The sequence below is a fragment of the Pseudomonas sp. P7548 genome, assembly GCF_013386585.1.
Taxonomy (GTDB): Bacteria; Pseudomonadota; Gammaproteobacteria; order Pseudomonadales; family Pseudomonadaceae; genus Aquipseudomonas.
On sequence record NZ_JACARO010000094.1, the window covers coordinates 1 to 51,734 of the forward strand.

Sequence of the window (51,734 nt, forward strand, 5' to 3'; positions counted from 1 at the left end):
GGCAATGGGGTGAATATCCTGTCGGGCAGCGGCGATATTCGCCTGCAAGGCACGGCGCTGGGCTCGGGGCCGGGGCTGCAATTCACCGCCACCAACGCCCGGGGCTTTAACAACGTGATGACCGGTGGCAGCGGCGACCTCACCGTCACTGCGCGCAGTGCCAGTGGCGCGGCGTTGAGCTTCGACAACGGCACCAACACCTTGCAAGTGGTGGACGGCACCCTGCGCCTGGACCTCGACACGCCGTCGGGCAATTACCTCAACCAGGGCAACGGCACCTCCTCGATCCTGGCCACCGGCAGTGGCGCGGTGCTGATCAGCCGTGGCGGGCTGATCCACAACAGCCTGCTGGACACCACCTCCGAGCCGACGCGCCAGTATCACCAGAGCCAGATGGTCGGTGACACCTGGCGCCAACCGCTGACCGGTGACTACCACCTCACACCGCTGGGCAGCGCTGCGGACCAGGTGAACATCGACGTGGCCCAGGGCACCGCACCATGAACGACCCGGTGTTTTCCCTCGAAGCCTTCGAGTACCTGTGCTACAGCCGCGACCACGAGGGTGGCGCCCGTGAACTGGTGCGCCTGCTGCAATTGATCGACCGCAACTACGGCAAGCTGTCGGAGCAGTTTTCCCTCAGCGTGTCGCCTGCGCTCACGCCCGGGGAGCTGGAAAGCCATGTGCTCACGCGGCTGACTTGCGCGATTACCGCGTTGTTCTCCGACCCGGGGTTCAGCATCAGCCCGGGTGGGTTCGGCCAATTGATCAACCTGCAACGCTGGCTGTCCTCGTTGTTTGCCGCCAGCGCCTTTATCAACGCCGACCACATCCTGCGCTCACTGAATTTGCTCGGGCCTGGGGGCAACGGCTACCGCATCGCCGAACAGGACCTGGTGAAGTTCTGCCTGCTGTATTCACCGGAATCCCAACTGCCGCTGGATGTGGAATTGCTGTGGGCACAGAACCCGACCCTGGCGGCGGCGCTGTTCATGGCGCTGATGTCGCCGCGTTTTCTCGGCACGCCGGCTGCGCACTCCAAGCGTGAAGCGCTGCTGGCCTGGTTGCCCGGGCGCCTGGAGCAGCTGGATAGCCTGGATACGCTGCCGCTGAACGTGCTGCACGACGTGTACATGCATTGCAGTTACGCCGACTTGCCGCAACGCCACCGCATCAAGGCCTCGATCAATACGCTGATCGAACGCAAGCTCGACAGCGTGGGCATTCACAGCGTGCCTACGGGCGTTGCGCCGACGCGTGAAAAACCGTTGATGCTGGTGTTGCTGGAATGGTTCTCCGGTGGGCATTCGATCTATCGCACCCACTCGTTGACGCTGGAAGCGGCGCGGCGGGATTTTCACGTGGTGGCGGTGGGGTACGCGGCCAATGTGGATGCTCTGGGTCGCGCCGTGTTCGACGAATTTATCGAATTGCGCGAGCCCGACGACCTGTTTGCCTGCCTGCGGCAACTCACCAACCTCGCTACCGTGCGCCAGCCCGACGTGTTCTACATGCCCAGCGTCGGCATGTTCCAGATCACGATGTTTGCCAGCAACCTGCGCTTTGCGCCGTTGCAGGTAGCGGCGCTGGGGCATCCCGCGACGACCGCGTCACGGCACATCGACCGCATCAGCGTCGAAGCGGATTTTGTCGGCGACCCGGCGTGTTTCACCGAGCGCCTGCTGCAACTGCCCGCCAATGGGCAACCCTATCGGCCCTCCGCCATTGCGGTCGACCTGCCGGCTGCCGTGCGCGAAGACACGCCCTGGGTCAACATCGCCGTCGCCGCCACCACCATGAAACTCAACCCGACCTTCCTGCGCGCCTGCCAGGCGATTGCCGTGCGCACCTTGCACAGCAGCGGCAAGCGCGTGCGTTTTCACTTTCTGGTGGGGCAGGCCCAGGGCTTGTTGTTCCCGCAACTGGTGCGGTTGATCGAGCGCTACGTCGGCGACGCCACGGTGTACCCGCACCAGCCCTACGCCGACTACATGGCCACGCTCAATGGCTGCGATATGTTCCTCAGCCCGTTCCCGTTCGGTAACACCAACGGCATCATCGACGCCTTCACCGTCGGCCTGCCGGGCGTGTGCAAGACCGGGCCGCAGGTATTCGAACATATCGACGAAGGCCTGTTTCGCCGCGTGGGGTTGCCGCTGTGGAGCATTGCGCCTACCCATGAAGACTACGTGGACGCGGCGGTACGGATGGCGGGGAGTTATGCCGAACGCAGTGCCCTGTATCGGCACCTGGACAGCTGCAATCCACTGGGCGTGCTATTCAACGGTGACCCCCACGCCCTAAGCGCCGCCCTATCGACGGCTGTAGTGAGCGGGTTTACCCCGCGCCGCGGTGCGTCAGATACACATGAGGTACCTGACACACCGCGGCGCGGGGCAAGCCCGCTCACTACAAACTGATTCAGGCCCTTGTGGTGAAGGGCCATTGAGCAGGATCATCACCGCCTCAATCGTCGTGGAGCCGGTGTCACTCATGAAGCGCCATTTCGAAGACTTGCAGCTGGGCAGCATCGAGTTGTTCTGCCTCGCCGCCGAAGCCAGCAGTTTCACCGCCGCCGCGCAGGTGGCGGGTGTGACGCCGGCGGCCGTGAGCCGCAGTGTCTCGCGCTTGGAAGAGCGCCTGGGCTCGCGCCTGTTTGTGCGCACCACCCGCAGCATTCGCCTGACCGACAGCGGCCGCACGTTCTTCGAACAATGTCGCCAGGCGTTGGGCCAACTGGTGGAAGCGCAACAGGAAGTGATGGGCGCGCAGTCCGTGCCGTCCGGCCTGTTGCGCATCAGCATCCCCACCACCTATGCGCACCACCGCTTGCTGCCATTGTTGCCGACGTTTCGCGCGCTGTACCCGCATGTCACCGTGGATATCCACATCAGCAACCGCAACATCGACTTCGTCGCCGAAGGCTACGACTTGGCCGTGCGCGTGCGGGCCCAGCCGGACTCATCGCTGATCGCACGCCTGCTGGAAGACGCCGAACTGGTGGTGGTCGCCGCGCCGTCCTACTTGCAACACGCCGGTGTGCCGCAGAGGCTGGACGACCTGCCTGGGTTCGAATGCATCCAGTACGAACTGCCGAGCAATGGCCGGCGCATTCCGTGGCTGTTCCAGGTGGACGGCAAGGATCGAGAGTACGCGGGGGAGGCGGGCTACAGTTGCTCCGACGATGTGCTGGGCGGGGTGACCCTGGCCAAGCACGGCGCCGGGTTGTTTCAGACCTACAAGTTCATCGTCGAGCAAGAGCTGGCCGACGGCAGCCTGGTGGAAGTGTTGAAACCCTTCGGCGGCCGCTCGCGACCGTTTACCTTGCTGTATCCCCATGGGCGCTTTGTGCCCCATCGGGTGCGGGCGTTTGTGGATTTCCTGATGGCGTGTCGTGACGAGTGGGCGGCGCCGTAGAGGCGGCAATGTCCCATGTCAGCAGGAGCTGGCTGATCGCCGCGTTGATGGTTGCGTGCGGCACGTTATCCCGCGCCAAAATCGAAACGCCCTGCAAAAAGCTGTCAAACACCGTCGCCATCGCCGCCACGTTGAGCGTGTCCGGCAACTGCCCCGTGTTCACCGCCCGTTCAATGCACGCCACGATGCCCGCTCGGGTTCGTGCCCGTGACTGGGTCAACGCGTCGGCTACCCGCGCATTTTCCGGGCTCGGGGCGCTCATCACGCCCAAGGCCACCATGCAGCCTTTTGGGTGCCCATCCTCACACTGCATGCGGGCCGACTGGCGCAAGGCGGTTTCGACGGCCTGGCGGGGTGGCAGGGTTTCGTCCCACAAGCATTCGGTGACTTGGGCGTAGGTCGCCAGGTAGCGCTGCACGCACTCATCGAACAGCGCCTCCTTGGAGCCGAACGCCGCATAAAAGCTCGGCGCGGAGATACCGCCACCCAGGCCGGCCTTGAGCTGAGCGAGGGAGGTGGCGTCATAACCGTGCTGCCAGAACAGGTGCAAAGCCTGGTCCACAGCCTGGTCACGGTCGAAATTGCGGGGGCGGCCCATGGTTGCCATTACCGATCTCCGGTGGAAAACGAGATAAATACTAGTCGATACATAAGTCGTTGACAACGCGTCGTGTGCGCCTGCAACATTTGTATCGATCAGTATTTAAGTCTGCCCAAGGAGTTTACCGTGACCCCCTCAATCACCTTATCGGCCGCGTCCGACCGCCTGCCTATCGGCGCCTTGCTTGCCCTGGCGATGACTGGCTTCATCTGCATCGTCACGGAAACCCTGCCGGCCGGCCTGTTGCCGTTGATCAGCGACGGCCTGGCGATTTCACCGTCGATGGCCGGGCAGATGGTCACCGCCTACGCCCTGGGCTCGGTGCTGGCGGTGATTCCCATGACCATCGCCACCCGGGGCTGGCGTCGGCGCAATGTGCTGCTGCTGACCATCGTCGGGTTTCTGCTGTTCAACTCCATCACGGCGCTGTCGTCCCATTACGGCGTGACCCTGGTGGCGCGGTTCTTTGCCGGTGTCGCAGCCGGATTGGCCTGGAGCCTGCTGGCCGGTTACGCCCGGCGCATGGTCGCGCCCCATCAGCAGGGCAAGGCGTTGGCCCTGGCGATGGTCGGTACGCCGATTGCGCTGTCGCTGGGCGTGCCGCTGGGCACCTGGCTGGGTGGGCTGGTGGGTTGGCGCACCACGTTTGGCCTGATGTCGGCGCTGACGTTGATGCTCATTGTGTGGGTGCTGGTGAAGGTGCCGGACTACCCGCCACAGGCTGCGCACCAGCGCTTGTCCCTGGGCAAGGTGCTGACTACCCCCGGCGTGCGCCCAGTGTTGGCGGTGGTGATCAGCTGGATGCTGGCGCACAACATTCTGTACACCTACATCGCGCCGTTCGTGGCGCCTGCAGGGTTGGCGGAGCGGGTCGACCTGGTGCTGCTGGTGTTCGGTATCGCCGCGCTGGCCGGGATCTGGCTGACCGCCAGGCTGGTCGAACCGCTGCTGCGCAACACCGTGCTGGTGAGCCTGGCGACCTTTGCCGCGGTGAGTGTGTTGTTCGGCTTGCTGGGCAACGTGCCCCAGGTGATTTACCTCGGGATCGCCGTGTGGGGCCTGAGCTTCGGCGGTGCCGCGACCCTGCTGCAAACCGCCCTGGCGGACGCGGCGGGCGACGGCGCGGATGTGGCACTGTCGTTGAATGTGGTGGCGTGGAACAGCGCCATCGCCGGCAGCGGCGTGGTGGGCGGGGTGTTGCTGGATACCTGGGGCGTTGCATCGTTTCCGTGGGCGATGGTGCTGTTGATCGGTGTGTCGTTTGCGATTGTCTGGGGCGCGCGCAGCCATGGGTTCAAGCCGGGTGCGCGAGCGGTAGGAAAACCTACAGTCGTCGGGCACTAATCGTACAATGCCCTGTCAATAATTCCCGCAATATCATCCACTTGGCTCCGCACCGCGGAGCCTGCCGCTTCATTCCTATTCGAAGATTTAATGCATGCACCTACGCAAAATTGCCGTTGGGCTGTCCGCCCTTGTTTTGCTCTCCACCGGGGTCAGCGCCCGCAGCCTGCCCGACCTGTATTCCGCGCAGGAAAAACGCCTGTCGTTCGACGCCTGTGCCGACCTGTTTCCCGCTGCAACGCCCATCAACACCGCCACCGTGCCGGCCAGCATGAAACCCCTGGCGTTGTGTTCCGATCACTTCGCCGTGCTCTACTCGCAAACCAGCAAGACTCCGCTGGTGGTGGTTGAACGCCTGAACGCCGCGCAGTTGAAAGACGCCAAGGGCGAAGAGCGCACCAACCAGTTCTACGCCGACCCGCGCATCCCCAAGGGTGGGCGTGCCGAGTTGAGCGACTACCGCGCCCAGCACATGGACCGTGGCCACCAGTCCCCGGCCGCTGATGCGCCGAATGCCAATGCCATGGCTCAGTCCTTTGCCCTGTCGAACATGGTGCCCCAGGACCCCACCAACAACCGCAAGATCTGGAGCAAGGTCGAGGCCGACGTGCGCAAGTTCGCCGTGCGTGCCGGCGGCGACGTGTATGTGTTCACCGGGCCGCTGTTCGATGCCGGTTACGGCACCATCGGCGACAACCAGGTCTGGGTGCCGACGCGCCTGTTCAAGCTGGTGTATGACGCGTCAAGCCAACGTGCCTGGGCCTATGTGTTGCCCAACGCCGAGACGCGCATTCAAAAACCGATGGACTATGAGACCTTCGTGAAGAGCACCGGGCTCAAGTTGCTGGGCAACCTTCCGGTGTCGGGATCGGTCGGGCGCACCTGACCGTCATTTGGACTTTTTCAACGCCTTCAGGCGCTGGGTCGCCCGCTGTACGGCGGCCATCTTCTCGGGGCGTTTCATGCGTTTCCATTTGCGGATGTCGTCCTTGCTGCGCCCACAGCTGAGGCAGAGGTCGCCGCTGAGTTGGCAGATGGAAATGCACGGGTTCTCGATGTCTTTGGCCAACGTATTTTCACCAAAAAAATAATTGTAGTGAGCGGGCTTGCCCCGCGCGGCGGTGTGTCAGGTACAACGCGGCGCGGGGCGAGCTTGATCATTGGGGGGTATCGGGTGGATCGGGTGGATCGGGTGTACCGCGGCGCGGGGCAAGCCCGCTCACTACAGGGTCCAGGTGGTGTTTGAGGGTGTAGAGGGCTACGCCGACGGCCAGGATACCTGAGACGGCGCCGACGACCAGTGCCCAGCGCGGGCCCAAGTGGTCGGCGACCCAGCCGACGATGGGCGCGCCGATGGGGGTGCCACCGAGGGCGACGGCGACGCGCAGGGCGATCACCCGGCCGCGCATGTGCGGTTCGGTGGTCAGTTGCATCAGGCTGTTGGTGGTGTTGCTGAAGGTCATCGCGCCGACACCGATGATCACCAGCGCAATCGCGAAGGTCCAGTAGTTGGGCGCCAGGGCCGCCAGGGTGCAGCCGACCCCGAACACGGCCGCGCCACTGAGCAGTGATTTGAACTGCGGCCGCTCGCGACCGGCAGCGAGCAGGGCGCCGGCGATGGTGCCGATGGCCAGGGTCGAGGTCAGCAGGCCGTAGCCGCGTGCATCGGCGTGGAACACGCTGACGGCCATGGTCGAGATGAAGATCGGGAAGTTCATGCCGAAGGTGCCGATCAGAAACAGCATCAGCAGAATCGCCTTCAGGTCCGGCCGTGCCCACACGTAGCGGATGCCTTCGGTGAGGCTGCCCTTGGTGCGCAGTGCCCGCACCTTGGTGCTTGGGTCCGAGACCCGCAGGAAGAACAGCGACATCAGCACGGCAAAGAAACTCGAACCATTGAGCAGGAACGCCCAACCGGTGCCCACTGATGCAATCGTCACACCGGCCACGGCCGGGCCGATCATGCGCGCCATGTTGAACGAGGTGGAGTTGAGCGCGATGGCGTTGGACAAGTCCTTCTCGGCCACCAGTTCGGCGACGAAGATCTGCCGCACCGGCGCATCGAACGCCGACGCGCAGCCGGACAAAAACGCGAACACATACACCTGCCACAACTGCACCAGGCCGGTGACGGTCAGCACGCCCAGGGTCAGTGCCAGCAGGCCCATGACCGCCTGGGTCACGATCAGCATTTTGCGCTGGTCAAAGTGGTCGGCGGCAAAGCCGGTCCAGGGCAGCAACAGCAGTTGCGGGCCGAACTGCAGCGCCATGACGATGCCCACGGCCGACGCGTTGTGCGGCGTCAGTTGGGTGAGGACCAGCCAGTCCTGGGCGGTGCGCTGCATCCAGGTGCCGATATTCGACACCAGCGCGCCGGCGGCCCAGATGCGGTAGTTGGCGCTGCGCAGGGAACGGAAGGTGCCAAGAGCACTCATGATGGCTGCGACGTGTTGCCACCGTGGAAACGGCCAAAGTGCCGCGCCATGAACAGGCTCATCAACAGCGCGCCAAGCCCGAGCGCGAGCAGATGGCTGGTGGGCTTGAGGTCGAACTCACTGACGCGGCCGAGCAGCAGGTAGGCGACCAGCAGGTTGAAAAAGCCCCACACCACGTTCACCGTCGACGACGACAAGCCTTCACCACGAGGCCGCGCAAAGGGCGTCTGGAACGCTTCGCCCCTCACGCCACTGACGCAATGCGGCACCGCATTCGCCAGGAACGCGCCACCAAAAAAGTAGGACAGCAGGTCAAGCCATTGCATGGTCAGGCACCTCGTGTGGCAGGTCGGTCAAAAATCGGCGAGACGCTCCAGCAGTTTCACCGCAGCGGCGAGTTCATCGTGTTCATGGGGCGACAGTTGTTCGTGCAGGGCGCGCAGCAGCCAGTCGTCTTTGGCGGCGCGGCTTTCGGTCAGGTGCTTGCGCAAGGCGGGCGTCAGGGTGATCAGCGTCTGCCGGCCATCGCTGGGGTCCGGCTGGCCGCTGACCGCCTGCATGGCCTCAAGCCCGGCCACGGTGATGCGCATCGATTGCGGGCGCACGCTTTCGGCGCGGGCGAGGGCGGACACGGTGGCCGGGCCGTCGCGGTCCAGGCGCAGCAGTACGGACTTTTGCGCCGAGGTGAAATCGTTGGGGTGGGTCTGCTCGCGCAGGCGGCGGCTCAGTTTGCCCAGGGAAATGCGCAGTGCCGCGGCCAGGGCGGCGGAGTGGGGGGCGGACGTTGCAGAAGAGTCGGTCATGCCTGAACCCTAGCACCCATGCAGGAAAACTGTACAGTTTGACTGCATTAAACTTTTTTCATAAAACGCAGTGCTTCATCAAAGGCCAATAAACCAAGGCTGGCGTCACCTTGCGGTTTATACTTGCCCCCCTCGCAACCCACCCATTCACACGAACCGAGAACCCCATGAGCACCTCTCTTCCCATCGCCCCCGTGCGCAAGCCCGTCGCGCCGTTGGTGGCCTTTATTTTCCTGGTGCTTGGCGCCGTGTTCCTGCAAACCAGCGTGGGCGCGCACCAGGTGCTGTTGCTGGTGGTCGGTGCGGCGCTGGGCCTGACCCTCTATCACGCCGCCTTTGGCTTCACCTCGGCGTGGCGCGTGTTCATCAATGATCGGCGCGGCGCCGGCTTGCGCGCCCAAATGGTGATGCTGGCGGTGGCGGTGTTGCTGTTCTTCCCGGCGTTGGGAGCCGGCACTTTGTTTGGCCAGCCGGTGGTCGGGCTGGTGGCGCCGGCCGGGGTGTCGGTGGTGTTTGGTGCGTTTATCTTCGGCATCGGCATGCAGTTGGGCGGCGGCTGTGCGTCGGGCACCCTGTTCACGGTGGGCGGCGGCAATGCGCGCATGCTGGTGACGCTGTTCTTCTTTATTTGCGGTTCGTTGATCGCCACCCACCACGTGGACTGGTGGTTCTCGCTGCCGGCGTTCCCGGCGATTTCCATCGTCAAGAGCTTCGGCGTGGCGCCGGCCATGGGCCTGAGCCTCACCGTGTTTGCTCTGATCGCCGTGATCACGGTACGCCTGGAAAAAGGCCGCCACGGCCAGTTGGAGGCAGGCGTCACCAGTGAGCACACTGGTCTGCGCCGCTTTCTGCGTGGCCCGTGGCCGTTGGTGTGGGGCGCGATTGGCCTGGCACTGCTCAACTACGCGACCCTGGCCCTGGCCGGTCGCCCATGGGGCATTACCTCCGCGTTCGCGCTGTGGGGCGCCAAGGTGGCGAGCGGCCTGGGGGTGGACGTGGCCAGTTGGGCGTTCTGGCAAATGCCGGGCAATGCCAAGGCCTTGGCCGCGCCGGTGTGGGAAGACATCACCAGCGTCATGGACATCGGCATCGTGCTCGGTGCGCTGCTGGCGGCTGGCCTGGCCGGGCGTTTTGCGCCGAGTCTCAAGATCCCCACGCGCTCGCTGGTGGCCGCGGTGATCGGTGGCCTGCTGCTCGGCTATGGCTCGCGCCTGGCGTATGGCTGCAACATCGGCGCGTACTTCAGCGGCATCGCCTCGGGCAGCCTGCATGGCTGGGTGTGGCTGGTGGCGGCGTTCATCGGCAACAGCGTGGGCGTGCGCCTGCGCCCGTTCTTCTTTGCTGGCGAGCGGCCGCAGGTCGCCTTAAGCGGCTGCTGAACCTTCAACCACAGGGTGCCTGGATGATTCGAGAACTGCGGACTTTCGTATGCGCGGCGCGCAAGGGCACCTTTGCGGCCGCAGGCCAGCAGGTGGGGCTGACGCAATCGGCGGTGAGCGCGCAGATCAAGCACCTTGAAGACGCCCTGGGGGTCAAGCTGTTCGACCGCACCGGACGCTCGGCCACCCTCAATGCAGCGGGGCAGCGGGCGGTGCCGCTGGCGGAAGAGATCCTCGATATCTTTTCGCGCATGGGCACGCCCGACAGCGCCAACAACTTCCAGGGTTCGTTGCGCATCGGCGCCATCGGCAGCGTGCAGACCGGGCTGCTGCCTCAGGCGTTGGTGGCCTTGAAGCGGCGCGCGCCGTTCATCGAGGTCAGCCTGGTGCCCGGCGTTTCGCTGAACCTGCTCAGCCAGGTCGACGCCGGTGATCTGGACCTGGCGATCATGATCAACCCGCCGTTCAACCTGCCCAAAGACCTCAACATCGAAGTCATCGCCCGCGAGCCGTTTGTGCTGATCACCGCCAATGACGTGCCGGGCGATGACCCGTTGCAGATCCTGCGCGAACAGCCCTTCGTGCGCTACGACCGTGGCTCGTTCGGCGGGCGGCAGGTGACGCAGTTCCTCAAGGAGCAAAAAATCCAGACCCAACTGGCCCTGGAACTGGATGAGCTGGACGCCATCGTCAAGATGGTGCGCAGCGGCCTCGGCGTGTCCCTGGTGCCCCTGGCCGGGTTGTGGCTGGAACATGACAGCGACGTGCGGGTTTTGCGATTGGACAAACTGACGTTTTTCCGCGAAATCGTGTTGCTGACCAAGTACACCCAGCGCCAACTGCCACTCTTCGAATTATTCCGTTCGTGCGTCATCAGTGTGCTGGACGCGCCCCAATAGGGCGCGAGCATCGAAATGATTGAGGCTCAGGACCAAGGATATGCGCTTTATCCCCTGGTCTTTCTGGTGAAGAATCGAGTTCTGAATAACCGAACCAGCAGGTAGCCACCGTGAGCCTTTCTCCTTTCCACCTAGCGATTCCCGTGTATGACCTGGCCGCCGCGCGTCACTTCTATGGTGATGTCTTTGGCCTTTCCGAGGGTCGCTCCAGCGCGCAATGGGTCGACTTCGATTTCTACGGCCACCAGTTGGTGATCCACGAACACCCCAAGACCCACTCCCAGGCGTCGGTGCACTCCAACCCGGTGGATGGCCACGATGTGCCGGTGCCGCACTTCGGCATCATCCTGCACTGGGAACAATGGGAAGCGCTGGCCGATCGGTTGCGGGCACGTGAGACTCAATTCGTCATCGAACCTTACGTGCGCTTCAAGGGCCAGGTCGGCGAGCAGGCCACCATGTTTCTGTTCGACCCCTGTGGCAACGCCCTGGAATTCAAGGCGTTCAAGGACATGAGCCAGCTGTTCGCCAAGTAAGGGGAGGGGGCACGCGAGCGGGGGCGGATCCCGTGTGCCGTTCAGTCGTTCGCGTCAGAGGCGGTGGTGGTGGCTTGATCGGCTTCGGCCGCCAGCTTCGCGCGGTCGGCCTTGCTGATGTAGCGGTCCTTGCTTTTCGGCGCCAATTTGGCGCTGGCCTTCTTGGCCTTGGCCTTGAAGAGTTGCTGGAGTTTTTTCTGGCGGTTCATGGTGATCTATCCGGCGGGTAATGGGCGCGATGATACCAGCTAACCCTCCCGGCAGATTCCTTCCTGGGTCGCTTTTTAGCGCGGATCTGTGCATTGAATCAGGCTGCGTTTGGCCAATAATCAGGCCGGGTAAGCCTTGATCAACCTGCGTAAACGGAAGACCTCGATGAGCACCCATACCCGCACCAAACGCATGACCGTCCCTCAATTGGTCGCCATGAAGGGCCAGCAGAAAATCGTCTCCCTTACCGCCTATTCCAGCCCGATTGCCAGGCTGATCGACCCGCTGGTGGATTTCATCCTGGTGGGCGATTCGACGGCCATGGTCGGCTACGGCCGGGCGTCGACCTTGAGCATGCAGTTGGAAGAAATCATCGGCCACACCCGGGCGGTGGTCGACAGCACGCGCCTGGCGTGTGTGGTGGCCGACATGCCGTTTGGCAGTTATCAGGAATCCTGTGAGCAAGCCTTTCGCAACTGTGCCCAGGTGTTGGCACGCACCGGTTGCGATGCGGTGAAGCTGGAGGTCAACCAGGCGTTGGCGGGCACCGTCGAGTTTCTGGTGGCGAGGGGTATTCCGGTGATGGCCCATGTGGGGCTGATGCCGCAGTTCGTCAACGTGATGGGCGGCTTCAAGGCCCAAGGCCTTACGGCGCACACCGGCGCGGTGATCGCCGAAGACGTGCGGGCCAACCTGGCGGCGGGCGCCTTCAGCGTGGTGCTCGAAGGCGTGGCGGAAGGCCTGGCGCGGCAGATCACCCTGGACTCGGCCATGCCCACCATTGGCATTGGGGCGTCACCGGCCTGCGACGGCCAGGTGCTGGTGACGGAGGATGTACTGGGCCTGGGTGGCGATCACGTGCCGCGTTTCGTCAAGCAGTACGCCGACGTCGGCGCGGTGATCCGTGACGCCTGCGAGCGGTTTGCCGATGAAGTGCGTCGTGGCCGCTTTCCCGAAGCGCGGCATTGCTACGGGCTGTGACGGATCGCGTCGGCCAGTTGCCTGATGGCCTGGGCGACATCTTTGCTCCAGTCGAGGGTGTAGCTCAGGCGCAGGTGGTGCGGCCAGAGGCCTTGCCGGCTGAAGAGTTCGCCGGGGGCGATGACGATGTGCCGGGCCAACAACTGGTCGAATACCTGGCGCATGTCCACCGGGCGTGTTGCCTTGAGCCAGAAGGTCGCGCCGCCCTGTGGCACCAGAATCTCCCATAGGCCGTTGCCTTGTGCTTGCAGCAGGGCATTCATCTCGTTCATGCGCGCAATCAATTGGGCCCGCAGCGCCTTGAGGTGTGGGTCGATGCGTTTGGTCGTGAACAGCCGGGCGATAGCCTTTTGGCGAATCGGCGAGAGGCGAAACCCCCGTGCCAGGAACAGCTCACGCCACCGTGCGCCGTGTTCGCGGCACAACAGGTAACCGAAGGGCGCTTCTGCGCCGATCACTTTCTCAAAGGTTGAGAACACCAACAGCCTCTGCGGGTCAGCGAAGTCGCGATAACGGGGCGGCTGTGCGTTGAAATACAGCTCGCCGTAGGTGTCGTTTTCAAACAACCAGATTGAGCGTTCCGCCAGCCACTGGCAGATCTGCTGCTTGTCCTCGGCGGGCATCCGGCTGCCGTGGGGCATGTTGACCGTGGATGACAGCACGGCCAGGCGAATAGGCTCACACTTGAGCCGTTCCTTGAAGGCGGCCAGATCGAAGCGCCCATCAGCGCCCAACGGCATTTCGATCACACGGATATTCGCCGCCTCCAACTGCCGCAGCACCGCCCACGAACAGGGCGACTCTACCAGCGCCACCGTGCCGGCCAGGTCGAGGGCGTTGAGTGCCAGGTTCAGCACACTGTGCAGGTCCGAGCCGATATACACCTGGTCAGCCTGCCAATAACGCTCGGCCGACTGGGTATAACGCTCGGCCAATGCCCCGCGCAATTCGGGCTCGCCGAACGGCAGGTAGGGCGGCGAGGGCGCCCGGGTGTATTGCCGCGTCAGTTCGCGCTCGATCATCAGCAACGGGTTTTCCAGTGACAGCAGCATCGCCGGTGCATCACTGCTCAAGGCCATCATCCCAGGCGTGCGCGCGTGGGCGAACGCCTGGTCGAGCAGGCTGGGTGTGTCGCTCTCCAACGGCGGGGCGGGCGCTGCCTTGATGAAGTAGCCGAACTTGGGTCGGGCGACGATCCGGCCTTCGTCTTCGAGCAAGGCGTACGCGTATTTGGTGGTCGAGACCGACACACCCAGGCGCTGGGCCAGTTGGCGCAGCGATGGCAATTTCTGCTCCGGCTGTGCCGGGCTGGCCGCGATCAACTCGACGAGGTAGCGGTACACCGCCTGGTAGGCGAAGGGGGTAGTTGAGGGCCTGTCCATGATCACTCGCGCCGCCTTGGTGGGTGCGGGCGAGTATCGCGCAAGCCACCGCCGAACGCATTTATTTGGCGATGGCAGGTCTTTCCAGGGGAGCGATGATCAGATGCGGCCCGCCGTGACGCCGCCGTCCACTGGCAGCACGGTGCCGGTGATCCACGCCGCCTGTTCCGAGGCCAAAAACAGGATGGCTTCGGCGACATCGGCCGGCTGGCCATTGCGGCCCAACGGATGGAAGGCGTTGAAGGTGGGCAGCACGGCCTTGACCTGCTCACTGTCCATGAAGGTGTTGTACACCGGCGTTTCCACTACGGCGGGTGCCACGGTGTTGATGCGAATGTTCGAGGACGCCAGTTCAATCGCCAGGTTGCGGGTCAGGGCGTGCACACCGGCGTTGGCTGCCGAATACGCCGCCGACGGTGTGGCGCCAATGGCTTGCAACGCCCAAAGCGAACCGGTTTGTACGATGGTACCGCCGCCCCGTTTCAGCATGGCGTTGGCCGCCGCCTGCGCCATGAAGAATTTGCCCTTGAGGATGATATCGACGAAGCCGTCGTACTCGTGTTCGTCCAGCGCCAGGAAGGGTTTTGGGTTAAAGACGCCCGCGTTGTTGATCAGGATGTCCACGCCGCCGAACGCGCTGGTGGCCAGTTCCACCAGCGCTTTGGCGGTCGCGGGCTTGGCGATATCCGCCGCGAGGGTACGAACGTACTGGCCGCTGGGATCGATCTGCGCGGCGGCTTTTTCAAGTTTTTCCGCATCGCGACCGCTGATTACGACGCTGGCACCTTCGGCGACCAGGCGTTGTGCGACTTCCTTGCCGATACCCGAACCGCCGCCGGTGATAATGGCAATCTTGGAAGAAAATCTTTTCATGGTGAGAGTGTCCTGTGGGGTATGACAGAAAAAGTCCCTGAACGGATCGATCGCTATCGAAGCTGATCTAGTTCGTCCTTGGCTGCTATTCTTCGCCCCGGGCATCGTTGCCCACAAACCAGAATTCATTGCTGCCTACTAAAGAAAAACTTTAACGATGAATACGCCCGCCTACCTCAATGCACTCAAAGCCTTTGAAGCGGCTGCCCGACACCTGAGCTTTTCAGCGGCCGCAGCAGAATTGCACGTGACCTCGGCAGCGGTGGGGCAGCAGGTGCGAACCCTGGAATCCTGGCTTGGCGTGCCGTTGTTCACGCGCGGGTCCAGCGGCGCTGCGCGCTTGGTGCTCACCGAGGTGGCGCGCCAGGCATTGCCGGATATCCGCGAGGGGTTTGATCGCTTGAGGCTGGGGGTGGCGCGGTTGAAGGAGGGGGCTCTCAGCACAGGGCTCACGGTAACGGTCAGCCCGGCGTTCGCGGCCAAGTGGCTGCTGCCGCGTATCGAGCATTTCCAGCGGGCTCACCCGCAGACCGATGTGCTGCTGGACACCAACCTGCGGCCGGTGGATTTCATCGCCGAAGGCATGGACATCGGCGTGCGTTACGGGGCGGGCCATTGGCCTGGGCTGGTCGCCACCCACTTGATGGAAGAGGACCTCTACCCGGTGTGTGCGCCCACCTATCCGTTGCTGGAGCAGGGCCGGCTACCACCGGAAAAGCTCGCCGAGGCGACGCTGATCCACGACCTGTCGATGGCAGGCGACCCCCACTACCCGACGTGGCGCACTTGGCTCGATGCTTCGGGGTTCCCTGGGATCAATGCCGAGCACGGGTTGCGCATCAATAACTCGGCGGCGGTGCTACAAGCGGCGATTGATGGCCAGGGGCTGGCGCTGGGGCGCAGCGTGATGTTGCGCGATGACCTGCAAGCGGGGCGGTTGGTCCGGCCTTTTGGTGAGGCCAGCCGGCCGCTGGCGTTCGCTTACTACATCGTGCACCGGCCCGAAGTGGCTGACCTTGCCAAGGTGAAGGCGTTTCGGGAGTGGCTGCTGGCCCAGGCTGCAAGCGATCGCCAGCCCTGACAGCTACGGTTTAGGCTTCCAGCTCCGTCGCTACGTCATTCGCGACCGCCATAAACGCTCGCGCCACCGCCGACTGATAACCCCCTTTACGCTGCATCAGCACCGCCGTGCGTTGCAGTGTCTGCGGCCCCAGTTCAATCGCGACCCGGGTGCGCCCGCGCAATAGGGGCCGGCAGGAGGGTCGACAGCGTGGTCCTGCGCACCACTTCGATCAGCGCGCCAATCGCATTGGCCTCCATCACCACTCGGGTGTCGAATTGCGCCAGGCCGCGCCAGAAAAGCTCGCACGTCCAGGTAGATCAGAAATAGGCCGATCACCACGGTTATGTACGTCAGGAGGGGGGCCAGTTCGAACATCGCACGTCACCTCGGCAGTAGGGTCGACCGCCAGGAATCCTGAAGCCGAGGCTGAAAGCAACACAGGTGGGCGGCTAACGTTTGATCTCCTGCCACACACCCTCGAGTAACGCGCGGAAGCTGTCATCTACTTCCGGGACGGGGTGGATCAGCAGGTCTTCTAAAGTGCCGGCATAAAGCTTTTCTTTTCCGGTTGACAGTGCTTGGCCTAACTTTTCACGGTATGACTCAAGGGGAAGGCCGAGTAAGTGATCACAGTAGGCTTGATTGCCGAGAACAACTGGACCGTTGGGCTCGATGTCGTCTGCCTCGATGAAAAGAACTTTGGCTTGCTCGAGACAACGTGTTCGACGTTCCGTGTCGCTCCAGTGCTGTTTGGCAAGAGACAGCAGATCGAATCCTTTGCTGTTCTTCGCGTGGCCAACAACCTGTTGGATTGCCGGGTCTTCGTCCTTGTCAAAGCGCTCCAATAAACTGTCGTACACTTTAATGGACTCTGCCAGGTTCTCGGGACCGCCAATGACGATACCTTTTTGCAAGATGGCATTTGCGACCTGGATTTTTATAGTGCTGGATTCAACGTGTTCAAAGCGATCAATGAGTGTGTTGAAAACGACAAGGGCTTCACTGTGACGGTTGAGCTCTTCTAGGCCGCTGGCGAAATTGAGCATTGCTCTTGCAACGTGCTCAAGTACCGAAATGGCCTCTGCACTTTCGAATTTCTTGATGACTTCCTGATAAGCATCCATCGCATCATCATGTTTATTCATTTGCCACAGTCGGGTGCCTTTCGCGATCAGGATTTTCGCGACTTGGATCTGGCAGGCAACCGATGTCTCATGTTCAAAACGACGAATCAGGTCGTCGCAGGCCTCAATGGACTCCTCTCTGTCACCGAGCCGCCACAAGCTATGGCTTTTATTGAGCATCGCTTTTGCGGTACTGGACTTGACAGGTTCTGTAGCGTCGATGCCCACGTTGTCTATCAAGTTGTCAAACGAGCCGATGGCCTCGTCGTGTCGACCCAAGGCTCGCAACCTGAGGCCTTTATTGAGGTGGGCGAAGGCAACTTGTTCTTTTGCAACGGGTGAGTCGCTGTTTCCAAAAGACTGGATAACATGGTCGTAGACAGCAATAGCTTCGTTGTTGCTTTTGATTTGCCCTAAAGCGGCTCCCTTGTTTACATAGGTGCACGCGAGCCGGTCCTTCATCGATACGATTTCCTGCGTACCAAATCGATCTAGAAGCTTGTCGTAATTGGAAATCGCCTCTTCGTGACGATTCATGTGCGCGAGCCTGACGCCCGTGTTGAACAGTACCTGGGACGTCGCTTCGTTGATTTGAGGTGTATCTTCTTTTTCGAAACGCTGCATGTATTCCGTGTACACGGTGACCGCTTGCTCGTTCTGCCCAATCTTGCCGAGTGTGGCACCCAGGTTTACGTACGCTCTGGCGGATTGCGTTTTAATGGCGGGCTTCTCGTCCGTACGGAACCGTTCGATAAGTTCCTCATACACTGCAATCGCTTCATCGTTGCGATTAAGAGCGCCCAGCGCTACCCCGGCATTGAACAGAGCGCGGACACTGTTGGTCGGTGTAGCAGACTTGTCGTTCGCCGCCGCGCGCCAGAATCGTGCGGCGCCTTCTTTATCACCCTTGTTGTAGGCATCGAAGGCACGTGTGTTCCAGTCTTTGTAGGTGTACTGGCTCTCAGGCTTTTGTGTGACGGCAACGGCTTCCTCGGACAGCGCTTCGGATGCATCAGCGGAAGGTGCATCTCGCGACAGATCGGGTTCACTGAGGTTGTGCTGCAAGATGTGCATGGCTCGTTCGGAAAGCGCATCGAGCTTCTTGAGTTTTTGTATGTGTTTATTGAAGTTTGTTTGCGCCTCGCCTTCGAGCACTTGGAATTTTGCTTGCAACTCATTGAGCTGAGTTTGCATGGCAATGGCATGGGTTTGAAACCACTTGTTGGCGGCGAGTTCGGCTTCTTTCTGTGCTTCTTTTTTTGCTTTGTTCTGAACCGAGAAGTACCCGACCATACCTGCGAGGGCCAAGATAATGCCGAGGCCACTGAGCATGTTGCTGAGTACGTTTAAGCCCTTATCAATTTGTGAGTTCTGCGTCTCCACACGTTTTTCTTGCGCATCAATACGTGTTGATAAGGTCTGCATGTCCTTTGTCAGCAGGTCGCGCGCAGTGTCAATGCGCATTTGCGTGAGGGTTTTGTAGAACTCCAGCTCCGCTTCTTTTTTATTCTCGACGGCGTGGGTGGGTGATGCAGCCACCAGTAAGCCGAACAAACAAAGGGCGAAACGCTTTGACGGTGTGGCGGGGCGATTCGGTTTATTCATGATTGAGGTCGTTTTTGCCAGTGACTATCAGTGCTCCTCGCAGGAAGGCATACCGTATTGGTGAATGTACGAGTTGTTGTCGACGCTCAGAATGTACTGACGGCTGTAACGGACGCATTTTTGACCTCCCTGATCGGTGGAAATACAGCTGGGCATTGTGCCATCACCGTGGGGCGTGGCGCTAATCTTGTTCCCTGTCGAGGCTGATTTTTCTCCCCGCTGAGCGTCAACGGCGGGCATTTTCCCCGAAAATGGCCACTATCTCGATATTCGGTTCCGGGGAAAACAATGTGGAGACCTCAACCCGGTACCTGCGCAGCTCCGGAAATCGTCGCCCGGGCCTTGGGATTGGTCCACACGGCCCCATAACTACGCCTGTATCCATCGAGGTGACAGACCATGACCAACACAACCGAAACCGCCATTCTTGCCGGCGGCTGCTTCTGGGGTATGCAGGACCTGTTGCGGCGCTACCCCGGTGTGCTGCACACACGCGTCGGCTACACCGGCGGCGATGTGGCGAATGCCACCTACCGCAACCATGGCAACCATGCGGAAGCGATCGAGATCGTGTTTGACCCGGCTGTGATCGGCTATCGGCAGATCCTTGAGTTCTTCTTCCAGATACACGACCCCAGCACGCCGAACCGCCAAGGCAACGACCTTGGGCCCAGCTACCGCTCCGCGATTTATTACCTCAGCGAACAGCAACGGGACATTGCCGAAGACACGGCGGCTGACGTCGATGCCTCCCAATTGTGGCCGGGCCGCGTGGTCACTGAAATCGAACCGGCCGGGCCGTTCTGGGAAGCGGAGCCGGAGCACCAGGATTACCTGGAGCGCATCCCCAACGGCTATACCTGCCACTTCATACGCCCGAACTGGAAACTGCCCAAGCGCGCGTGAGCGTGCCCTGCCTTCGACCCCCCCCTTGTCCCGCCGAGTCGTCTCCCCGCGACGGCTCGGTACCTTGCCCCGCTTTTCCGTCCGTTGCCCAGTGCTGCGGGCTTCTACTGTGCACGTATGAAATAAGCATTTTAAGTAGAGGGTGAGGCGGACTAGGAAGTTGCCCACAGCTTCTTACTTTTTAGTATGACGGAGTCTTCTTTCGTTATTTTAGGAAGTGCGTGGGTTTATCCGGTTAATTATTCGTGCAATCGTACTGGCGTGGTTCTTACAGTTGGCTTGAGTTTAATTCCAGGTGTTGGTTTCTGACTCTGTGGAGGTAAATGATGAAAAGCTTGAGTGTGGTTCCGTTGGTGAGAGTTGCGAGGGGTTTTCTTCTCGGCTTAGTGGCTGCTTTTGCAGCGATTGCAGGTGGCTCAGTGTTCGCGGAAGAAAGGGTTTTAACCAAGGCGGATGCACCCACGCCTGTGCTGGTGCTATCTATGTCTGATGTTTATCCGGGTACTGGATTTTCTACGTTTAATGTTTTGTCCACAGACATGCCCGCAGGGACGCTTACTCTCCCGAAAAAGTTATTAGGGATTCAATGGAGTACTACGTACTACCCTAAAACGATTCACGATGATGTGGAACTGTGTTATTACCGCCCTTTTAGCTCTGAAAGGAGTTGTCAGGATATTCAGCCAAGTTCTTCCGGAACATTGGATGTTTTTAATGACCAAGCTTTTGGCCATGGTTCTAAAGTTGTTATCAATCATAGCGTGCGAGGCGGAGAACCACCGTTCGCTCGTCCAGCCGGTGTCGATTCGGTAACGTTTAAATATCAATATTGATCTGTTGTATAGCGCTCGCGGTCGGCTCGATTGCGAGTGCTCTCTAAAAAAGAACAGATCTGTATAGAAACCGCATGTTTTTATGCAGGTACATACTCATGAACACGATCAGTCCCTATACAACGTCGCCTCACAGTCGAGTGGCCAGCCATCCCGTAGACGAGATTACGCCACCCGTTGCTTTGCCCGAAGCAGGCGAGGCGGATTCCTCTACTTCCAATAACGGCGCCACCACCGTCTCGCTGCTGGCCGGCCAATTGAGTGCTGCGGCCATGCGCGCTGAAATGCGTGGGGGGCACACTGGCGCCGACCTGCTGGCACCTATCACCGATGCCAAGTATTTCGCCCATAAGGCGCAACATGATGCGCAGATTCCAACCACCGACAACCCGGAACATTTGGCACGGGCGCGGCAAGCGACGGCGTTTCTCAACGGCACTGACAGCAACCCCTTCAAAGGTCTCGCGCGCGATCAACTCAGCCTGATCGCCCACGACGACGGCGGCTCCTTCACCATTAATGAACGACGTGCCGCTTGGCAAACGTTGCAATCAGTTGACGCCTCTGTAGGTTCCAGTCCGGAGCCAGAGTTTGCTAACGGTCGTAAAATCATGATCTCGCGCTTGTTTGGTGGCAGAGAGCCGCCGGTCGCGCTTCCGCCTGCCACGGCCTACAACGAAAGGCAAAATCGCTGCGAGTTTCTCACCCTCGAAGACCGTGCGGTGATCGCGGATATGTACGGATATGCACAAGCCGAAGGAGTAGATCTGCATTTTGTCGACCGATTGATCACGTCATACAGCACCTACCGCTATTACACCGACGGCAGCCAGATGCTCGGTGGCAATAGCGGCTACGACCTGGACGGGCATCCGGTGAGGTACGATTTCAAGCCAGACGATGCCGCCACCGCCGCGGGTATCCTGAACGGCTCGGCAATCAACAGCACGCGCATCGACCCGGGCTTTTTGCGCTACATCCTCAACCCCGATCATGGCGCGTTTTCCAACGTGGGCGGCATACCGTTCCTGAAACGGATGGTGAACAAGTTCTCCGATGAAGGTGCCGACCAGCCGCCGCTTGGCAGTGAGTTCGCGGTCTTGAACCCTGTCGTTATCGCGGACCATATCGTCAAAACCACGAACATGAGCATAACGCTGCCGCCTTTCAATCCTGTCCTTGTGAAGACTGACGACGGCTGGACAGTGACGGAAGAAGGCAAGGCCGCCGGCTACGTGTTGGATCCGGCCACTGGCAGGCCGTACAAACGTGAGGCCCCCTCGACACGTCAAAACGAGCAGTACTTGATCTCGGATACCCTTTCCAGTCAGGCACCCAATCGCACCCTTCTCGATGCGCTGGCCGAACCCTCCGACCTACCCACCCCGCGATGGAGCTTGACCGGCCAACTCTTCACCTTGCTGAAAAACCTCAAGCCTTAAGGCCTGTTGTAAGCCCTGTATTCATTCTGCAAGACGATATGGTCAGCCACGTACTTCGCGTCGTGCCACACCCCATAGATAAATGATGAGGCACGGTTCACCAGGTTCGGCAGGCCCAGGAAGTAAATCCCGCTCTGGGCCGAGATCCCGCGTTTGTGGAAGGGCTCGCCTTTCTCATCGAACGCGTCGACTTTCAACCAGCCGAAATCGAACGTGAAGCCGGTGGCCCACAGGATCGTGGTCACGCCGGCCTCGGCCAAATCCAGGCTCAGGATCGGGTTGAGCAGGCATGGCGGATCGGGCAGCAGGTCCCAGGCCTCGGGCTCCAGGGGGAAGGGTAGGCCGTTGGCTTCGATGTACGCGTCGGCATCGCGCAGCACCTCGAAATACGCACGGTCCCCTTCGGCCACGTTATCGGCCAGGCCTGGGGCAAAGGTCATCACGCCTGCGTCCCAGCCTTGGGTGACGCCGACCAAGTGAATGCCTTGATGGGCCAGCCGACGGAAGTCCACGGTCTTGCCACCTTCATAGCCGCTGACGGCAAAGGCCACGTGTTTTTTCTTCGGCTGGATCTTGACCTCATCCCACAAGCCCAACGCGCCCAGCCACCAGCAGTAGTCACGGCCCCGGTACGCGCGGGGAGGGCGGTAGTGTTCGCCCACCGAGAGGTACACGGTCTTACCGGCTTTTTGCAGTTCTTCGGCGATCTGAGAGCCGGAGGCACCGGCACCCACCACAAGCACCGCGCCTTCGGGCAATTGGCCGGGGTTCTTGTAGGAAGAGGAGTGCAGTTGATACAGCGGTGCCGACGCCGGAACGAGGGCGGGGATAGATGGGCGCTGAAACGGGCCGGTGGCCGCCACGACGTTGGTGGCTTCGATCACGCCAGCCGAGGTCGTGACCTTGAAACCGGGGCGACCCACATGGCGTTCCACTTGCTGCACCTCGACACCGGTGCGCACCGGCGCCTGCAGTTTGTCGACGTAGGCTTCGAAGTAGTCGGCCATGCGCTCTTTCGGTGGAAAGGCTTCGGGGGAAATGCCCTCGAATGTCAGCCCGGGAAAGCGGTCATGCCAGGCCGGGCCGTTGGCGACCAGCGAGTCCCAGCGCTCCGATCGCCAGCGCTCGGCGATGCGGTGGCGTTCCAGCACGATGTGCGGCACGCCCATCAGGGACAGGTGCTCACTCATGGCAACCCCGGCCTGGCCTGCGCCGACCACCAGGGTGTTGATTGTTTCGACGGACATAGGCGTTTCCCGAAAGGTAAAAGGTTTGTCTGCAACACCGGTTGTCACTGCAGGAGCCGGCTTGCCGGCGATAGCGGTGTTCCAGATAACGGATTGGCTGGCTCACCCAACGTCATCGCCGGCAAGCCGGCTCCTACAGGTGCTCGGTGGTGGTTTGGCGTTCGTGGAGCAGCTGGGCCACGGCGCTGAGGGCCAATTGGTAACCCAGCGCACCCAACCCGGCGATCACGCCAGTGGCGGCCTTGGATATAAAGGAGTGGTGCCGGAAGCTTTCGCGCTTCCAGATGTTGCTCATGTGCGCTTCGATGATCGGCCCGTCGAACGCCAGCAGCGCATCGAGGATCGGCACCGAGCTGTACGTCAGCCCGGCCGCATTGATCACAATGGCATCGCTGCTCAGCCGCGCCTCCTGGATCCAGTCCACCAGCACGCCCTCGTGGTTGCTCTGGCGAAAGTCCAGGGTCAGGCCTATTTCAGCGGCGTGGCGTTGGCAGCGCGCTTCGATGCTGGCAAAGCTCTCGCTGCCGTAGGTGCCGCGTTTATCCAGCCCATACAGGTTGGCGTTCGGCCCGTTGAGGAACATCACACGGTGGCTCATGGCGTACTCCAGGTCATTCAGGGCTGCCAGTCATCCGGCACCACGGCGATCACATCGATCTCCATCAGCCACTCCGGCTGGCCCAGGCCGGAGATCACCAGCCCGGTGGAAATCGGGAACACGCCCTTGAGCCATTTGCCCACCTCCTGGTACACCGGCTCGCGGTAGCGTGGGTCGATCAGGTACGTGGTGGTCTTGACGATGTGCGACAGGTCGGAGCCCGCCTCCTCCAGCAGTTGCTTGACGTTTTTCATCGCCTGTTCGGCCTGGGCACGCGGATCGCCGAGACCCACCAGGTTGCCCGCGAAATCGGTACCGATCTGGCCGCGCACATAAATGGTGTTGCCGGCGCGCACGGCCTGGCACAGATCGTTGTCCAGGCTTTGGTTGGGGTAGGTTTCCCGGGTGTTGAACATGCGGATTCGAGTGTGGGTGGGCATCGCAGGCGGCTCGCTGAAAACGGGATGACCGCAGCTTCACACCACCATGGCTGTAGCGAAACCAGCATTTGTGCAGGGTAGTGCTTAGGAAAAACCGAAGCCCGTGCCCCTCATCGGCAGGCGCAGTGACCCGGCACGAACCCTGCACGATCGATCACGTACACCCATTGTTGTTGTGGAGGCGTGATGCTCAGTCGAATTACTCAGCGCCAGCTGGAATATTTTGTCGCGTCCGGCGAGGCGGGCAGCATCAGTGCTGCGGCTGAACGCATTCATGTGTCGTCGCCGTCGATCTCGGCGGCGATCACCCATATGGAAGCGGAGCTGGGCATCCAGCTGTTTGTGCGGCACCACGCCCAGGGCATTTCTCTCACGGCCGTCGGGCGCCAGGTGATGCAGGAGGCCAAGCTGATCCTGGAGCAAATGACCAACCTCTACACCATTGCCTCGGAGTCGTTGAACACCGTGCGCGGACCGTTGCGGGTGGGCTGCCTGGAGTCGCTGGCGCCGATGATCACGCCGGAACTGGTGTTTGGTTTTGGCCGCGCGTTCCCCGGTGTGCGGCTGACCCAGGCCGAAGGCAACCACGAGGAACTGCTGGAGAAACTGCGCAGCGGCGAGCTGGACATCGCCCTGACCTACGACCTGGTGACCAGCCCGGACATCGACTTCCAGCCCCTGGCCCAACTGCCGCCCTATGTGATGGTCGGCGAATACCACCCGTTGGCAAACCTGCCGGCGGTGAGCATGCAGGACCTCGAAGCCTACCCGGTGGTGCTGCTCGACACGCCCTGGAGCCGCGATTATTTCCTCAGCCTGTTCATCCAGGCGGGCACCACGCCGAACATCATCATGCGCTCCACCAACCTCGAAACGGTGCGCGCCATGGTCGGTAACGGCATCGGTTATTCCTTCGCGAATGCGCGGCCCAAATCCAACGTGTCCCAGGATGGCAAGCGCGTGATCCGCCTGCGCCTGGCCGGCGCTCATCGTCCGATGCGCCTGGGCTACGCCACGGCCAGCAACACCCAGCTGTCGCGGGTGGTGTCGGCGTTTGCCGAGCGGTGCCGCATGTTTGTCTCCGACCAGTACATCCCCGGCATGGCACCGCCGAGCTTTTTCGACCCGCATGCGGTGCGGGTGATGAGTGGTGTGAGCTGACGTTGCACCAATAAGTGGCGTGTTCGACGTGGTGGGTTCAGGTGCGCACCATTTTGGCTAATGCGCAGGATCCCAGAACAATGGAGATCAAAATGTGGGAGCGGGCTTGCTCGCGAATGAGGTTTATCAGTCAGCACATCAGTAACTGACAGACCGCCTTCGCGAGCAAGCCCGCTCCCACATTGGATCTTCGTTCATTGGTTTTTTGCGTGGTTTTTGGCTGCATAGGTTCTGCCTACCCAGTGCCCCGGCTTTTACGAATTGACCCTGACCACCTCCCGCCACGACTCTCAACCCATCGATGTAGATCAACTTATTCAGGGCACCACGACGATGACATTCGACTGGCACTACATGTTTGGTTTGCTCGGCGACGCCGAGTTCTGGCGCGCGACGTGGACGGTGATCAAGCTCAGCACCCTGACCTGGTTGTTGAGCATCGTCTTCGGGTTCGTGCTGGCGCTGGCCAAGCAATCCAGGCACGGCCTGCTCAGCGTGCCGGCCCGTGGTTATATCTGGTTGTTCCGCAGCCTGCCGCTGCTGGTGCTGCTGATCTTCATCTACAACTTGCCCCAGGCGTTGCCCGGCACGTCGGCGATTTTGGCGGACCCATTCTGGTCCGGCCTGCTGGCCCTGGTGATCTGCGAAAGCGCCTACGTCGCCGAGATCCATCGCGGCGGCCTGCTCTCGATTCACAAAGGGCAGGGCGAAGCAGCACGGGCGTTGGGCCTGCGCTTCCTCGGTACCCAGTGGCGTGTGGTGATCCCTCAAGCCTTGCGGGTGGCGCTGCCCTCGCTGGCCAACGAATACATCTCCATCGTCAAGCTCACCTCCCTGGTGTCGGTGATCTCCCTCACGGAGATCCTGATGGTCGGCCAGCGCCTGTATTCGCAGAACTTTTTGGTGATCGAAACCATGGCGGCGGTGGCGTTTTTCTACGTGTTCATCGTCACCGTGTTCGACTTTCTGCTCAAACGCCTGGAGCGCTTTCTCGACGTCAACCAACGCAACGTGTCCCGTGTGCCGGACGCTGAAGTGCTGGCGCTGGCCACCCAGCAGCGCACGGCGTTGGTGCGCCCAGCCAGCAACGGCGAACCGGCGTTGCAGGCGGCGCGGCTGCACAAGGCCTACAACAACGTTGAAGTGCTGGGCTCGGTGAACTTGCAGATCCAGACCGGTGAAGTGGTGTCGGTGATCGGCCCGTCCGGCTCCGGCAAAACCACGTTGATCCGTTTGCTCAACGGCCTGGAACAACTGGATAACGGCGAGATCCGGATCAACGGCCAGCCGTTCATTCACCTCGACAAGGTCGGCGCGCAGAAGCCGCAATTTATCGAGCACGCCGAGCACCGCCTGAACATCGGCATGGTGTTCCAGAGCTTCAACCTGTTCCCGCATTTGAGCGTGCTCGACAACCTGCTGATGGCGCCCAAATACCACCGCCTGGGTCGCCTGGCCGACCTCAAGCAACAGGCCTACGCGCTGCTGCACAAGGTGGGCATGCTCGACCACGCCTGGAAGTTCCCGCACCAGCTGTCGGGCGGCCAGCAGCAACGGGTGGCCATCGCCCGCGCCTTGATGATGCGCCCGCAAATCATGCTGTTCGACGAGCCCACCTCGGCGCTCGACCCGGAAAAAGTCAACGAAGTGCTGCAGGTCATCGAAGCCTTGGCCGAGGAGGGGATCACCATGGTGATCGTCACCCACGAGATGAACTTCGCCTTCAAGGTCTCCGACCGCATCGTGTTCATGGAGAAGGGCCGCGTGGTCTGCGACGACACGCCGGGCGCCCTGCGCAGCGGCCACAACCCACGCGTGGAGGCGTTCCTCAAGGACGTCTCGCTGGCGTGACCCCCTCAACGTTCAGGAAAAAATACAATGATCGAGCAAGCGCAAATCGAACAGTTCCAGCGTGACGGTTTCCTGGTGGTCGAAGACGTGTTGTCGCAGGACGAAGTGGCCGCACTGCAACACGATTTCGACCAATGGGTAGAAGAAAGCCGAAGCCACCAGAAAGGCTGGGGCGCGACCGTCGATGGTCGCGAACGCTTCGACCTGGAAGGCGATCACCGCGCCGATCACCCGTCGTTGCGCCGGGTCAGTTCGCCCACCGAGATTTCCCCGGCGTATGAGCGTGTGGCATTGCACTCACGCATGGCGGCGATTTGCGCGCAACTGATCGGCGCCCAGGGCACGCGTTTTCACCACAGCAAGATCAACTCCAAACTGCCTCACACCGCGACCCAGGTGAAGTGGCACCAGGACTTTCTGTTCACGCCCCACAGCAACGATGACATCGTCACCGCCTTGCTGATGGTCAGCGAAGTGACCCCGCAAAACGGTCCGCTGAACGTGATCCCCGGCAGCCATAAAGGCCCGCTGTGGTCGCACTGGCAGCATCAGCGTTTCACCGGTTCGGTGGATGACGCGGTGGTCGAGGAACACTGCCAGCAACCGGTGGCCTGCTACGGCCCGGCCGGCTCCGTGTGCTTCATGCACACCCGCCTTTTGCATGCTTCCAGCCCTAACGAGACCGAACTCCCGCGCACTTTGTTCATCAGTGTCTACGCCGCTGAAGACGCGCTGCCATTCGGCGAAAACCCCTTGCCCAGTGCACACGCCGGCCTGCTGGTGGCCGGTGAAGAGAGCGGCTTGGTGCGCTCCACGGACAACCACATGCGCTTGCCGCAGAAACCCCGTGGCGCCTCGTTCTTCGTGCAACAGGCCGGACAAGATTCAGCCACTGCCTAACCCAACTCAAACCCTTGCAGGTAAAAACCATGACAGCGTTTCGTATGAGTGTTCGTCCCCTTGCCGCATGCCTGTTGGGCGCCGCGGTTGCGATGACTTCGTTGGCGGCTTCGGCGTTCCAGCAGGACGGCAAGATCATTGCCGGTTCCGATGTGACGTTCTTCCCCTATGAGTACATGGATAACAACAAGCCGGCAGGTTTTGACATCGAGTTCATGGACGGCCTGGGCAAGGTCATGGGGCGCAAGGTCGAGACCCTCGACACGCGTTTTCCCAACCTGATCACCGGCCTGCAGGCAGGGCGTTTCGACCTGACCAACTCGTCGATGTACATCACTGCTGAGCGGGTCAAGGTCATCGACATGATCCCTTACCTCAAGAGCGGCGAGTCGATCCTCACCCTCAAGGACAGCGCCTTCCAGCCCAAGACCCCGGAGGAATTCTGCGGCCATAAGATCGGCTCCATGGGCGCCACGTCGTGGTTGGCGCAGATGAACAAACTGTCGACTGAGTATTGCGTGGCCAAGGGCTTGAAGCCGATCCAGATCAGCGAATACAGCACCGACCCGCAAACCACCCAGGCCTTGCTGGCTCACGCGGTTGAAGCCCAGATCACCGACGCCGCCGTGGCCCGTGGCGTGATCGACAAGCTGGGCAACCGCGTGGTGATTTCTTCCGACACCCTGATCTATCCGGTGCTCAACGGCTTCGGCGTGAAGAAGGGCAATGACACGGTGAAAAAAGCCCTGGTCGAGGGCCTGGAAAAATACCGCGCCACGCCTGAATACGCGGCCTTGCTGAAGAAGTACAACTTCCAGGCGCCCACCGAGGCCGACATCGCGGCGTTGATGCCGCAGTAAACCTAACCGCGCGTGCCGCATTCGCGTGCGGCCGCGCCCTGCGGAGTCCGATTCATGGCGTTATCCCTCGAAGAACAGACGCGCATCGACCTGGCCGCGACCTTTCGCATCATCGCGCACCTGGGCATGCACGAAGCGGTGGCCAACCACTTCAGCGCCGCCGTGTCGGCCGATGGCAAACAGTTTTTGCTCAACCCCAAGTGGAAGCACTTCTCGCGTATCCGCGCCAGCGACCTGTTGTTGCTCAATGCCGATGACCCGGCCTGCGCCGACAACCCGAACGTGGACGCCACCGCCTGGTCGATCCACGGGCAAATCCACCGCCTGTTGCCGCACACCCGCGCGGTGCTGCACTTGCACCCGGTCTACACCACGGCGGTGGCGTGCCTGGCCAAGCCTCATGTGCCGCCGATCGACCAGAACACCGCGCGTTACTTCAACCGCGTGGCCGTGGACGAGCTGTACGGCGGCATGGCCGATACCGAGGCCGAAGGCGCACGCCTGGCCGGCTTGCTCGACGGCAAGAGCCGCCTGCTGATGGGCAACCACGGTGTGATGGTGACGGCGGCGTCCATCGGCGAAGCCTTCGACGATATCTGGACCCTGGAGCGTGCCTGCCAGATCCTCGTGACGGCGTGGTCCACCGGGCAACCGCTGCGGGTGCTGTCGGATGACGTCGCGGAAAAAACCGCACGGGGCTGGGAAGGTATTGCGGATTTTTCGCGCCAGCACTTTGAAGAAATGAAGCAGTTGATGATCGACGCTGACCCTTCCGTGCTCGACTGAGGAGCCTTTCCATGACGTTTTCCGTTGTCGCCCGCTGCACAGAAACCGGCCAGTTGGGCATTGCCATCAGCTCGTCGAGCATTGCCGTGGGCGCGCGTTGTCCGTGGCTGCGGCCCGGTGTGGGCGCGGTGGCGTCACAGAACATCACCTTGCCCAGCCTGGGGCCCCAGGTGCTGGACCTGCTGGAGCAAGGCGCAACACCCGGTGAGGCGCTGGCGGCCATGGCCGGGCAGGCCCACAGCGAATACCGCCAGGTGACGGTGATCGACAGCCAAGGCCGCACCGCGCATTTCAGTGGTGCCCAGACCCTCGGCATTCATGGCGCGGTCAGCGGCGAGCAGTGTGTGGCGGCCGGCAACATGCTGGCGGCCCCGGGGGTGATTGACGCCATGGTGCGCGCGTTTGAAAACGCTGCCGGGCCCCTCGCGGATCGCCTGCTGGCCGCCCTGCACACCGGGCAGGCGCGGGGCGGTGAAGCGGGGCCGGTGCATTCGGCGGCGCTGGTGGTGGTCGACGACTTGCTCTGGCCCATCGTCAACCTGCGGGTGGATTGGGCCGAGGAAGACCCGATCGGCGCCCTCGACCAGCTCTGGCAGGCCTATCGCGGGCAGTCGCAGGCTTACATCGACCGCGCCCTCAACCCGCATGTCGCCCCGGGCTATGCCGTGCCGGGGGATGACCGATGAACAGCCGCGACCTGCTGGCGCAGCTGGTGCGTTTTGACACCACCAGCCGCGAGTCCAACCTGGCCCTGATCGACTTTGTGCGCACCTACCTGCAGGACCTCGGCGTGGCCTGTGAGCTGGTCTACAACGAACACAAGAGCAAGGCCAACCTGCTGGCGACCATCGGCCCGACAGATGTGCCGGGCATCGTGTTGTCCGGCCACACCGACGTGGTGCCGGTAGACGGCCAACGCTGGAGCGTGGCGCCGTTCGAACTCACGGAAAAACACGGCAAGTTGTATGGGCGCGGCACGGCCGACATGAAGGGCTATATCGCCTGTGTGTTGGCGAGCGTGCCGGCGTTGCTGGAGGCGCCGTTGCGTATGCCGGTGCATATCGCTTTGTCCTATGACGAAGAGGTGGGCTGCCTGGGCGTACGTTCGCTCATCGAACGGTTCCATGGGCAGGCGGTCAAGCCGCTGCTGTGCGTGATCGGCGAACCTACCGAGCTCAAGCCGGTGCTGGGCCACAAAGGCAAATTGGCGGTGCGTTGCGAGGTGCAGGGCGCGGCGTGCCATTCGGCGTATGCGCCGTCCGGGGTCAACGCCATTGAATACGCGGCGTGCTTGATCAGCGAGCTGGTGCGGCTCGGCGAAGAACTCAAGGCGCCACCGCAGTTGGATGAGCGTTTTGATCCGCCGTTTTCCACGGTGCAGACCGGGGTGATCAGTGGCGGCAAGGCACTGAATATCGTCCCGCAAAATTGCACCTTTGATTTTGAAGTGCGCTCGTTGCCGGCCCAGGATCCCTGGCAGGTTGCCCAGCAGTTGCAGCGCTATGCCGAACAGACCTTGCTGCCGGCGATGCAGGCGGTGAGTGCACAATCGGCGATCAGTTTCAGCGAGCTGTCCAGCTACCCGGGGTTGGCCACCTCCCTGGAAAGCCAGGCTGCTGAATGGGTGGCGCAGTTCTGTGGCTCCCGTGCATTCGGCACCGTGGCTTTTGGTACGGAGGGCGGGCTGTTTGACCGGGCCGGTATTCCCACCGTGGTGTGTGGCCCCGGCAGCATGGAGCAAGGGCACAAGCCGGATGAGTTTATCAGCGTGGAGCAACTGGCGGCGTGTGACCGGATGTTGGCGCGGGTGGTGGAATTTGTGAGCGACGGCTACCCCTAGACCTTGCTGGCGATGGCGGCATGTCAGTTAACGCTGTGCCAGCAGGTAAACCGCCATCGCAGGCAAGCCAGCTCCCACACAGGAATCTGCGCTAACACAACCTCGTAGGAGCCGGCTTGCCGGCGATGGCGGCGTTTTCCGAAGTGGCCAAGGCACAAGGCGTGAACAAGGTGGCCGAGGCGGCGGGGGTCAATCGAGAGAGTCTGTACAAAACCCTGAAGGGCGGCTCGAAAACCCGTTATGAAACCATCCAGAAACTGATGCTGGCGTTGGGTGTCGAGCTCACGGTACAACCGATTGCAGCCCGCAAGACGCGGACTTGAACAAGACGACGATCAACGGTGGGAGCGGGCTTGCTCGCGAATGCAGTGTGTCAGCCAGCACATCTGTAGCTGATCCACCGCATTCGCGAGCAAGCCCGCTCCCACCGTTGTTTACCTGTGTTGGCCTTACCGCACTAGACACGGCGCCTTGTTGTTGAATGCCCAACCCGGAATCAGGAACTGCATCGCCACACTGTCATCCCGGGCACCCAGGCCCATGCCCTTGTACAGTTCGTGGGCCTTGGCCACGGCGTCCATGTCGATGTCCACGCCCAGGCCTGGCTTGGCCGGCACCTTCACGTAACCACCTTCGATCTTCAGCGGTTCGCGGGTCAGGCGCTGGCCGTCCTGCCAGATCCAATGGGTGTCGATGGCGGTGATATCGCCCGGTGCGGCGGCGGCCACTTGGGTGAACATCGCCAGGGAAATGTCGAAATGGTTGTTGGAGTGCGAACCCCAGGTCAGGCCCCATTCGTTGCACATCTGCGCCACGCGTACCGAGCCTTGCATCGTCCAGAAGTGCGGGTCGGCCAGGGGGATGTCCACCGATTGCAGTTGGATCGCGTGGCCCATTTCGCGCCAGTCGGTGGCGATCATGTTGGTGGCGGTTTTAAGGCCCGTGGCGCGGCGGAATTCGGCCATGACTTCGCGGCCCGAATAGCCGTTCTCTGCGCCGCACGGGTCCTCGGCATAGGCGAGTACCTTGTGCTGGTCACGGCACAGGCGGATGGCTTCCTTGAGTGACCACGCGCCGTTCGGATCAAGCGTGATGCGCGCATCCGGGAAGCGTTCGGCCAGGGCGGTGACGGCTTCGATCTCTTCATCGCCACTGAGCACGCCGCCCTTGAGCTTGAAGTCATTGAAACCGTATTTGGCCTTGGCCGCTTCGGCCAGGCGCACCACGGCCTCGCTGGTCAGGGCTGTTTCGTGGCGCAGGCGGAACCAGTCATCCTCGGCTTCGGCCTCGTTGCGGTAGGCCAGGTCGGTTGCGTTGCGATCGCCGACGTAGAACAGGTAGCCGAGCATTTTCACCGCATCGCGCTGCTGGCCTTCGCCGAGCAACGCCGCCACCGGCACTTCGAGGAACTGGCCGAGCAGGTCGAGCAGCGCGGCTTCCATGGCGGTGACGGCATGGATGGTGATGCGCAGGTCAAAGGTTTGCAGGCCGCGACCGGCCGCGTCCCTAGAGGCAAAGGTGCTGCGCATCTGGTTGAGGATGCGCTGGTACTGGCCGATGGGTTGGCCGATCACCAGGCTGCGGGCGTCTTCCAGGGTTTCGCGGATGCGTTCGCCGCCGGGCACTTCACCGACGCCGGTGTTGCCGCTGCTGTCCTTGAGAATCACGATATTGCGTGTGAAGTAAGGGCCGTGGGCGCCGCTCAGGTTGAGCAGCATGCTGTCGTGGCCGGCCACCGGAATGACCTGGAAGTGAGTGATAACGGGAGTGGTCATGGCACGTTCCTAAATAAGCTCAAAGAGGTTTGCTGAGTGCTGCGCCGGTTGGCACGCCGCCGGGCGGCGTCAACACGGCAGAGGGCGAGGTCTTGGCAAAGAACACCAGGATCGCGGCGAGGATCGAAGTGCCCGCCAGCCCGTAGAGGCCGCCCTGGATCGAACCGGTGGTCTGTTCAAGAAAGCCGAACGTGGTCGGCGCAACAAAGCCGCCAAGGTTGCCGATGGAGTTGATCAGCGCGATCACGGCCGCGGCGATACGCACGTCCAGGTAGCCCTGGGGAATCGGCCAGAACAGGGACGAGGCCGACTTGAAGCCGATGGCCGCAAAACAGATCGCCACAAAGGCAAAGATCGGCCCGCCCGTGGTGGACATGAACATGCCCGCTGCGGCAATCAACAGCGCGGCGGCGACCCAGGCCTGCTGGAACTTGAATTTGCCCGACAGCGACGCGAAGGCGTACATGGCGATGATCGAGATCAGCCACGGGATCGAGTTGAAGAAGCCCACCTGCACGTCGCTGAGATCGCCCATCTTCTTGATGATGCTCGGCAGCCAGAACGTGGCGGCGTAAATCGTCAGTTGGATGCAGAAGTACAAGACGCAGAACAGCAGGATCTGACGGTCTTTGAGCAGCTTGCCGAGGCTGGGTTTGACGGTGGTCAGGGCTTCACGCTCGCGCTGTTCCTGATCGATGGCGTCTACCAGGGCGTCCTGTTCTTCGCGGGTCAGCCATTTGGCGTCGTGGGGTTTGGAGTCGAGCCAGAACCACACGAAGAAGCCGAGCGCGACGGAGGCCAGGCCTTCGATGGCGAACATCCACTGCCAGCCGTGGAAGCCAAAACCTTCGATCTGTAGCAGTGCCCCCGACAGCGGGCCGGAGATCAGCGAAGCAACGGCCGAGCCGCTGAGGAAGATCGCAATGGCTTTGCCACGCTCCACGCCGGGCAGCCAGCGGGTGAAGTAGTAGATCACGCCGGGGAAGAAGCCTGCTTCGGCGACGCCCAGCAGGAAGCGCAGGATGTAGAACTGGGTTTCGTTCTGGATGAACGCCATCAGCGTGGCGACGATGCCCCAGGTGAACATGATGCGAGTCAGCCAGATACGCGCGCCGACCTTTTGCAGCAGCATGTTGGAGGGCACTTCGAAGAGCGCGTAACCGATGAAGAACAGCCCGGCACCGAGGCCGTAGGCCGCCGCGCCGATGCCCAGATCATGCTCCATGTGCGTACGCACGAAGCCGATATTGACCCGGTCGATGTAGTTGAGGATGAACATGATCACGAACAGTGGGAGCACATGGCTCTTCACTTTGCTGACGGTGCGCGCGAGCACGGACTCTGTTTCTGGCGTGGCAGCTGCATGGTTTGAATTGTTCACAATTCAAAACTCCCCCTGATTATTTTTATGCGGGTTTGCGTGTTTTGTTGATAGACATCATACAAGTGGTTTTCTTGAGTTCGCAATGCAGTGTGGTGTGAATTTGTTCTTATAAGGCCATGGTGGAATCGAGTGATCTGGTTATTTGTCCCGTATTTATTGGGATTTTGTGGGGTTGTGCAAGCAGCCTTGAAGGAGGCGGGCTGCTGTGCGGTTGTCAACATGAACTGCAGCTTTAATATTGGTTGTCATACAAGTTGAGGGTTTTTTGCATCTGGCCAGCGTGGGCTCCGAGCAGGGTGTTAAGCTCCCACCAGCTCAGCCCCGTGGACCCGTCGCGATGCCCATTGAAAGCCGAACCCTTGTCCGTAAGCGCTCCAACAACCTGGCCCAAGGCGTGGTCGACGCGCTGACCCAGCGCATCCTGCTCGGGCAGCTCAAGCCCGGTGAAAAACTGCCGTCGGAATCCACCATCGTCGGTGAACACGGCGTGAGCCGCACGGTGGTGCGCGAGGCGATTTCCAAGTTGCAGGCCTCGGGCCTGGTGGAGACGCGTCACGGCATCGGCACCTTCGTGCTGGCGCCAAGTGCCCAGCAGGGATTGCGCCTGCACGTGGACACCGTCGCCAGCGTGCGCAACATGCTGGAGTTGCGACTGGGGCTAGAGGTGCAGGCCGTGGCCTTGGCCGCGCAGCGCCGCAGTGATGAACAGCTCGCCCACATGCGCCAGGCGCTGGATGACTACCAGGCTTCGCTGGCCAATAACGACAGTTGCGTGGAGGAAGACAAGCGCTTCCACCAACTGATCGCCGAGGCCACGGGCAATACCTTTTTTACCGAGATCATGCTGCACCTGGGCAATGCGATGATCCCGCGCACCCAGGTCAAGGGCGCCGAGCGCGGTGGCGCCGACTTCGCCAAGCTGGGGCAGTTGGCGAACTTGGAGCATGAAGCGATCTTCAATGCGATCAAGCGCCAGGACCCGGATGCCGCGCGGGCGGCGATGGTGTTGCACCTGACCAACAGCCGTGATCGATTTTCTGGAGAGTAAAACCCGTTGAACGAACACACTTTGTCCCAGCGCCTGGAGCGCGTGGCTGCCAATGTGCCCGCGGGCGCACGCCTGGCTGATATCGGCTCGGACCACGCTTACCTGCCGGTGGCGCTGATGCGTCGCGGCGCGATCACGGCAGCGGTGGCGGGGGAGGTGGCGGTGACGCCGTTCCACGCAGCCCAACGAACCGTGCGCGACAACGGCCTGGAGGCGAACGTGACGGTGCGCCTGGCCGATGGGCTGGCGGCTATCGAGCCCCAGGACGGCATCACTGCGATCAGCCTGTGCGGCATGGGCGGCGAAACCATCCGCGACATCCTCGACGCTGGCCAGGCGCACCTCAATGGTCACGAACGCCTGATCCTGCAACCCAATGGCGGCGAGCAGCCGTTGCGCCAGTGGCTGATGGAGCAGGGCTACCACATCCTGCGCGAAGAGTTGCTGCGGGAAAACCGCTTCTACTACGAAATCATCGTGGCTGAACGCGCCGAGCCTGTGACCTACACCGGCGAAGAACTGTACTTCGGCCCGCTGCAGATGCAGGCGCGCAGCCCGGTGTTCCTGGCCAAGTGGCAGCACCTGCTGCGCCAGAAAAAGAAAACCCTGGCCAGCTTTGAGCGCGCACGCCAGGCGGTGCCGGACGAGAAGCGGCAAGAAGTCGCCAGGCAGGCGCAGTGGATTGCGGCGTTGCTGGGGTTGTAACTTTTCCTACAAATGTGCCAGGATCGGGCATGACTCAATTTCCTCAAAGCAACCGCCATCACCACCACGGACCTTTCCCAAGGGGCCGCGGTTGCTTGCATTCACGGATTGATCAAACCTTCTGATCACTCAATGAACCCAACCCAAGGCGCCCCTCCCGGCGCCTTTTTTATTGTCTGTAGAAATGGAGATTTACCCCATGACCATGTTGCGCGGAACCCGAATCGTGACAGGAACAGAAGCGGCACTGATGCGAAAAATCGAGGGGCGCTTTCGGAGCTGGCTTCATCGAAGCGGGCGCTGAAGAAGTCATTGTGCCCGCGCTGTGGGGCCAGGACACGTTCATCGAAAAGACCGGTGGCAGTGAAATCATCGGGCAGATGTGGGCCTTTGATGACAAGGCGGGCCGCAAGTGTTGCTTGATCCCCGAAGCCACGGCGCTGTTCCAGGAACGCACGGCCGAATTGCTCGGTGGTCGGGAAGAGGCGATGTTCTTTTATGTGGCGCGCTGTTATCGCTACGAGCGGCCGCAAGCCGGGCGTTATCGAGAATTCACCCAGCTGGGCCTGGAGATTCTCAGCCCATTGCCCGCGTTGGCGTTGCAGCGCAGCCAGGCACTGTGCACCGGTTTTTTGGATTCGCTGGGGCTCGACTATGAGTTGAGCCTGGCGGTGAAGCGTGGGCTGAGTTACTACCTGGAGGGCAACGGTTTTGAAGTGCGTTGCCCTGCGCTGGGCGCGCAGCAACAGGTGGTCGGCGGCGGTGCGTACCGAGAAGGTGCCGGGTTTGGTATCGGGCTTGAGCGGTTGGTGCTCGCATTGAGCTGATGCAACGGGCGCCTCCTGCTTGGGGGCGCCTGGCGGATATGTTCCAATGCCCGCCATTCTTCGTTCACCCAGGAACCCCGCCATGGCAGATGCCACTGATCAAGCTTTCTATGACCGTGCTGATGCACATATCGAACTGTCGAACGAGCAGCTCAAGACCTGCGAGAACCTTGGCGAAGTCAGCGCCTCGATGACGTTCGGCGCCACCCGCTTCAGCGCCTGGGCCAGCGCGCGCAACTTCAAGTCCGGCGCAGAAATGGCCGATGCGCGGGAGGCGATGCTCAAGTATTTCTGCGACCAGTACCGGATGATGCTGGAAGACAACCTGGATGATCACATCAACAACTTCGAGCGGTACATGGGCAGCACCCGCTGAAACCCTCCCTGTGGGAACTTACACAACTTGTAGTGAGCGGGCTTGCCCCGCGCTGGGGGGCGAAGCCGCCCCAATCCGGGCGCTGCAGTGTTTCAAAAGACTCAGGCGCCAGGATTTGGATTGGAGTCGCCCCCGGCGCGGGGCAAGCCCGCTCACTACAGGTTGCGCTTGCATCCTGACCCACCTCGATCGCTGGAAAGCCGGCTCCTACCGTTGATCGGGGTGTTTATCCGTTACAGGTCTGCCCTCAGGGCTGAGTGCTTTTGCCCCATTTCGGGGCGTTGGCTGTGCACCTGTAGCGTGCAACCCCGCTGATCTCCTGCGTCTCAACCAACGGCCCGTATCTTGCTAGAGCCAAGCTAATCAATGACATGGCATTTTGCTGCTAGTCATTTCAAGGCTTCGCCCCTCGGTGCACCGTGTGGGTTGTTTTAGGGAGTGGTCGGCCATGCACAGTCTTTTGTCCCCCGGTATCCGCCTGCTCGGGCGCTTGGGTTTTGCGCGTAAGTTCCAGGTGCTGTTCTTCCTGTTCATGCTGCCCCTGGCCGGAAGCTTGTGGATGATCGGCCAGGACTACCGCGACAAGCTCGCGGTGATTTCCAGCGAGCAATCCGGCGTGCGCCAACTGTTGGCCCTGGACGCGCTGGACGCCCAGCTCACCGCCCAGCGCAACCTGGCCGCGCGCTGGAAAGCGGTGGACATCCTCCACGCGCCCACCCCAGCAGCCCAAGCGGCGATGGACAAGGTGGACGCCGGCAGCCCGATCATTCTGCAAAGCCTGCAAGCCCTGGGCGAGGCCCTCAAAGCGCAGAACGCCAGTGCTGACACGATGGCGCGCTTCGAAGCGTTGCAGGCCACGGTCAAGGGCATGGACACCCAGTCCCTGCGCACCGTGGGCTGGTGGCCGGACGGCTATGACCGTTTCACCGCCGCCCTGACCGCCCTGCAAGCCCTGCGTGAACAGATCACCCTCGACGCCGGTTTGATCCTCGACCCGTGGCTGGAAACCTACCTGCTGATGCAGATCTCCACCCAGCACACCCCCGACCTGATCGAGCGCATCGGCCGCACGGCGAGTGTGGGTGAGTCGTCCATCGCTTCCGGCCAGTTCACCTTGCAAAGCCGCCTGCAGATGCGTGACCTGCGCGGGCGCATCGGCGATGCGCGGGACCAGTTGGTCAAGGCCGCCGCCTCGCTCAAGGCCAAGCAATACCCAGGCCTGGAGCCATGGACAGCGCAATACGACAACAGCCTGCAACTGCTCGACACCCAACTCAAGGCCCTGGATGAAGGCGTGTTCGGCGGTACCATCAAGCTCGACATGGCGACGTTCGATGGCAGTGTCGACAGCATGCTCGGTGCGCTGGGTGCGTTGCGTAGCCAGTCGCTCAGTTCGCTGGACGAACGCCTGGGTTATTACCGTGACCGCTCGCTCAAGCGTTTCATTCCGGTGGTGGCCACCTTCAGCCTGCTGGCCCTGGCGGCGCTGTACCTGTTCATGTGCCTGCAAGCGTCCATCCGCCGCAGCGCCAGCGGCATCACCACCCTGGCCGAGTCCCTGCGTGACGGCAACCTGTGCGTAGAAGTGGCGGTGGAAGGCCGCGACGAATTGGCGGCGATCAGCACGGCGCTCAACGTCGCGGTGGTGCAGTTACGCACCAGCCTGCTGGGGGTCAACCACGAGACACAGCAGTTGGGCAGCACTGTGCTCACCCTCAACACGCAGTCGGGCAGCACCCTCACCGAAGTCGAGGACCAGCAACAACAAATCAGCCAGATCGCCGCAGCAGCCACGCAACTGGCTGCCACCTCCATGGGCGTCGCCAAAAGCTGCGAGCAGGCCTCGGGCAGCGCGCAACAGACCCGGCGCATTGCCGAAGACAGCAGCCGCGACAGCCAGCGCACCACGGCGAGCATCCAGCAACTGAACCAACGCCTGGGCGACACCGCCAACGCGCTGGAACAGGTCAGCCAGCAAGGCCAGCAGATTCAGTCGGTGGTCGACACCATTCGCGGCATCGCCGAACAGACCAACCTGCTGGCGCTCAACGCCGCCATCGAAGCCGCCCGCGCCGGTGAGCAGGGGCGTGGGTTTGCCGTGGTGGCCGATGAAGTGCGCAGCCTGTCGCAACGCACCCAGGCCTCCACCGCGCAGATCGCCGGCACGGTGGACAGCCTGCGCGCCACCGTGAGCCAGGCCGTCGCGTTGATGGGCGCTGCCTGTGAACAAGCGCTGACAGATGCCGAATCTGTCACCGGCCTGGGCACCCGCCTGGGCGAGATCGCCGGGGCGGTGCAGCACGTCACCGACACCCTGGCGCAGATCGCCACAGCGGTGGAGGAGCAGGCGGCGACGGCGGATGAAGTGAGCGGCAATATCCAGCAGGTGGATCAGGCGGCAGGGCGTTTGTTGGACGGTGCGCGCGCGGTGAACCGTGCGGCGGATACCTTGAGCAAGGGCAGCCAGGCGTTGAGTGATAACACGGCGCGGTTCCGCCTGGGTTGAGCTGACACAACTCACCCCTGTGGGAGGGGGCTTGCTCCCACAGGATGTTCTCAGGTGTTTTCAGGGGCCGGTCAGGTCTTCCACCTGAACCTTCGGCGCAGGCAGGGCTCACTTATCAGGTAGCCCGTTCCCTTGCCGAAAGGAATCCGCATGCCTGCAACGACCCTGCCGCATGGCCCCGTCACCCGCGAACTCAGTCTGCGTGCCGTTATCACTGGCAGCGTGCTCGGCATTCTGCTCACTCCCTCCAACGTGTACGCCGGCCTGAAGATCGGCTGGTCGTTCAACATGTCGATCATCGCCTTGCTGATCGGCTACGCGATTTTCCAGGGCTTGGCCAAGCGCTCCGGCGAGCATCTGCCGTGGACGTTGCACGAAAGCAACATCAACCAGACCGTGGCGTCGGCCGCCGCGTCGATCATCTCCGGTGGGCTGGTGGCGCCGATTCCGGCCTACACCTTGTTGACCGGCAACCAGCTGGACGCGCTGCCGATGATTGCCTGGGTCTTCTCGGTGAGTTTCCTGGGCATCTGGATCGCCTGGTACCTGCGCCCGTCGTTGCTCAATGACAAGGCGCTGAAATTTCCCGAAGGCATGGCCACCCTGGAAACCCTGCTGCACATCTACAACCACGGCCGTGAAGCCGCAACGCGCTTGAAAGTGTTGCTCAGTGCCGCGTTGCTGTCGGGGCTGGTCAAGTGGGTGGACACCTTTGTGTGGGCCTTCCCACGTTGGTCGCCCAGCGCCGCGTTGGAACGCCTGACCTTTACCGCTGACCCGTCCCTGTTGCTGGTGGGCTTCGGCGGCATCATCGGCATTCGCGTGGGCCTGACCCTGCTGCTCGGCGCCTTGCTCGCCTGGGGTGGCCTCGCCCCCTGGCTATTGGCGCAGCACCTGGTGACCCTGCCGGCAGACAGCAGCGGCCCGCAATTCGCCGCGCTGGTGGAGTGGTTGCTGTGGCCGGGCGTGAGCCTGATGGTGTGTTCCACCCTGGCCTCGTTGACGATTCGCTTGTGGGCGTTGCATCGCTCGACGCGCGCCAGCGGCGCGGCCACCTGGACGCTGCCCAAGCCAGGGCCGGCCGCCGGCTTGGCGCTGTCGATCGTGTTGGTGGTGAGCCTGCAGGCGTTGCTGTTCGGCATCCACCTGGGCATGGCCTTGCTCACCATCCCCTTGGCAATCTGCCTCGCGGCTGTCGCCGCACGCGTGGTGGGCGCCACCGGCATTCCGCCGATTGGGGCGATTGGGCAACTGTCGCAACTGAGCTTTGGCATCGCCGCGCCGGGGCAGGTGCCGATCAACCTGATGAGCGCCAATACGGCTGGCGGTTCAGCCGGGCAGTGCACCGATTTGATGAATGATTTCAAGGTGGGCAAGGCCATTGGCGCCACGCCGCACAAGCAAGTGATCGCGCAGATCCTGGGGATTTTCATCGGCAGCATCGTCGGTGTGTTCGCCTACCTGGCGCTGATCCCTGACCCGTCCTCCATGTTGCTCACCGAGGAGTGGCCCGCACCGGCCGTCGCCACCTGGAAGGCCGTGGCGCAAACCCTCACCCATGGGCTGGATTCGTTGTCGACGAGTATCCGCTGGGCCATCGCCCTTGGCGGCTTGGTCGGCGTGCTGCTGGGCATTCTGGACAGCACCTTGCCCGCCCATCGTGCCCGTTATCTCCCGAGCGCCGCCGCGCTGGGCCTGGCCTTTGTGCTGCCGGCCTCGGTCTCGCTGATGATGGCCCTGGGCGCGATCCTCACCTGGCTGGTGAGCTGCCGCTGGCCGAGCCTCACCGAACGCTTTGCGATCACCGCGGCTGCGGGGTTGATTGCGGGGGAGAGCATCACCGGCGTGGGCGCGTCGTTGTGGTCGATGGTGGCGGTTGGGTGAAGCGAGGCTCGGCCCAGGCCGAGCCTGCCGCCCGGGCCTCAGGCAAGCTTCACATTCATGGTGATCCTGGCGGTGAACACCTTCACCTCGCCCTCGTCGAAAATGTCCACCGGCACGATCTTGTCCCCGGCTGTCGTCCAGTCAATGCCACTGCCATCGGCCACGGCGCGGATGTTCGACTTGGCCTTGGCCAGGTATTCCACGGTCATGCCTTTGGGAATCCATTTGGCCCCTTGAGGGATCGACACGTCGGTCATGGTACCGCCGGCCAATTCCGCCGCGTTGCACAAGGCAATGGCATGCACGGAGGCCAGGTGGTTGGTGATTTCCTTGCGAAACGGCACGTTGACCACCGCGTGCCCGGGGCGCAGCTCGGCGATGTGCGGGTTGATGGTGCTGAAGTAGGGCGCCACCTGGCAGGCCATCTGGCTGAACGCGGCAGGGCCTGCGCTGTTGAACATAGTGAGAAACTGGCTCATGGGTTTTCCTCTGGGTGATTTACAGAATAATATTCTGTTACGGAACAATATTCTGTAAATTCCAGAGGTGTCAAGGCCATGCCTTCTCTCTGGGCCGCTGTCGCTTTAGACTCCGTACATTTGCCGAGCCACTTCATGCACGCACCTGATCTGTTCGAGCGCACCTTCCCAGGCCGGCGCAGCGACCTCAAACGCAGCATCCTGCGCGAGGCCCTGGCCTGCTTTAACGAAGTGGGCATTGAAGCGACGACCATCGACACTATCCGCGCCCGCTGCGAGACCAGCGTGGGCGCGATCTACCATCATTTCGGCAACAAGGAAGGCATCGTCGCCGCGCTGTTTTTTGCCGCGCTGGAAGACCAAGCGGCTTTGCGCGCTCACCATCTAGAGCAGGCGCAAACCGCCCAGGCCGGTGTGGAAGCGCTGGTGCGCAGTTATGTGGAATGGGTCGACGCGCAACCCGAATGGGCGCGCTTTGTGTTCCAGAGCCGATTCGCCGTGGCCAACGGCCCGCACAAGGACGAGCTGCTCACCCGCAACAAACAGCGCAACCGGCAGTTGACCGAGTGGATGAGCGAGGCTGAGCGCCGCGAAGCCTTCAGCCATATTCCGCCTGAGCTGTTGCTGTCACTGATCATCGGTGCGGCGGAGAGTTACGCCCGGGCGTGGTTGTCCGGGCGGGTCAAGAGTAGCCCGATTGACCATGCGCCGTTGCTGGCGCAGGCGGCATGGGCGTCCATCAGTCAAACGCGTCCTTGATGAAGGCTTCCAGCGTGGCTTCTTCGAGGATCTCCATGGAGAAGTGCCCGAAGCGCTTGGGTAGCCAGATGATGCGGCCACCGGAAGGCGACTGCAGGTTCTCGCGGGCCAGGGGCACGCCGTTTTCATTTTCGGGCTGCACACCGGCAGCGATCAGTTCGTCGTAGGCGACTTCGACGTCCGGCGTGGTGTAGCAGTGGCGGTAAATCATCCCTTCGCCGTGGGCGTCCAAGAGTTCGCGCAAGTTGCCCGCAATTGGTTGGACCAGCATGAAGCGCTCCTGGCCCAGCAGCACCACGGCATAACGCACATGCAGGCCGCCACGCTCCCAGACGAAGGTCTTGGAGATACGTGCTTTGAGGATGTGCGCGTAGTAGGCGCAGGCGTCTTCGAGGTGTTCGACGAGTATGTCGACGTGGCTGAATTTCAGGTCCATGGCGGGCTCCTTGTAGATCGATGCCTATCCTAACCATGGCGCGTATCGGCTAGAAATTTATTTGCCGGCACTCTCGGCTGCTGGCGTAGTCTCTTGCCAAGACCCCACTGGCCCTTCGGAGCACGTCATGATCATTGTTCACCATCTCAACAACTCGCGCTCGCAGCGCATCCTGTGGCTGCTCGAAGAACTCGGCCTGCCCTATGAGATCAAGCGCTACCAGCGCGACCCGAAAACCAACCTCGCACCCCCGGAACTCAAGGCCATCAACGCGTTGGGCAAATCCCCGGTGATCGAAGACGGCGACTTGAAGCTGATCGAGTCCGCCGCGATCATCGACTACCTGATCCGCCGCCACGGCCAGGGCCGCCTGCAGCCGGACCCAACCACCGCCGCGTACGACCAGTACGTGCAATGGCTGCATTTCGCCGAAGGCTCGGCCATGTTGCCGCTGATGCTCAACCTCTACGTCGGCCGCCTGGGCGAAGCGGGCGCGCCGCTGCACCCGCGTATCGAGTCGGAAGTGGCCAATTACCTGGGCTATTTGAACGAAGCGCTCGGTAAAACGCCGTACCTGCTGGGGGATGAGTTGAGTGGGGCGGATATCCAGATGAGTTTCATCGGCGAAGTCGCCAAGGCCCAGGGCAAGTTGCCGACGTACCCGAACCTGGCGGCGTGGGTACAACGCTTCCAGGCGCGGCCGGCGTATCGCAAGGCGGTGGAACAGGGCGGTGAGTACGCGTTTGCCCGGTGACGCTGGGCGGGGTTGCTTACAACTGTTAACGGATTGGACAACGCAATCGCTATAGGCTTTGGGCTGTCTGCCCTGGAGCCCATTGCCATGAACCTGCGAGCCATCGCCGCGCCGTTGTTTGCATTTGCCCTGTTGCTGCCGTCACTGGCCGACGCCTCGACGTCCATCACCCGTGTCGCCATCTATCGGGGGCCGGCGGGTTGTGACGACTGTTCCGAGAACGTGGCGAAGGCCCTGCAACGGGTCAATCCCAACGTCCACATCGATTTTGTGGGGGCGGATGAGCCCGTCGATATCACGCCGCAAACCTTGGCGCACTACGACCTCTATGTACAGCCGGGCGGCGGCCAGGACATCCCCGGCGCCTTGCGCAGCCTGGGTGAGGCGCGCAGCGAGGCCATCCGTGATTACGTCGCCAACGGCGGCCGCTACCTGGGGTTGTGCATGGGGGCCTACCTGGCGGATGACACCAACCTCGGCCTGATCCCCCAGGATCTTGACGGCGAAGCCGGCCGCCCCGGTTTCGAAGTGCCCGGTATTGTCGACGCTGCCGTGCAGGTCACGTGGGGCGGCAAGGCGGACCAGGTGTTTTTCCAGGATGGCCCTTACATGCCTAAGGCCGGGCGCTATACGACCCTCGCGACCTACCGCAACGGCGACGTCGCGGCGGCGCGGTATACCTTTGAAAAGGGCGTGGTGGTGCTCAGCGGCCCGCACCCCGAGGCCAGCCGGGAATGGTTCGAAAACGCTGAGATCCCGCTAAGCAAAATGCCCAGGAACGACCTCTTCAGCACCCTGATCCACAGCTTCTAATGTAGTGAGCGGGCTTGCCCCGCGCGGCGGTGTGTCAGGTATATCGGTGGGTCAGGTGTATCGGTGGGTCAGGGATGCCGCGGCGCGGGGCAAGCCCGCTCACTACAGGCGATGGCGGTGGGTGCATCGGTCAATGACCCACCGCCATCGCCGGCAAGGTTGCGCGGTTCCGGGTGGGTTAGGGGGCGTTGAAGCGGGCCAGGGAGAACGAGGACAAATCCAGCTCGCTCTTGCCGTGCATGCACCATTGGGCAAACGCTTCGCCCAACGCCGCCGAATGCTTGAACCCATGCCCCGAACACGGCGACGCCACCAGGGTATGCTGCAAAGTCGGGTGTTGGTCGATGATGAAGTGATGGTCCGGCGTCACCGTGTAGGCGCACACGGCCGACTTGACCACCTTGCCCGTCAGCCCGGCAATACGGCCCTGCACTTGGCGCTCATACATCTCCCGTTCCTGCGCCGGGGATACCGTGCGGTCCAGCGTTTCCGGCGTGGAGTGGGTGTGATACTGCGCCGTGGCAACCTTCAGGCTGCCTTCGCCGGGCAGCGCGGGGAAGCCGTAGTGGTTCTGACTGTCGCCCCGGCCGTGGGTGAGGATGTAGGTGGGCGATTTCCCCACCAGGTCGGCACCCGGTTCCAGTTCGAACCAGAACAGCTGCTGCCGGTACACCTTGAGCAACTGATCAAACGGCGCGCCCAACAACCCGCCCGCCCAGTTGCCGGCACTCACCACCAGCTTGTCCGCCTGCAACGTGCGCCTGTCGGTGGTCACCGTCACACCGTGCTCATCCGAACGGATGTGGGTCACCGTCTCGCCTTTGTACAGCGTGGCGCCGTGCTGCTCGGCCAGCTTGAGCTGCACGTCGATGCAGCGCTCTGGCCGCACAAACCCGCCACCGGGCTCGTAGTAGCCGATGGCGTCGTCGGCCACCGTGGCAAATTGCGGGAAGCGCTGGCGAATCTGCGTCGCATCCAGCACCTCGTGTTCGATGCCGTAGGTTTGCGCCAAAGCGATGGTGCGCAGGGTGAAGTCTGTGGCATCACTGGGGTCGAAATCCTCGCTGGACGTAAGCACCAACAACCCCGACTGCTCGAACAACGCCTCCCCCGACACCGCCTCCAGCTCGCGCCAGATACGGTGCGAGTTACGCACGATGGGCACGTACGGCGCGCCTTCGCCCACCGACAACCGCGTGATCCGCGTGTCGCCATGGCTGGAACCCAGCGTGTGCGGTGGGTGATGACGGTCGATGCCGGCGACCTTCACGCCGGCCTTGGCCAATTGGTACACCGTGGCGGCACCCATGGCGCCCAAACCGATGACCAGCGATTCATAACGTTCCATTGTCGATACTCGCTTCAAGGCTTCGTGGAAAGAACGGTCAGTCAGCGCACCACATCAAAGGCTGTGTACTCATTCACAATACGCGCCTTGCTCGACACCGACTCCAGCGTCAGGGCGACACCCAGGTCCTCGATAAACGCACGGGTGGACTTATAGTCGCCCTGCTCGCAGGTGAGCCGGATCGCATCGCCCGTCAACGACGTAAACACTTGGCTTGCCGGGAAGCGCTCGCCCACCTGGCAGGTCAAGGTCGTGTCGGTCGGTTTGTCGGTGGGCTTGACGGGCATATAGGCCATTTTCATGTAAGCGCTCAGCGTTTGGCCGGGGGCCCAACTGCTCGGTACCTTCAATTCAGCCGACTGGGTTTGCATGACCTGGTCAGCGCCCAAGCCGTTCATTTTCGATTTCAGCTGGACCAGATCGGCCAGCATCAGGCGGTCCACATTGAACGCCTCACCATAGGCTTCGTTCTTGCGCAGCAAGCCGCCCTCGGCGTTGAAGGTGACCCTGACCGGGTTGTCCTTGCCACTGCCGTCCTTCGACACGTAGCTGTAGCTCAAGGTCTTGAACCTGGGTTGCAACAGTGGCACGTCCAGTTGCTGGCGCACGTTGGCGGGCACCGGCACGTCGCCGATGGAGGTTTCGACGACGGTGCGCGGGTAGTCCACCGGCGCGATGTCTGGGCGCAACTCGGCCAGGATCCCGGCGTTGACGCCGCCCTGTACCGAACAGCTCACTCGTGTTTGCGTGCCTTGCGTGTTCTCTGGCTCCACGATCAGCACACGCTCTACATGGCGCAGGCCCGGCGCCTTGCCCGGCATGGGTTTGATCGACTGCCAGCCGTTGCCCACCTTCAGCTCGCTGCGGCTGTATTGCCCCTCGGTTTTAATCAGCGCGCCGCGTTGTTCCATCAACGGCGCGAGGCGTTGGGCGACCTCGTCGAGACCGCCGTCCACCACGAAGCCCCAATAGTAGTAGAGGCCCAGCGGGCCGAGATCGGCGACTTCATCGTTGTACGACAGCAGCTTCAACCCCGCGATGGCCGGCGCACTCACCGGCACGGCATTGGCTTGGCGGTTGGTGCGGTCGCGCACCGCGATCCAGCTGAAGTGCTTGTCCTGCTTGAGCGGCGCATAGGCCTGCCAGGCATCGCGGTGGGTGTTCAGGTTGCTGAAGAAACGCTCGTCGCAGTGGGTGAAGGCCTTGAGCGTATCGGTGAGCGCGGCATCGTCGGCGTGGGACACGGCTGGCACCAGCAAGGCAGCAGCGAGCAGGGCGGCGGAAAACGGCAACTTCATGGGGCGGAACTTCCTTTTCGACGAGCAGGGAGCAGGGCGGGCATTATCCAGCAGTTGGGCGCCGGGCTCTAGTTGGCTGAGCGGGTGAGGCGCAAACGCCAATTGCCGCCGTGCTGGGTTTGGCAGGCTTCTTCGCTGTCCAGCGCAATGCAGCGCTGCAACGGCACGGGCGGGAGCTGGGCGGCTTGCAGGGCGGTGGCGGTCAGCTCGCGGATGCGCGCATCCAGCCCGGTCGCCACGGCGTGGTCCTTGTTGGCGCGGGTGTCGAAGACCCAGGTGATGCGCAGGCTGCCGGGGAAGTCGGCGTGGTTGACGGTGTGGGTCAGCCATTCAAACCCGGGGATTTCGGTTTTGGCGGTGTCGCAGGCGTCGGTGAGCGCTGTGACCAGCTCGCGTTCGAGGCGCGTGATGTCGCGTTTTGAGAGGGCCATGGGACGCTCGGCAAAGGGGCAGGCGCAGCAGGTTAACAGAGTCTCCTGGGGCTGTTGGGGTTTGGTGGGGCGGTGATGGCGGTGGGGCAGGTGACAACACTGTTGACTGTGCCGCCGCTTTCGCAGGCAAGCCAGCTCCCACAGTTGACCGAGTAAACCCGCTGACCTGCACTCACTGTAGGAGCCGGCTTGCCGGCGATAGCGATCCATCAGTGAACAGCGTTGCAGCTTACCCAGCGCCTACAGTGGATCTTCGTCGTCACGCAGACCCTGTGGGAGCTGTCGAGCTTTAGCGAGGCTGCGAAGGCGGTGGGTCAGGCGACTTCTCTATTGGCTGTTCCACCGCCTTCGCGGCCTCGCTGGGGCTCGACGGCTCCCACAGGGGGGAGGGGGGTTAGTAGAAGTCGTAGTAAAACGCCCATTCCCCGGTCACGGTGTGCTTCCAGAACATCAGGCTGCCGTTATCCACCACATTCAGCTGGATTTTGGCGTCTGACGAGATCTGGAACACGAATTCAAAGCCCTCTCCGGGGTCGACTCCCGACTGGCAGAACGACGGGTAACCGCCGAGCTTGTGTTCGTAGGTGTGGGTCACCAGGTCGTAATAGCTCTGGATCACCCCTGCGCGTTCCAGCTTGAGTATTTCGTCTTCAAGCGCTGAGGGAACGCCGCCGCCATCCCACAAGGGAAAGTCCTGCGGCACCGCCTCGGCCTTCAACGGGAAAGGCTTGAGAAACGCGCCCTCGACCGTCAGCGTCTTGAGCACCAGCACCTCGTCCGGCCCGTATTCGCGTATCACCCAGTTATCGCCCATGGGCTCGAAATGCTCGGGAAACGGGTCTGACATAAACAGCGTCAGTACCCGCACGCCTTCCAGCGCCGGGCTGTTGAAGGGCAGGGCGGGCAAGTAGAACTGCGCATAGGGCAGCAACGGCTCCCCCGCCCCGTTGGTGGGGATGCCTTCTTCGGGGCGGAACAGAAAGACATTGCCCAGCCAGCTTTCTTCGTCGGTGCCCGCCGGGCGAAAGCCGCCCGCGATCAGCTTGAGGGCCGGGCGCGCCAGGCGTTGCTGGATCTCGTGGATATCCATGGCGTGTGAGCCTTGCTTAGAAATTATCAGCCCAATTGCACAACTTGCTCTCACCCAACGGCACCAGGGAGCCCTTGATCTCGCCGACCAACATGCGCTTGAGCGTCACCCCGCATTTATAGCGGTTGGCGGCGTCCAGCTCGTAGTCCATCCCCGCTTCCGGCACGAAGCTGAACATGTTGTAGCAACGGTCGCCGATGTAATGAAACGCGATGGGCTGCCCAGCGGGCACCAACAGTTCGGTCATCACCGTGTTACTTGAATAGCGCGCGACGGGCGCCATGCCCAGGGTTTCGCCGTTGCGGTCGGCGTAGCCGTCGCGGTTGGCCACCATCACACCCGCGCCGGGCAGGCGGAAGTTGATGCAGTCGGACTTGGGCACGCCCCGCACCATGCCATCGCTCATGACCCGCAGGCGCGCGGTCTCGCCGCTGGTGGGGGAGGTGTAGGGCGTGGAGAACGAGCGCACATCGGTGATAGCGCCGCAGGCGGTGAGGGCGGCCAGCAGCGTGAGGCCTGCGAAGGTTTTTAACGGGCGTAGCGATGTGAACATAGGGGTCGATTCCATTCGTAGCGGGCAAAAAACGGGGTTACGAAAGCGAAGGGCGCACGCGTTGCCACTCGTTCCAGCAGTCTTCCGGGACGATATCCGGATAACCGCGTTCGGTTTCCATCGCCAGCGCGGCGCTGAACGGCAGCGCAATACAGGTGGCTGCGTCTCGGACCGCACACACCTCGGTTTCGTTCAGCGGCGCGCCCTTTGCCGCCTCGGCTGCCGTGAGGATGGCCACCAGGGCAGGCACGAAAACCAGGCATAACGGATCGGTAGACATCGACTTCTTCCCTGAGTGATTGGCACAAAACCGCCAGTGTAAACACCTCTGTCTGAGCACACACGCGTTCTGCCGCGATCACCACCGAACGTCTGCCCATAGCGCGTGGTCACAGCTTTGCTGATAACCTGCTAATAGCTCAATGCCATTCCCTTGGTAGCCCCATGAAAACCCTACGCACCGCCTTCCCGGCCGCCTTTCCCAGCGCCGCTTCCCGCGACTCGGAAACCGCCCTGTCGGACATCGAATTTTTGCACCGCATCAGCCTCGACCTGATCGGCGAGCAAGACCTCGAAGCCCTCTACGGCAAGATCGTCGACGCCGCCGTGTCCATCACCGGCTCGCAGTTCGGCACCATGCAGCTGCTGTGCCCCGAAGGGCATCCGTCCGGCCATGGCGGCCAGTTGCAGCTCCTGTGTTCGCGTGGCCTGCCACCGGAAGCGGTTGGGTTCTGGCAATGGGTGAGCCCCATGGCCTACAGCAGTTGCACCATGGCCCTGCAGTTGGGCCAGCGCGCCATCATCCCCGACTTCGAAGAATGGCCTGACATCGCCGGCACCGACGACCTGCAAGCCTTTCGCAACACCGGCATCCGCTCGGCCCAGACCACCCCGTTGCTGTCCCGCGATGGTCGCCTGCTCGGCATGATCTCCACCCACTGGAGCACGCCGCACCAGCCTTCGGAGCGCGACCTGCGCCTGCTCGACATCCTCGCCCGCCAAGCCGCCGACCTGCTCGAACGCACCATCGCCGACGAAGCCCTGCGCGACGCCCAGGCCGAACTGCGCGCCCTCAACGAAACCCTGGAACAGCGCGTGGCCGAACGCACCGCGATGCTCATGCAGGCCGAAGAGAAGCTGCGCCAATCACAAAAGATGGAAGCCGTCGGCCAACTCACCGGTGGCCTGGCCCATGACTTCAACAACCTGCTCGCCGGCATCTCCGGCGCGCTGGAGCTGATGAACCGCCGCATCGCCCAGGGCCGCCTGGCCGATGTGGACAAATACATGGTCGCCGCCCAAGGCTCGGCCAAACGCGCCGCCGTGCTCACCCAACGCCTGCTGGCCTTCTCGCGCCGGCAAACCCTGGAACCGCGCGCCACCAACGTCAACACCCTGATGTACGGCATGGCCGAACTCATCCAACGCACCGCCGGCCCCGGCATCCAGATCGAAACCACCGGCGCTGCCGACGCCTGGACCGCCTTCGTCGACGTCAGCCAACTGGAAAACGCCCTGCTCAACCTGTGCATCAACGCCCGCGACGCCATGCCCGAAGGCGGCCGCATCCTGCTCGAAACAGGCAACCACTGGCTCGACGCCCACGCCGCCCGCGCCCTCGACCTCACCGAAGGCCCGTACCTGCGCCTGAGCGTCACCGACACCGGCACCGGCATGTCCCCAGACGTGATGGCCCATGTGTTCGAACCCTTCTTCACCACCAAACCCATCGGCCAAGGCACCGGCCTGGGC

General features: G+C 62.2%; 51 protein-coding genes and 3 pseudogenes. 31 read left to right on the forward strand and 23 right to left on the reverse strand.

The window, feature by feature from the left end:
* The 3 genes and pseudogenes from HX803_RS29280 to HX803_RS29290 form a co-directional block, all read left to right on the forward strand.
* A pseudogene (locus HX803_RS29280) lies at positions 1–504 on the forward strand (filamentous hemagglutinin); the annotation flags it as partial.
* The gene (locus tag HX803_RS29285; protein WP_178925615.1) at positions 501–2,420 is read left to right on the forward strand and encodes a peptide transporter; all 1,920 of its coding nucleotides are present in this window, start codon (positions 501–503) and stop codon (positions 2,418–2,420) included. The pseudogene HX803_RS29280 and the gene HX803_RS29285, both read left to right, overlap by 4 nt.
* 73 nt (positions 2,421–2,493) lie before the next feature.
* Positions 2,494–3,417 (forward strand): LysR family transcriptional regulator, encoded by a 924-nt coding sequence (locus HX803_RS29290; RefSeq protein ID WP_178925616.1) that lies wholly within the window; start codon positions 2,494–2,496, stop codon positions 3,415–3,417.
* On the opposite strand, the gene HX803_RS29295 is transcribed toward HX803_RS29290, so the two are convergent.
* Positions 3,320–4,024 (reverse strand): TetR/AcrR family transcriptional regulator, encoded by a 705-nt coding sequence (locus HX803_RS29295; RefSeq protein WP_178925617.1) that lies wholly within the window; start codon positions 4,022–4,024, stop codon positions 3,320–3,322. The genes HX803_RS29290 and HX803_RS29295 overlap by 98 nt on opposite strands.
* A gap of 120 nt (positions 4,025–4,144) precedes the next feature.
* Here HX803_RS29295 and HX803_RS29300 point away from each other — a divergent pair, with 120 nt between their 5' ends.
* The gene (locus HX803_RS29300; protein WP_178925618.1) at positions 4,145–5,362 is read left to right on the forward strand and encodes an MFS transporter; all 1,218 of its coding nucleotides are present in this window, start codon (positions 4,145–4,147) and stop codon (positions 5,360–5,362) included.
* A 94-nt stretch (positions 5,363–5,456) separates the two neighbouring features.
* The gene (locus HX803_RS29305) at positions 5,457–6,248 is read left to right on the forward strand and encodes a DNA/RNA non-specific endonuclease (RefSeq protein ID WP_178925619.1); all 792 of its coding nucleotides are present in this window, start codon (positions 5,457–5,459) and stop codon (positions 6,246–6,248) included.
* A gap of 3 nt (positions 6,249–6,251) precedes the next feature.
* On the opposite strand, the gene HX803_RS29310 is transcribed toward HX803_RS29305, so the two are convergent.
* From HX803_RS29310 to HX803_RS29325, 4 genes are all read right to left on the reverse strand, one after another.
* Entirely contained in the window at positions 6,252–6,431 is a 180-nt protein-coding gene (locus HX803_RS29310; RefSeq protein ID WP_178925620.1) for a DUF1289 domain-containing protein, read from the reverse strand.
* An 88-nt stretch (positions 6,432–6,519) separates the two neighbouring features.
* On the reverse strand, positions 6,520–7,797 hold the full coding sequence (locus HX803_RS29315) for an MFS transporter (RefSeq protein ID WP_256732968.1): 1,278 nt from the start codon (positions 7,795–7,797) through the stop codon (positions 6,520–6,522).
* Positions 7,794–8,123: a hypothetical protein gene (locus HX803_RS29320; RefSeq protein WP_178925621.1), complete on the reverse strand. Its 330-nt coding sequence runs from the start codon at positions 8,121–8,123 to the stop codon at positions 7,794–7,796. Before HX803_RS29320 ends, HX803_RS29315 begins: the two co-directional genes overlap by 4 nt.
* Before the next feature lie 27 nt (positions 8,124–8,150).
* The gene (locus tag HX803_RS29325) at positions 8,151–8,600 is read right to left on the reverse strand and encodes a MarR family winged helix-turn-helix transcriptional regulator (RefSeq protein ID WP_178925622.1); all 450 of its coding nucleotides are present in this window, start codon (positions 8,598–8,600) and stop codon (positions 8,151–8,153) included.
* 167 nt (positions 8,601–8,767) lie between these two features.
* Between HX803_RS29325 and HX803_RS29330 the strand changes: the two genes are divergently transcribed.
* The 3 genes from HX803_RS29330 (at position 8,768) to HX803_RS29340 (ending at position 11,414) form a co-directional block, all read left to right on the forward strand.
* Positions 8,768–9,979, forward strand: coding sequence for a YeeE/YedE family protein (locus HX803_RS29330; RefSeq protein ID WP_178925623.1), 1,212 nt, complete (start codon positions 8,768–8,770; stop codon positions 9,977–9,979).
* 23 nt (positions 9,980–10,002) lie between these two features.
* Complete coding sequence (locus tag HX803_RS29335; RefSeq protein ID WP_178925624.1) at positions 10,003–10,878, forward strand: LysR family transcriptional regulator; 876 nt, start codon at positions 10,003–10,005, stop codon at positions 10,876–10,878.
* Positions 10,879–10,988: 110 nt separating this feature from the next.
* On the forward strand, positions 10,989–11,414 hold the full coding sequence (locus HX803_RS29340) for a VOC family protein (RefSeq protein ID WP_178925625.1): 426 nt from the start codon (positions 10,989–10,991) through the stop codon (positions 11,412–11,414).
* Positions 11,415–11,455: 41 nt separating this feature from the next.
* Here HX803_RS29340 and HX803_RS29345 read toward each other — a convergent pair whose 3' ends face one another.
* Positions 11,456–11,623, reverse strand: a complete 168-nt coding sequence (locus HX803_RS29345) for a DUF2986 domain-containing protein (RefSeq protein WP_178925626.1) — start codon at positions 11,621–11,623, stop codon at positions 11,456–11,458.
* A 166-nt stretch (positions 11,624–11,789) separates the two neighbouring features.
* Here HX803_RS29345 and panB point away from each other — a divergent pair, with 166 nt between their 5' ends.
* Positions 11,790–12,605 carry a 3-methyl-2-oxobutanoate hydroxymethyltransferase gene (gene panB, locus HX803_RS29350; protein ID WP_178925627.1) on the forward strand — a complete coding sequence of 272 codons (816 nt, stop codon included), beginning with the start codon at positions 11,790–11,792 and terminating at the stop codon, positions 12,603–12,605.
* On the opposite strand, the gene HX803_RS29355 is transcribed toward panB, so the two are convergent.
* Together HX803_RS29355 and HX803_RS29360 are read right to left on the reverse strand one after the other, a co-directional pair.
* Positions 12,593–13,987 carry a PLP-dependent aminotransferase family protein gene (locus HX803_RS29355; RefSeq protein ID WP_178925628.1) on the reverse strand — a complete coding sequence of 465 codons (1,395 nt, stop codon included), beginning with the start codon at positions 13,985–13,987 and terminating at the stop codon, positions 12,593–12,595. The genes panB and HX803_RS29355 overlap by 13 nt on opposite strands.
* 99 nt (positions 13,988–14,086) lie before the next feature.
* Positions 14,087–14,860 carry an SDR family NAD(P)-dependent oxidoreductase gene (locus HX803_RS29360; RefSeq protein ID WP_178925629.1) on the reverse strand — a complete coding sequence of 258 codons (774 nt, stop codon included), beginning with the start codon at positions 14,858–14,860 and terminating at the stop codon, positions 14,087–14,089.
* Positions 14,861–15,017: 157 nt separating this feature from the next.
* Here HX803_RS29360 and gcvA point away from each other — a divergent pair, with 157 nt between their 5' ends.
* A complete protein-coding gene (gene gcvA / locus HX803_RS29365; RefSeq protein ID WP_178925630.1) occupies positions 15,018–15,941 on the forward strand; it encodes a transcriptional regulator GcvA in 924 nt (307 codons plus the stop codon).
* A gap of 10 nt (positions 15,942–15,951) precedes the next feature.
* On the opposite strand, the pseudogene HX803_RS32900 reads toward gcvA, so the two are convergent.
* Positions 15,952–16,189: pseudogene (locus HX803_RS32900) on the reverse strand (LysR substrate-binding domain-containing protein); the annotation flags it as partial.
* A gap of 183 nt (positions 16,190–16,372) precedes the next feature.
* A complete protein-coding gene (locus tag HX803_RS29370; RefSeq protein WP_178925631.1) occupies positions 16,373–18,652 on the reverse strand; it encodes a tetratricopeptide repeat protein in 2,280 nt (759 codons plus the stop codon).
* 399 nt (positions 18,653–19,051) lie between these two features.
* Between HX803_RS29370 and msrA the strand changes: the two genes are divergently transcribed.
* From msrA to HX803_RS29385, 3 genes are all read left to right on the forward strand, one after another.
* The gene (gene msrA, locus HX803_RS29375) at positions 19,052–19,558 is read left to right on the forward strand and encodes a peptide-methionine (S)-S-oxide reductase MsrA (protein WP_178925632.1); all 507 of its coding nucleotides are present in this window, start codon (positions 19,052–19,054) and stop codon (positions 19,556–19,558) included.
* Positions 19,559–19,884: 326 nt separating this feature from the next.
* Positions 19,885–20,391, forward strand: coding sequence for a hypothetical protein (locus tag HX803_RS29380; protein ID WP_178925633.1), 507 nt, complete (start codon positions 19,885–19,887; stop codon positions 20,389–20,391).
* 98 nt (positions 20,392–20,489) lie between these two features.
* Positions 20,490–21,833 carry a hypothetical protein gene (locus HX803_RS29385; protein ID WP_178925634.1) on the forward strand — a complete coding sequence of 448 codons (1,344 nt, stop codon included), beginning with the start codon at positions 20,490–20,492 and terminating at the stop codon, positions 21,831–21,833.
* Here HX803_RS29385 and HX803_RS29390 read toward each other — a convergent pair.
* From HX803_RS29390 to HX803_RS29400, 3 genes are all read right to left on the reverse strand, one after another.
* Positions 21,830–23,080, reverse strand: coding sequence for an NAD(P)/FAD-dependent oxidoreductase (locus HX803_RS29390; RefSeq protein ID WP_178925635.1), 1,251 nt, complete (start codon positions 23,078–23,080; stop codon positions 21,830–21,832). The two genes, HX803_RS29385 and HX803_RS29390, sit on opposite strands and share 4 nt — an antisense overlap.
* Before the next feature lie 133 nt (positions 23,081–23,213).
* Complete coding sequence (locus tag HX803_RS29395) at positions 23,214–23,678, reverse strand: type II 3-dehydroquinate dehydratase (RefSeq protein WP_178925636.1); 465 nt, start codon at positions 23,676–23,678, stop codon at positions 23,214–23,216.
* A gap of 17 nt (positions 23,679–23,695) precedes the next feature.
* Positions 23,696–24,118 (reverse strand): RidA family protein, encoded by a 423-nt coding sequence (locus HX803_RS29400; protein ID WP_178925637.1) that lies wholly within the window; start codon positions 24,116–24,118, stop codon positions 23,696–23,698.
* 186 nt (positions 24,119–24,304) lie between these two features.
* Between HX803_RS29400 and HX803_RS29405 the strand changes: the two genes are divergently transcribed.
* The 8 genes and pseudogenes from HX803_RS29405 to HX803_RS29440 form a co-directional block, all read left to right on the forward strand.
* Complete coding sequence (locus HX803_RS29405; protein ID WP_178925638.1) at positions 24,305–25,279, forward strand: LysR family transcriptional regulator; 975 nt, start codon at positions 24,305–24,307, stop codon at positions 25,277–25,279.
* A 333-nt stretch (positions 25,280–25,612) separates the two neighbouring features.
* Positions 25,613–27,130, forward strand: coding sequence for an amino acid ABC transporter permease/ATP-binding protein (locus tag HX803_RS29410; protein WP_178925639.1), 1,518 nt, complete (start codon positions 25,613–25,615; stop codon positions 27,128–27,130).
* Positions 27,131–27,157: 27 nt separating this feature from the next.
* Positions 27,158–28,030, forward strand: a complete 873-nt coding sequence (locus tag HX803_RS29415) for a phytanoyl-CoA dioxygenase family protein (RefSeq protein WP_178925640.1) — start codon at positions 27,158–27,160, stop codon at positions 28,028–28,030.
* 29 nt (positions 28,031–28,059) lie between these two features.
* A complete protein-coding gene (locus tag HX803_RS29420; RefSeq protein ID WP_178925641.1) occupies positions 28,060–28,890 on the forward strand; it encodes an ABC transporter substrate-binding protein in 831 nt (276 codons plus the stop codon).
* 54 nt (positions 28,891–28,944) lie between these two features.
* Positions 28,945–29,676, forward strand: a complete 732-nt coding sequence (locus HX803_RS29425) for a class II aldolase and adducin N-terminal domain-containing protein (protein WP_178925642.1) — start codon at positions 28,945–28,947, stop codon at positions 29,674–29,676.
* A gap of 11 nt (positions 29,677–29,687) precedes the next feature.
* The gene (locus HX803_RS29430) at positions 29,688–30,362 is read left to right on the forward strand and encodes a DUF1028 domain-containing protein (protein ID WP_178925643.1); all 675 of its coding nucleotides are present in this window, start codon (positions 29,688–29,690) and stop codon (positions 30,360–30,362) included.
* Positions 30,359–31,516 carry an acetylornithine deacetylase gene (gene argE / locus HX803_RS29435; protein WP_178925644.1) on the forward strand — a complete coding sequence of 386 codons (1,158 nt, stop codon included), beginning with the start codon at positions 30,359–30,361 and terminating at the stop codon, positions 31,514–31,516. The genes HX803_RS29430 and argE overlap by 4 nt, the downstream gene beginning before the upstream one ends.
* 125 nt (positions 31,517–31,641) lie before the next feature.
* A pseudogene (locus HX803_RS29440) lies at positions 31,642–31,839 on the forward strand (addiction module antidote protein); the annotation flags it as partial.
* A gap of 126 nt (positions 31,840–31,965) precedes the next feature.
* On the opposite strand, the gene gudD reads toward HX803_RS29440, so the two are convergent.
* Both gudD and HX803_RS29450 read right to left on the reverse strand, forming a co-directional pair.
* On the reverse strand, positions 31,966–33,291 hold the full coding sequence (gudD, locus tag HX803_RS29445; RefSeq protein WP_178925645.1) for a glucarate dehydratase: 1,326 nt from the start codon (positions 33,289–33,291) through the stop codon (positions 31,966–31,968).
* A gap of 19 nt (positions 33,292–33,310) precedes the next feature.
* Entirely contained in the window at positions 33,311–34,672 is a 1,362-nt protein-coding gene (locus HX803_RS29450) for an MFS transporter (protein WP_178925646.1), read from the reverse strand.
* 340 nt (positions 34,673–35,012) lie between these two features.
* Here HX803_RS29450 and HX803_RS29455 point away from each other — a divergent pair, with 340 nt between their 5' ends.
* The 6 genes from HX803_RS29455 to HX803_RS29480 all read left to right on the forward strand — a co-directional run bounded on the left by HX803_RS29455 (position 35,013) and on the right by HX803_RS29480 (position 42,021).
* Positions 35,013–35,723, forward strand: coding sequence for a FadR/GntR family transcriptional regulator (locus HX803_RS29455; protein ID WP_178925647.1), 711 nt, complete (start codon positions 35,013–35,015; stop codon positions 35,721–35,723).
* 6 nt (positions 35,724–35,729) lie between these two features.
* Positions 35,730–36,428: a tRNA (adenine(22)-N(1))-methyltransferase TrmK gene (locus tag HX803_RS29460; RefSeq protein ID WP_178925648.1), complete on the forward strand. Its 699-nt coding sequence runs from the start codon at positions 35,730–35,732 to the stop codon at positions 36,426–36,428.
* A gap of 287 nt (positions 36,429–36,715) precedes the next feature.
* On the forward strand, positions 36,716–37,255 hold the full coding sequence (locus HX803_RS29465) for an ATP phosphoribosyltransferase regulatory subunit (protein WP_178925663.1): 540 nt from the start codon (positions 36,716–36,718) through the stop codon (positions 37,253–37,255).
* 82 nt (positions 37,256–37,337) lie between these two features.
* On the forward strand, positions 37,338–37,631 hold the full coding sequence (locus HX803_RS29470; RefSeq protein ID WP_178925649.1) for a DUF3144 domain-containing protein: 294 nt from the start codon (positions 37,338–37,340) through the stop codon (positions 37,629–37,631).
* A gap of 1,813 nt (positions 37,632–39,444) precedes the next feature.
* Complete coding sequence (locus HX803_RS33270; protein ID WP_372339952.1) at positions 39,445–40,137, forward strand: methyl-accepting chemotaxis protein; 693 nt, start codon at positions 39,445–39,447, stop codon at positions 40,135–40,137.
* A gap of 150 nt (positions 40,138–40,287) precedes the next feature.
* Entirely contained in the window at positions 40,288–42,021 is a 1,734-nt protein-coding gene (locus HX803_RS29480; protein ID WP_178925651.1) for an OPT family oligopeptide transporter, read from the forward strand.
* Between the two features lie 38 nt (positions 42,022–42,059).
* On the opposite strand, the gene HX803_RS29485 is transcribed toward HX803_RS29480, so the two are convergent.
* Positions 42,060–42,500, reverse strand: coding sequence for a hotdog fold domain-containing protein (locus HX803_RS29485; protein WP_178925652.1), 441 nt, complete (start codon positions 42,498–42,500; stop codon positions 42,060–42,062).
* A gap of 135 nt (positions 42,501–42,635) precedes the next feature.
* On the opposite strand from HX803_RS29485, the gene HX803_RS29490 reads away from it, so the two are divergent.
* Complete coding sequence (locus HX803_RS29490) at positions 42,636–43,259, forward strand: TetR/AcrR family transcriptional regulator (RefSeq protein WP_178925653.1); 624 nt, start codon at positions 42,636–42,638, stop codon at positions 43,257–43,259.
* Here the strand turns inward: HX803_RS29490 and HX803_RS29495 are convergent.
* Positions 43,240–43,695, reverse strand: a complete 456-nt coding sequence (locus tag HX803_RS29495) for a VOC family protein (protein WP_178925654.1) — start codon at positions 43,693–43,695, stop codon at positions 43,240–43,242. The genes HX803_RS29490 and HX803_RS29495 overlap by 20 nt on opposite strands.
* 127 nt (positions 43,696–43,822) lie before the next feature.
* On the opposite strand from HX803_RS29495, the gene HX803_RS29500 reads away from it, so the two are divergent.
* Both HX803_RS29500 and HX803_RS29505 read left to right on the forward strand, forming a co-directional pair.
* Entirely contained in the window at positions 43,823–44,449 is a 627-nt protein-coding gene (locus tag HX803_RS29500; protein ID WP_178925655.1) for a glutathione S-transferase family protein, read from the forward strand.
* Between the two features lie 87 nt (positions 44,450–44,536).
* Positions 44,537–45,262: a BPL-N domain-containing protein gene (locus tag HX803_RS29505; RefSeq protein ID WP_178925656.1), complete on the forward strand. Its 726-nt coding sequence runs from the start codon at positions 44,537–44,539 to the stop codon at positions 45,260–45,262.
* 178 nt (positions 45,263–45,440) lie between these two features.
* Here HX803_RS29505 and solA read toward each other — a convergent pair whose 3' ends face one another.
* The 6 genes from solA to HX803_RS29535 all read right to left on the reverse strand — a co-directional run bounded on the left by solA (position 45,441) and on the right by HX803_RS29535 (position 50,262).
* Complete coding sequence (solA, locus tag HX803_RS29510; protein ID WP_178925657.1) at positions 45,441–46,610, reverse strand: N-methyl-L-tryptophan oxidase; 1,170 nt, start codon at positions 46,608–46,610, stop codon at positions 45,441–45,443.
* 41 nt (positions 46,611–46,651) lie between these two features.
* Complete coding sequence (locus HX803_RS29515; RefSeq protein ID WP_178925658.1) at positions 46,652–47,908, reverse strand: hypothetical protein; 1,257 nt, start codon at positions 47,906–47,908, stop codon at positions 46,652–46,654.
* Between the two features lie 68 nt (positions 47,909–47,976).
* A complete protein-coding gene (locus tag HX803_RS29520; RefSeq protein ID WP_178925659.1) occupies positions 47,977–48,339 on the reverse strand; it encodes a hypothetical protein in 363 nt (120 codons plus the stop codon).
* Between the two features lie 394 nt (positions 48,340–48,733).
* On the reverse strand, positions 48,734–49,429 hold the full coding sequence (locus HX803_RS29525; RefSeq protein ID WP_178925660.1) for a DUF1963 domain-containing protein: 696 nt from the start codon (positions 49,427–49,429) through the stop codon (positions 48,734–48,736).
* Between the two features lie 16 nt (positions 49,430–49,445).
* Positions 49,446–49,982, reverse strand: a complete 537-nt coding sequence (locus HX803_RS29530) for a hypothetical protein (RefSeq protein ID WP_256732969.1) — start codon at positions 49,980–49,982, stop codon at positions 49,446–49,448.
* Between the two features lie 37 nt (positions 49,983–50,019).
* On the reverse strand, positions 50,020–50,262 hold the full coding sequence (locus tag HX803_RS29535; protein ID WP_178925661.1) for a hypothetical protein: 243 nt from the start codon (positions 50,260–50,262) through the stop codon (positions 50,020–50,022).
* Between the two features lie 164 nt (positions 50,263–50,426).
* Here HX803_RS29535 and HX803_RS29540 point away from each other — a divergent pair.
* Positions 50,427–51,734, forward strand: a 1,308-nt coding sequence (locus HX803_RS29540) for a GAF domain-containing protein (protein ID WP_178925662.1), incomplete at its 3' end; no start/stop codon positions are given.

What these genes read in the sequence shown, in the direction of transcription:
- HX803_RS29285 (WP_178925615.1), top strand. Translation starts at nt 501, where the DNA reads ATGAACGACCCGGTGTTTTCCCTCGAAGCCTTCGAGTACCTGTGCTAC.
- HX803_RS29290 (WP_178925616.1), top strand. Translation starts at nt 2,494, where the DNA reads ATGAAGCGCCATTTCGAAGACTTGCAGCTGGGCAGCATCGAGTTGTTC.
- HX803_RS29295 (WP_178925617.1), bottom strand. Translation starts at nt 4,024, where the DNA reads ATGGCAACCATGGGCCGCCCCCGCAATTTCGACCGTGACCAGGCTGTG.
- HX803_RS29305 (WP_178925619.1), top strand. Translation starts at nt 5,457, where the DNA reads ATGCACCTACGCAAAATTGCCGTTGGGCTGTCCGCCCTTGTTTTGCTC.
- HX803_RS29315 (WP_256732968.1), bottom strand. Translation starts at nt 7,797, where the DNA reads ATGAGTGCTCTTGGCACCTTCCGTTCCCTGCGCAGCGCCAACTACCGC.
- HX803_RS29320 (WP_178925621.1), bottom strand. Translation starts at nt 8,123, where the DNA reads ATGCAATGGCTTGACCTGCTGTCCTACTTTTTTGGTGGCGCGTTCCTG.
- HX803_RS29325 (WP_178925622.1), bottom strand. Translation starts at nt 8,600, where the DNA reads ATGACCGACTCTTCTGCAACGTCCGCCCCCCACTCCGCCGCCCTGGCC.
- HX803_RS29330 (WP_178925623.1), top strand. Translation starts at nt 8,768, where the DNA reads ATGAGCACCTCTCTTCCCATCGCCCCCGTGCGCAAGCCCGTCGCGCCG.
- HX803_RS29335 (WP_178925624.1), top strand. Translation starts at nt 10,003, where the DNA reads ATGATTCGAGAACTGCGGACTTTCGTATGCGCGGCGCGCAAGGGCACC.
- HX803_RS29345 (WP_178925626.1), bottom strand. Translation starts at nt 11,623, where the DNA reads ATGAACCGCCAGAAAAAACTCCAGCAACTCTTCAAGGCCAAGGCCAAG.
- panB (WP_178925627.1), top strand. Translation starts at nt 11,790, where the DNA reads ATGAGCACCCATACCCGCACCAAACGCATGACCGTCCCTCAATTGGTC.
- HX803_RS29355 (WP_178925628.1), bottom strand. Translation starts at nt 13,987, where the DNA reads ATGGACAGGCCCTCAACTACCCCCTTCGCCTACCAGGCGGTGTACCGC.
- HX803_RS29360 (WP_178925629.1), bottom strand. Translation starts at nt 14,860, where the DNA reads ATGAAAAGATTTTCTTCCAAGATTGCCATTATCACCGGCGGCGGTTCG.
- gcvA (WP_178925630.1), top strand. Translation starts at nt 15,018, where the DNA reads ATGAATACGCCCGCCTACCTCAATGCACTCAAAGCCTTTGAAGCGGCT.
- HX803_RS29370 (WP_178925631.1), bottom strand. Translation starts at nt 18,652, where the DNA reads ATGAATAAACCGAATCGCCCCGCCACACCGTCAAAGCGTTTCGCCCTT.
- msrA (WP_178925632.1), top strand. Translation starts at nt 19,052, where the DNA reads ATGACCAACACAACCGAAACCGCCATTCTTGCCGGCGGCTGCTTCTGG.
- HX803_RS29380 (WP_178925633.1), top strand. Translation starts at nt 19,885, where the DNA reads ATGAAAAGCTTGAGTGTGGTTCCGTTGGTGAGAGTTGCGAGGGGTTTT.
- HX803_RS29385 (WP_178925634.1), top strand. Translation starts at nt 20,490, where the DNA reads ATGAACACGATCAGTCCCTATACAACGTCGCCTCACAGTCGAGTGGCC.
- HX803_RS29390 (WP_178925635.1), bottom strand. Translation starts at nt 23,080, where the DNA reads ATGTCCGTCGAAACAATCAACACCCTGGTGGTCGGCGCAGGCCAGGCC.
- HX803_RS29395 (WP_178925636.1), bottom strand. Translation starts at nt 23,678, where the DNA reads ATGAGCCACCGTGTGATGTTCCTCAACGGGCCGAACGCCAACCTGTAT.
- HX803_RS29400 (WP_178925637.1), bottom strand. Translation starts at nt 24,118, where the DNA reads ATGCCCACCCACACTCGAATCCGCATGTTCAACACCCGGGAAACCTAC.
- HX803_RS29405 (WP_178925638.1), top strand. Translation starts at nt 24,305, where the DNA reads ATGCTCAGTCGAATTACTCAGCGCCAGCTGGAATATTTTGTCGCGTCC.
- HX803_RS29410 (WP_178925639.1), top strand. Translation starts at nt 25,613, where the DNA reads ATGACATTCGACTGGCACTACATGTTTGGTTTGCTCGGCGACGCCGAG.
- HX803_RS29415 (WP_178925640.1), top strand. Translation starts at nt 27,158, where the DNA reads ATGATCGAGCAAGCGCAAATCGAACAGTTCCAGCGTGACGGTTTCCTG.
- HX803_RS29420 (WP_178925641.1), top strand. Translation starts at nt 28,060, where the DNA reads ATGACAGCGTTTCGTATGAGTGTTCGTCCCCTTGCCGCATGCCTGTTG.
- HX803_RS29425 (WP_178925642.1), top strand. Translation starts at nt 28,945, where the DNA reads ATGGCGTTATCCCTCGAAGAACAGACGCGCATCGACCTGGCCGCGACC.
- HX803_RS29430 (WP_178925643.1), top strand. Translation starts at nt 29,688, where the DNA reads ATGACGTTTTCCGTTGTCGCCCGCTGCACAGAAACCGGCCAGTTGGGC.
- argE (WP_178925644.1), top strand. Translation starts at nt 30,359, where the DNA reads ATGAACAGCCGCGACCTGCTGGCGCAGCTGGTGCGTTTTGACACCACC.
- gudD (WP_178925645.1), bottom strand. Translation starts at nt 33,291, where the DNA reads ATGACCACTCCCGTTATCACTCACTTCCAGGTCATTCCGGTGGCCGGC.
- HX803_RS29455 (WP_178925647.1), top strand. Translation starts at nt 35,013, where the DNA reads ATGCCCATTGAAAGCCGAACCCTTGTCCGTAAGCGCTCCAACAACCTG.
- HX803_RS29470 (WP_178925649.1), top strand. Translation starts at nt 37,338, where the DNA reads ATGGCAGATGCCACTGATCAAGCTTTCTATGACCGTGCTGATGCACAT.
- HX803_RS33270 (WP_372339952.1), top strand. Translation starts at nt 39,445, where the DNA reads ATGGGCGTCGCCAAAAGCTGCGAGCAGGCCTCGGGCAGCGCGCAACAG.
- HX803_RS29480 (WP_178925651.1), top strand. Translation starts at nt 40,288, where the DNA reads ATGCCTGCAACGACCCTGCCGCATGGCCCCGTCACCCGCGAACTCAGT.
- HX803_RS29485 (WP_178925652.1), bottom strand. Translation starts at nt 42,500, where the DNA reads ATGAGCCAGTTTCTCACTATGTTCAACAGCGCAGGCCCTGCCGCGTTC.
- HX803_RS29490 (WP_178925653.1), top strand. Translation starts at nt 42,636, where the DNA reads ATGCACGCACCTGATCTGTTCGAGCGCACCTTCCCAGGCCGGCGCAGC.
- HX803_RS29495 (WP_178925654.1), bottom strand. Translation starts at nt 43,695, where the DNA reads ATGGACCTGAAATTCAGCCACGTCGACATACTCGTCGAACACCTCGAA.
- HX803_RS29500 (WP_178925655.1), top strand. Translation starts at nt 43,823, where the DNA reads ATGATCATTGTTCACCATCTCAACAACTCGCGCTCGCAGCGCATCCTG.
- HX803_RS29505 (WP_178925656.1), top strand. Translation starts at nt 44,537, where the DNA reads ATGAACCTGCGAGCCATCGCCGCGCCGTTGTTTGCATTTGCCCTGTTG.
- solA (WP_178925657.1), bottom strand. Translation starts at nt 46,610, where the DNA reads ATGGAACGTTATGAATCGCTGGTCATCGGTTTGGGCGCCATGGGTGCC.
- HX803_RS29515 (WP_178925658.1), bottom strand. Translation starts at nt 47,908, where the DNA reads ATGAAGTTGCCGTTTTCCGCCGCCCTGCTCGCTGCTGCCTTGCTGGTG.
- HX803_RS29520 (WP_178925659.1), bottom strand. Translation starts at nt 48,339, where the DNA reads ATGGCCCTCTCAAAACGCGACATCACGCGCCTCGAACGCGAGCTGGTC.
- HX803_RS29525 (WP_178925660.1), bottom strand. Translation starts at nt 49,429, where the DNA reads ATGGATATCCACGAGATCCAGCAACGCCTGGCGCGCCCGGCCCTCAAG.
- HX803_RS29530 (WP_256732969.1), bottom strand. Translation starts at nt 49,982, where the DNA reads ATGTTCACATCGCTACGCCCGTTAAAAACCTTCGCAGGCCTCACGCTG.
- HX803_RS29535 (WP_178925661.1), bottom strand. Translation starts at nt 50,262, where the DNA reads ATGTCTACCGATCCGTTATGCCTGGTTTTCGTGCCTGCCCTGGTGGCC.